The organism is Pseudomonas sp. 203-8 (genome assembly GCF_020708595.1).
GTDB lineage: Bacteria > Pseudomonadota > Gammaproteobacteria > Pseudomonadales > Pseudomonadaceae > Pseudomonas > Pseudomonas aeruginosa.
Genome location: NZ_JAJFDF010000001.1, coordinates 678,972 through 734,068, shown reverse-complemented (window position 1 = coordinate 734,068; position 55,097 = coordinate 678,972). Strand labels below are relative to the sequence as shown.

52 protein-coding genes (2 of these 52 cut by a window edge) are annotated in these 55,097 nt (G+C 66.5%); 29 read left to right on the top strand and 23 right to left on the bottom strand.

The genetic code is table 11. The annotated features are described in order from the left end of the window. On the bottom strand, nt 1-137 hold the beginning of the coding sequence (gene gmk, locus LJF27_RS03320; protein ID WP_003098317.1) for a guanylate kinase. It extends 475 nt beyond the left edge of the window; only the first 137 of its 612 coding nucleotides appear in the window; the start codon lies at nt 135-137; its stop codon lies beyond the left edge, outside the window. A gap of 58 nt (nt 138-195) precedes the next feature. Further along, nucleotides 196-1,059, bottom strand: a complete 864-nt coding sequence (locus LJF27_RS03315; protein WP_003096599.1) for a YicC/YloC family endoribonuclease — start codon at nt 1,057-1,059, stop codon at nt 196-198. Nucleotides 1,060-1,239: 180 nt separating this feature from the next. On the opposite strand from LJF27_RS03315, the gene rph reads away from it, so the two are divergent. Both rph and LJF27_RS03305 read left to right on the top strand, forming a co-directional pair. Continuing rightward, complete coding sequence (gene rph, locus LJF27_RS03310; protein ID WP_003096595.1) at nt 1,240-1,959, top strand: ribonuclease PH; 720 nt, start codon at nt 1,240-1,242, stop codon at nt 1,957-1,959. 46 nt (nt 1,960-2,005) lie between these two features. Further along, on the top strand, nt 2,006-2,377 hold the full coding sequence (locus tag LJF27_RS03305) for a DUF4870 domain-containing protein (protein WP_003096590.1): 372 nt from the start codon (nt 2,006-2,008) through the stop codon (nt 2,375-2,377). A 58-nt stretch (nt 2,378-2,435) separates the two neighbouring features. Here the strand turns inward: LJF27_RS03305 and LJF27_RS03300 are convergent, their stop codons facing one another. Next, nucleotides 2,436-3,215, bottom strand: coding sequence for an exodeoxyribonuclease III (locus LJF27_RS03300; RefSeq protein ID WP_003098313.1), 780 nt, complete (start codon nt 3,213-3,215; stop codon nt 2,436-2,438). 80 nt (nt 3,216-3,295) lie between these two features. Between LJF27_RS03300 and pyrE the strand changes: the two genes are divergently transcribed. Continuing rightward, nucleotides 3,296-3,937 (top strand): orotate phosphoribosyltransferase, encoded by a 642-nt coding sequence (pyrE, locus tag LJF27_RS03295; RefSeq protein ID WP_003096586.1) that lies wholly within the window; start codon nt 3,296-3,298, stop codon nt 3,935-3,937. Nucleotides 3,938-3,957: 20 nt separating this feature from the next. Further along, nucleotides 3,958-4,575: a hypothetical protein gene (locus LJF27_RS03290; RefSeq protein ID WP_003161150.1), complete on the top strand. Its 618-nt coding sequence runs from the start codon at nt 3,958-3,960 to the stop codon at nt 4,573-4,575. Here the strand turns inward: LJF27_RS03290 and LJF27_RS03285 are convergent. Beyond that, nucleotides 4,555-5,019, bottom strand: a complete 465-nt coding sequence (locus LJF27_RS03285) for an acyl-CoA thioesterase (RefSeq protein WP_003098308.1) — start codon at nt 5,017-5,019, stop codon at nt 4,555-4,557. The two genes, LJF27_RS03290 and LJF27_RS03285, sit on opposite strands and share 21 nt — an antisense overlap. Nucleotides 5,020-5,192: 173 nt before the next feature. On the opposite strand from LJF27_RS03285, the gene LJF27_RS03280 reads away from it, so the two are divergent. The 3 genes from LJF27_RS03280 (at nt 5,193) to LJF27_RS03270 (ending at nt 8,279) form a co-directional block, all read left to right on the top strand. Further along, nucleotides 5,193-5,582: a c-type cytochrome gene (locus LJF27_RS03280; RefSeq protein WP_003098306.1), complete on the top strand. Its 390-nt coding sequence runs from the start codon at nt 5,193-5,195 to the stop codon at nt 5,580-5,582. A 77-nt stretch (nt 5,583-5,659) separates the two neighbouring features. Then, entirely contained in the window at nt 5,660-6,988 is a 1,329-nt protein-coding gene (locus LJF27_RS03275; RefSeq protein WP_003098304.1) for a D-arabinono-1,4-lactone oxidase, read from the top strand. 82 nt (nt 6,989-7,070) lie between these two features. Next, complete coding sequence (locus LJF27_RS03270) at nt 7,071-8,279, top strand: DSD1 family PLP-dependent enzyme (protein ID WP_003125846.1); 1,209 nt, start codon at nt 7,071-7,073, stop codon at nt 8,277-8,279. A 70-nt stretch (nt 8,280-8,349) separates the two neighbouring features. Here LJF27_RS03270 and LJF27_RS03265 read toward each other — a convergent pair whose 3' ends face one another. After that, on the bottom strand, nt 8,350-9,300 hold the full coding sequence (locus LJF27_RS03265; protein ID WP_017001883.1) for a SphA family protein: 951 nt from the start codon (nt 9,298-9,300) through the stop codon (nt 8,350-8,352). 225 nt (nt 9,301-9,525) lie between these two features. Here LJF27_RS03265 and sphR point away from each other — a divergent pair, with 225 nt between their 5' ends. After that, nucleotides 9,526-10,596: an AraC family transcriptional regulator SphR gene (sphR, locus tag LJF27_RS03260; protein WP_017001884.1), complete on the top strand. Its 1,071-nt coding sequence runs from the start codon at nt 9,526-9,528 to the stop codon at nt 10,594-10,596. Between the two features lie 44 nt (nt 10,597-10,640). Here the strand turns inward: sphR and argB are convergent, their stop codons facing one another. The 4 genes from argB to coaBC are packed head-to-tail and all read right to left on the bottom strand — an operon-like array spanning nt 10,641 to nt 15,877. Continuing rightward, on the bottom strand, nt 10,641-11,546 hold the full coding sequence (argB, locus tag LJF27_RS03255) for an acetylglutamate kinase (RefSeq protein ID WP_003096572.1): 906 nt from the start codon (nt 11,544-11,546) through the stop codon (nt 10,641-10,643). A gap of 16 nt (nt 11,547-11,562) precedes the next feature. Continuing rightward, a complete protein-coding gene (locus LJF27_RS03250) occupies nt 11,563-14,169 on the bottom strand; it encodes a phosphomannomutase/phosphoglucomutase (RefSeq protein WP_003114359.1) in 2,607 nt (868 codons plus the stop codon). A 36-nt stretch (nt 14,170-14,205) separates the two neighbouring features. Further along, nucleotides 14,206-14,661: a dUTP diphosphatase gene (dut, locus tag LJF27_RS03245; protein WP_003098293.1), complete on the bottom strand. Its 456-nt coding sequence runs from the start codon at nt 14,659-14,661 to the stop codon at nt 14,206-14,208. Between the two features lie 7 nt (nt 14,662-14,668). After that, nucleotides 14,669-15,877: a bifunctional phosphopantothenoylcysteine decarboxylase/phosphopantothenate--cysteine ligase CoaBC gene (gene coaBC, locus LJF27_RS03240; RefSeq protein WP_003098292.1), complete on the bottom strand. Its 1,209-nt coding sequence runs from the start codon at nt 15,875-15,877 to the stop codon at nt 14,669-14,671. A gap of 139 nt (nt 15,878-16,016) precedes the next feature. On the opposite strand from coaBC, the gene radC reads away from it, so the two are divergent. Continuing rightward, entirely contained in the window at nt 16,017-16,691 is a 675-nt protein-coding gene (gene radC, locus LJF27_RS03235; RefSeq protein ID WP_003096559.1) for a RadC family protein, read from the top strand. Between the two features lie 16 nt (nt 16,692-16,707). On the opposite strand, the gene LJF27_RS03230 is transcribed toward radC, so the two are convergent. Then, complete coding sequence (locus LJF27_RS03230) at nt 16,708-17,256, bottom strand: hypothetical protein (protein ID WP_023085873.1); 549 nt, start codon at nt 17,254-17,256, stop codon at nt 16,708-16,710. A 25-nt stretch (nt 17,257-17,281) separates the two neighbouring features. Continuing rightward, nucleotides 17,282-18,862: an ABC transporter substrate-binding protein gene (locus LJF27_RS03225; protein ID WP_003098288.1), complete on the bottom strand. Its 1,581-nt coding sequence runs from the start codon at nt 18,860-18,862 to the stop codon at nt 17,282-17,284. 354 nt (nt 18,863-19,216) lie between these two features. On the opposite strand from LJF27_RS03225, the gene rpmB reads away from it, so the two are divergent. Both rpmB and rpmG read left to right on the top strand, forming a co-directional pair. After that, complete coding sequence (gene rpmB / locus LJF27_RS03220; protein WP_003096556.1) at nt 19,217-19,453, top strand: 50S ribosomal protein L28; 237 nt, start codon at nt 19,217-19,219, stop codon at nt 19,451-19,453. Between the two features lie 11 nt (nt 19,454-19,464). Then, the gene (gene rpmG / locus LJF27_RS03215) at nt 19,465-19,620 is read left to right on the top strand and encodes a 50S ribosomal protein L33 (protein ID WP_003096555.1); all 156 of its coding nucleotides are present in this window, start codon (nt 19,465-19,467) and stop codon (nt 19,618-19,620) included. Between the two features lie 133 nt (nt 19,621-19,753). Here the strand turns inward: rpmG and LJF27_RS03210 are convergent, their stop codons facing one another. Next, a complete protein-coding gene (locus tag LJF27_RS03210; protein WP_003096551.1) occupies nt 19,754-20,116 on the bottom strand; it encodes a cupin domain-containing protein in 363 nt (120 codons plus the stop codon). 66 nt (nt 20,117-20,182) lie between these two features. Then, nucleotides 20,183-21,517 (bottom strand): aspartate aminotransferase family protein, encoded by a 1,335-nt coding sequence (locus LJF27_RS03205; protein WP_003161156.1) that lies wholly within the window; start codon nt 21,515-21,517, stop codon nt 20,183-20,185. A 229-nt stretch (nt 21,518-21,746) separates the two neighbouring features. Here LJF27_RS03205 and LJF27_RS03200 point away from each other — a divergent pair, with 229 nt between their 5' ends. Both LJF27_RS03200 and LJF27_RS03195 read left to right on the top strand, forming a co-directional pair. Further along, the gene (locus LJF27_RS03200; protein WP_003098285.1) at nt 21,747-23,240 is read left to right on the top strand and encodes an aldehyde dehydrogenase; all 1,494 of its coding nucleotides are present in this window, start codon (nt 21,747-21,749) and stop codon (nt 23,238-23,240) included. A 146-nt stretch (nt 23,241-23,386) separates the two neighbouring features. Continuing rightward, nucleotides 23,387-24,550: an MFS transporter gene (locus tag LJF27_RS03195; RefSeq protein ID WP_003146620.1), complete on the top strand. Its 1,164-nt coding sequence runs from the start codon at nt 23,387-23,389 to the stop codon at nt 24,548-24,550. 3 nt (nt 24,551-24,553) lie between these two features. Here the strand turns inward: LJF27_RS03195 and LJF27_RS03190 are convergent, their stop codons facing one another. The 3 genes from LJF27_RS03190 to dadR all read right to left on the bottom strand — a co-directional run bounded on the left by LJF27_RS03190 (nt 24,554) and on the right by dadR (nt 28,215). Next, nucleotides 24,554-26,143 carry a phospholipase D family protein gene (locus tag LJF27_RS03190; protein WP_004347289.1) on the bottom strand — a complete coding sequence of 530 codons (1,590 nt, stop codon included), beginning with the start codon at nt 26,141-26,143 and terminating at the stop codon, nt 24,554-24,556. Between the two features lie 85 nt (nt 26,144-26,228). Then, the gene (locus LJF27_RS03185; RefSeq protein ID WP_003098280.1) at nt 26,229-27,548 is read right to left on the bottom strand and encodes an NAD(P)/FAD-dependent oxidoreductase; all 1,320 of its coding nucleotides are present in this window, start codon (nt 27,546-27,548) and stop codon (nt 26,229-26,231) included. Between the two features lie 178 nt (nt 27,549-27,726). After that, the gene (gene dadR, locus LJF27_RS03180; RefSeq protein WP_003096535.1) at nt 27,727-28,215 is read right to left on the bottom strand and encodes a transcriptional regulator DadR; all 489 of its coding nucleotides are present in this window, start codon (nt 28,213-28,215) and stop codon (nt 27,727-27,729) included. A gap of 153 nt (nt 28,216-28,368) precedes the next feature. Here dadR and LJF27_RS03175 point away from each other — a divergent pair, with 153 nt between their 5' ends. The 9 genes from LJF27_RS03175 to LJF27_RS03135 all read left to right on the top strand — a co-directional run bounded on the left by LJF27_RS03175 (nt 28,369) and on the right by LJF27_RS03135 (nt 38,052). Next, nucleotides 28,369-30,936, top strand: coding sequence for a YdbH domain-containing protein (locus LJF27_RS03175; protein WP_004352312.1), 2,568 nt, complete (start codon nt 28,369-28,371; stop codon nt 30,934-30,936). A 20-nt stretch (nt 30,937-30,956) separates the two neighbouring features. Then, the gene (locus LJF27_RS03170; RefSeq protein ID WP_003096523.1) at nt 30,957-31,148 is read left to right on the top strand and encodes a YnbE family lipoprotein; all 192 of its coding nucleotides are present in this window, start codon (nt 30,957-30,959) and stop codon (nt 31,146-31,148) included. A 12-nt stretch (nt 31,149-31,160) separates the two neighbouring features. Next, nucleotides 31,161-31,505 carry a YdbL family protein gene (locus tag LJF27_RS03165; RefSeq protein ID WP_003098276.1) on the top strand — a complete coding sequence of 115 codons (345 nt, stop codon included), beginning with the start codon at nt 31,161-31,163 and terminating at the stop codon, nt 31,503-31,505. 356 nt (nt 31,506-31,861) lie between these two features. Beyond that, on the top strand, nt 31,862-33,160 hold the full coding sequence (dadA, locus tag LJF27_RS03160) for a D-amino acid dehydrogenase (RefSeq protein ID WP_003098274.1): 1,299 nt from the start codon (nt 31,862-31,864) through the stop codon (nt 33,158-33,160). Then, the gene (locus LJF27_RS03155) at nt 33,135-33,488 is read left to right on the top strand and encodes a RidA family protein (RefSeq protein ID WP_003098273.1); all 354 of its coding nucleotides are present in this window, start codon (nt 33,135-33,137) and stop codon (nt 33,486-33,488) included. The genes dadA and LJF27_RS03155 overlap by 26 nt, the downstream gene beginning before the upstream one ends. A gap of 90 nt (nt 33,489-33,578) precedes the next feature. Beyond that, nucleotides 33,579-34,652: an alanine racemase gene (alr, locus tag LJF27_RS03150; RefSeq protein WP_003096515.1), complete on the top strand. Its 1,074-nt coding sequence runs from the start codon at nt 33,579-33,581 to the stop codon at nt 34,650-34,652. 150 nt (nt 34,653-34,802) lie between these two features. Then, on the top strand, nt 34,803-35,351 hold the full coding sequence (locus LJF27_RS03145) for a cupin domain-containing protein (protein ID WP_003096513.1): 549 nt from the start codon (nt 34,803-34,805) through the stop codon (nt 35,349-35,351). A 203-nt stretch (nt 35,352-35,554) separates the two neighbouring features. Next, nucleotides 35,555-35,983, top strand: coding sequence for a c-type cytochrome (locus LJF27_RS03140; protein ID WP_003096511.1), 429 nt, complete (start codon nt 35,555-35,557; stop codon nt 35,981-35,983). Between the two features lie 209 nt (nt 35,984-36,192). Then, nucleotides 36,193-38,052, top strand: a complete 1,860-nt coding sequence (locus tag LJF27_RS03135; RefSeq protein WP_003123719.1) for an acetyl-CoA hydrolase/transferase C-terminal domain-containing protein — start codon at nt 36,193-36,195, stop codon at nt 38,050-38,052. 7 nt (nt 38,053-38,059) lie between these two features. On the opposite strand, the gene LJF27_RS03130 is transcribed toward LJF27_RS03135, so the two are convergent. The 3 genes from LJF27_RS03130 to rep all read right to left on the bottom strand — a co-directional run bounded on the left by LJF27_RS03130 (nt 38,060) and on the right by rep (nt 42,657). Beyond that, nucleotides 38,060-38,632 (bottom strand): xanthine phosphoribosyltransferase, encoded by a 573-nt coding sequence (locus LJF27_RS03130; protein ID WP_003096508.1) that lies wholly within the window; start codon nt 38,630-38,632, stop codon nt 38,060-38,062. Between the two features lie 163 nt (nt 38,633-38,795). Continuing rightward, entirely contained in the window at nt 38,796-40,514 is a 1,719-nt protein-coding gene (locus LJF27_RS03125; RefSeq protein WP_023116833.1) for a thiamine pyrophosphate-dependent enzyme, read from the bottom strand. A gap of 133 nt (nt 40,515-40,647) precedes the next feature. Continuing rightward, nucleotides 40,648-42,657: a DNA helicase Rep gene (rep, locus tag LJF27_RS03120; RefSeq protein ID WP_003110454.1), complete on the bottom strand. Its 2,010-nt coding sequence runs from the start codon at nt 42,655-42,657 to the stop codon at nt 40,648-40,650. A 187-nt stretch (nt 42,658-42,844) separates the two neighbouring features. Here rep and LJF27_RS03115 point away from each other — a divergent pair, with 187 nt between their 5' ends. Continuing rightward, the gene (locus tag LJF27_RS03115; RefSeq protein ID WP_003121292.1) at nt 42,845-44,521 is read left to right on the top strand and encodes a putative bifunctional diguanylate cyclase/phosphodiesterase; all 1,677 of its coding nucleotides are present in this window, start codon (nt 42,845-42,847) and stop codon (nt 44,519-44,521) included. Here LJF27_RS03115 and LJF27_RS03110 read toward each other — a convergent pair. Next, complete coding sequence (locus LJF27_RS03110; RefSeq protein ID WP_003114349.1) at nt 44,433-45,899, bottom strand: NorM family multidrug efflux MATE transporter; 1,467 nt, start codon at nt 45,897-45,899, stop codon at nt 44,433-44,435. The two genes, LJF27_RS03115 and LJF27_RS03110, sit on opposite strands and share 89 nt — an antisense overlap. A gap of 148 nt (nt 45,900-46,047) precedes the next feature. On the opposite strand from LJF27_RS03110, the gene LJF27_RS03105 reads away from it, so the two are divergent. After that, nucleotides 46,048-46,965, top strand: coding sequence for a LysR substrate-binding domain-containing protein (locus LJF27_RS03105; protein WP_003098255.1), 918 nt, complete (start codon nt 46,048-46,050; stop codon nt 46,963-46,965). A 150-nt stretch (nt 46,966-47,115) separates the two neighbouring features. Further along, nucleotides 47,116-48,165 (top strand): phosphorylcholine phosphatase, encoded by a 1,050-nt coding sequence (gene pchP, locus LJF27_RS03100; RefSeq protein WP_003110458.1) that lies wholly within the window; start codon nt 47,116-47,118, stop codon nt 48,163-48,165. A 42-nt stretch (nt 48,166-48,207) separates the two neighbouring features. Here pchP and betT read toward each other — a convergent pair whose 3' ends face one another. From betT to LJF27_RS03085, 3 genes are all read right to left on the bottom strand, one after another. Continuing rightward, nucleotides 48,208-50,193 (bottom strand): choline BCCT transporter BetT, encoded by a 1,986-nt coding sequence (gene betT, locus LJF27_RS03095; RefSeq protein WP_003096496.1) that lies wholly within the window; start codon nt 50,191-50,193, stop codon nt 48,208-48,210. Nucleotides 50,194-50,317: 124 nt separating this feature from the next. Further along, on the bottom strand, nt 50,318-51,811 hold the full coding sequence (locus LJF27_RS03090; RefSeq protein WP_023116832.1) for a YifB family Mg chelatase-like AAA ATPase: 1,494 nt from the start codon (nt 51,809-51,811) through the stop codon (nt 50,318-50,320). A 40-nt stretch (nt 51,812-51,851) separates the two neighbouring features. Then, complete coding sequence (locus LJF27_RS03085; protein WP_023103597.1) at nt 51,852-52,112, bottom strand: accessory factor UbiK family protein; 261 nt, start codon at nt 52,110-52,112, stop codon at nt 51,852-51,854. Between the two features lie 439 nt (nt 52,113-52,551). Here LJF27_RS03085 and glnK point away from each other — a divergent pair, with 439 nt between their 5' ends. From glnK to sutA, 4 genes are all read left to right on the top strand, one after another. Next, nucleotides 52,552-52,890 carry a P-II family nitrogen regulator gene (gene glnK / locus LJF27_RS03080; protein WP_003096476.1) on the top strand — a complete coding sequence of 113 codons (339 nt, stop codon included), beginning with the start codon at nt 52,552-52,554 and terminating at the stop codon, nt 52,888-52,890. A gap of 39 nt (nt 52,891-52,929) precedes the next feature. After that, nucleotides 52,930-54,258, top strand: a complete 1,329-nt coding sequence (locus LJF27_RS03075; RefSeq protein ID WP_003109815.1) for an ammonium transporter — start codon at nt 52,930-52,932, stop codon at nt 54,256-54,258. 260 nt (nt 54,259-54,518) lie between these two features. Then, complete coding sequence (locus tag LJF27_RS03070; protein WP_003096441.1) at nt 54,519-54,944, top strand: secondary thiamine-phosphate synthase enzyme YjbQ; 426 nt, start codon at nt 54,519-54,521, stop codon at nt 54,942-54,944. Between the two features lie 77 nt (nt 54,945-55,021). Then, nucleotides 55,022-55,097, top strand: the beginning of a protein-coding gene (gene sutA, locus LJF27_RS03065) for a transcriptional regulator SutA (RefSeq protein ID WP_003098240.1). 242 nt of this gene lie beyond the right edge of the window; 76 of the gene's 318 nt are visible here — the first part of the coding sequence; its start codon is at nt 55,022-55,024; its stop codon lies off the right edge, out of view.

Sequence of the window (55,097 nt, the reverse complement as noted above, 5' to 3'; positions counted from 1 at the left end):
ACCTCGCCCGGACGCATGCCGCGGGTGGTATGGGAGACGGACACGCGGACCTCGGGGGCGGCGTCGAGCAGGGCCTTCACCAGGCTGGTCTTGCCGGCGCCGGAGGGAGCGGAAACGATGTACAGGGTGCCGGACATGAGGTGTTCCTGGTGCTTCGTACGGGTTGGAAAGAGATCGGGCGGAGGCGCCCGCCGGTCATTCGATGTTCTGGACCTGCTCGCGCATCTGCTCGATCAGGACCTTGAGGTTGACCGCCGCCTGGGTCGAGCGCGGGTCGAACGCCTTGGAGCCTAGAGTGTTGGCTTCCCGGTTGAGTTCCTGCATCAGGAAGTCCAGGCGCCGACCGGCGGCGCCGCCGGCCTTGAGGACCCGGCGGACCTCGCCGACGTGGGTGGCGAGGCGGTCCAGCTCCTCGGCGACATCGCTCTTCTGCGCCAGCAGGACCAGTTCCTGCTCCAGGCGCTGCGGATCGAGTTCGGCCTTGAGTTCGGCGAAGCGGTCGAGGATCTTCTGCCGCTGGTTGGCCAGCATGGTCGGCACCAGTTCGCGCAGGTTGCCGACTTCCACCAGCATCGCGTCGAGCCGATCGTTGAGCAGCTTCGCCAGCTCCTGGCCTTCGCGCGAGCGGCCGGCCTTGAGTTGCTCCAGGGCCTGGCCGAAGGCTTCCAGGGCGGCGGCGTTGAGCGCCTGCGGATCGGCCGAGTCGGCCACCAGTACGCCGGGCCAGGCCAGCACGGCGAGCGGATCGAGAGGCGCCGGCTGGCGGATCAGGGCGGCTACGCCTTCGGCGGCGGCGACCAGTTGGCGGGCGCGCTCCTGATCGACCTGCAGGCTCTTGCCGGCGGTTTCCTCGGCGAAGCGCAGGGTGCATTCCACCTTGCCACGCGACAGGCCCTGGCGCAGCGCCTCGCGCACCGCGCCTTCGAGGTCGCGGAAGGCGTCGGGCAGGCGCAGGTGGGGCTCCAGGTAACGGTGGTTGACCGAGCGCAGCTCCCAGCTCAGGGTGCCGTGGGTACCGGCCTGCTCGACGCGGGCGAAGGCGGTCATGCTGTGCACCATGGGTCTACCTCGATAGTCGTGTGGGGAGTGCGTTCGGCGCCGGACGCGCGCGGCTGCCGTGATTCGAGCCGGGCATTGTAACCCACGTCCGGCGGGGCCCGCACGCCGACGGTGGTTGAGAGCCCGGGCTGGCCTCTATAATGGCGGCCAATTCCGCTTTCTCAGTACAGGATATCCACGATGAATCGTCCCAGTGGCCGTGCCGCCGACCAGCTGCGCCCGATCCGCATCACCCGCCATTACACCAAGCACGCAGAAGGTTCGGTGCTGGTCGAGTTCGGCGATACCAAGGTGATCTGCACCGTCAGCGCCGAGTCCGGGGTGCCGCGCTTCCTCAAGGGCCAGGGCCAGGGTTGGTTGACCGCCGAGTACGGCATGCTGCCGCGCTCCACCGGCGAGCGTAACCAGCGCGAGGCCAGCCGCGGCAAGCAGGGCGGTCGTACCCTGGAGATCCAGCGCCTGATCGGCCGCTCCCTGCGAGCGGCGCTGGACCTCAGCAAGCTCGGCGAGAACACCCTGTACATCGACTGCGACGTGATCCAGGCCGACGGCGGCACCCGCACCGCCTCGATCACCGGCGCCACCGTGGCGCTGATCGACGCCCTGGCGGTGCTGAAGAAGCGTGGCGCGCTCAAGGGCAATCCGCTGAAGCAAATGGTCGCCGCCGTTTCCGTGGGCATCTACCAGGGCGTGCCGGTCCTCGACCTGGACTACCTGGAGGATTCCGCCGCGGAAACCGACCTGAACGTAGTGATGACCGATGCCGGCGGCTTCATCGAGGTGCAGGGAACCGCCGAAGGCGCGCCGTTCCGTCCCGCCGAGCTGAACGCCATGCTCGAACTGGCCCAGCAGGGCATGCAGGAGCTGTTCGAACTTCAGCGCGCCGCGCTGGCCGAATGAGCAGACGCCCGGCACTGCCTGCCGGGCCCCGGAGAAGGAGCGCTACATGAACGATGTATCCGAAGAGGTCGCCGCGACCCCCGGCCAGGAAGCCCGGCAATGGGCGATGTTCTGCCATTTCGCGGCGTTCATCGGCCTGGTGTTTCCCTTCGGCAGCCTGCTCGGGCCGCTGATCGTCTGGCAACTCAAGCGCGAGAGCGATCCGTTCGTCGACGCCCAGGGCAAGGAAGCGCTGAACTTCCAGATCACCGTGGCGCTGGCGATGTTCGTCAGCTTCCTGCTGATGCTGGTGGTGATCGGCTTCTTCCTGCTCGGCCTGGTCTGCCTGGCGGCGCTGGTGTTGACCATCATCGCCGGCATCAAGGCCAACGAAGGCAAGGCCTATCGCTATCCGTTCTGCCTGCGGCTGATCAAGTAGGCCGCACGGGAAATAGAAAAGCCGGCGCATGCGCCGGCTTTTTCGTGTCTGACAGGGCTCAGATGCTCAACTGCCAGTCGTAGTCGACGATCAGCGGCGCATGCTGGGAGAAGCGCGGCTGGCGCGGCAGCTTGGCGTTGCGCACGAAGCGGCGCAGGCCGGGGGTCAGCACCTGGTAGTCGAAGCGCCAGCCGAGGTTGAGCATCTCGGCCTGTTCGCTGTCCGGCCACCAGCTGAACTGGTCGCCTTCGCGGCTGACTTCGCGCAGGGCGTCGGCATAGCCGAGGTTGCCGAACACTTCGTCCAGCCAGGCCCGTTCGGGCGCGAGGAAGCCCGGCATCTGCTGACATTCGCGCCAGTTCTTCACATCCATCTTCTGATGGGCGACGTACAGCGAGCCGCAGTAGATGTATTCGCGGCGCTTGCGACGCTGCTTGCTCAAGTAATGGGTGAAGTCGTCCATGAACTTGAATTTCTGGTTCAAGCTCTCGTCTCCGCTCTGCCCGGAAGGCAGCAGCAGGGTGGCGATACTCACCTTGTCGAAGTCGGCTTGCAGGTAGCGCCCGTAACGATCGGCCGTTTCGAAACCTAAGCCGCTGATCACAGCTTTGGGCTGCAAACGGCTGTAGAGTGCGACACCGCCCTGTTCGGGTAGCTCGGCATCGCAGGCATAAAGGAAGTAGCCGTCCAGTTGGAAGGACGGGTCATCCAGATCGAAGGCGGAGGCTCGGGTGTCCTGCAAGCAGATCACGTCGGCATTCTGTGCTTGCAGCCAACTGAGCAAACCGCGCTCGGCCGCAGCCTGAATACCATTCACGTTCACACTGATGATCCGCATAAATGGCCCCCAAAATCACGTGCGTGTATGATACCCGAGCTCAAACGGTTTAGCTAAATTCATGCGGCTTGGTGTCATTCATGCAGGCGTATCAGCGCGATTTCATTCGTTTCGCCATCGAGCGCGGGGTTCTGCGCTTCGGTGAGTTCACCCTCAAGTCCGGGCGCACCAGCCCCTATTTCTTCAATGCCGGCCTGTTCGACAGCGGCCTGGCGCTGGCCCGCCTGGGACGCTTCTACGCTGAGGCGGTGATCGACAGCGGAATCGACTTCGACGTCCTGTTCGGCCCGGCCTACAAGGGCATTCCCCTGGCCGCCACCACCGCGGTGGCCCTCGCCGAGCAGCACCAACGCGACCTGCCCTGGTGCTTCAACCGCAAGGAAGCCAAGGACCACGGCGAAGGCGGCACGCTGGTCGGCGCGCCGCTGAGCGGCCGGGTGCTGATCATCGACGACGTGATCACCGCCGGCACCGCGATCCGCGAAGTGATGCAGATCATCGACGCCCAGGGCGCCAGGGCCGCGGGCGTGCTGATCGCGCTGAACCGCCAGGAGCGCGGCAAGGGCGAGCTGTCGGCGATCCAGGAGGTCGAGCGCGACTTCGGCATGCCGGTGGTGAGCATCGTTTCCCTGGAGCAGGTGCTGGAATATCTTGCCGAAGATGCTGAACTGAAGAAGCATCTGCCGGCGGTAGAGGCCTATCGCGCCCAATACGGTATCTGAACCTTTCACAAGGGACTGGCATGGTCGGACAGGATGTAATGCGTTGCCTGATGGCCCTGGGGCTGGTGCTCCAGGGGCTTTCCTTCGGCGCCCAGGCGGCGCCGGGCGGAGCGGTGGAGCTGTACCGCTACGTCAACGACAAGGGCGTGGTGGTGCTCGACCGCCAGGGTGTGCCGCCGCAGTACATCGGCAAGGGCTACCAGGTCCTCAACGACCAGGGCCGGGTTATCCGCACCGTACCGCCGGCGCCGACCGCCGAGGAACTGCGGCAGCGCAAGGCGGCCCAAGCCCAGGCCAGCTCCGATGCGCAGCTGCTGCGCCTGTATTCCAGCCTCGAGGACGTCGACCGCGCTCGCGAACGGCGCCTGGCGGAACTGGACGGGCTGAGCAGCGTGGCGCGCGGCAACCTGCAGTCGCTCAAGCTGCAACAGGCCAACCTGCAAGGCCAGGCGGCCAACCAGGAGCGTGCCGGACGTCCGGTGGCGCAGGCGCTGGTGGACCAGTTGGACGATCTCAAGCAGGAGGAAAAGCGCCTGCAGGGCGAGATCGGGCGTTTCCAGAAGGCCCGCGAAGACGCGGAAAGAACCTATGCCGCCGACCGCGCGCGGCTCTCCCAGCTACTCGGCGTGAGTCCCTGATTCCACTGGCGACTGTCGCTCGAACGCCCTGATCTTCTCGCGCAGCCAGTCCGGCAGGGGCTGGCTCTGTCGCTCGTTCGCATCCGCATAGACGTAGACCAGCTCGCCGACGGTGAGCAACTGCTCGTCGCGCCAGATGCCCAGCTCGAAAACCAGGCTGCTGCGCCCCAGCCGCGCCACGCGGGTGCCGATGTCCAGCCAGTCGTCGAAATGCGCCGGGGCGCGGTATTCCAGGGTGCTCTTCACCGCGAACAGATCGCCTCCGCCGCGCAGCAGGTCGGCCGGGTAGGACATGCCGAGCTGGCGGTAGTACTCGGTGGTGGCGACGTCGAGATAGGTCAGATAGTTGCCGTTGAAGACGATGCCCTGCGGATCGACCTCCGCCCAGCGAACCCGCAGGGAATGGAAGAAGGTGTAGTTCTGGCGCTGTGCTGCGCTGCTCATGCCGGCTCCTCGACGCTGCTGCAGACATCGACTCTAGACCGCCATCGCGCGGTGCGAAAGGGCTGGCCGCAGAACCCCCCGTCGCTGGCCCGCATTGCCCTCATCCTCGGGGCGTCGCGGCCTTAGTGTTGTTCGACGAGAACGCACGCCGTGCGCAACGAGAGAGGAACACCATGTCGTCCACGCTCCGCCCCGGACCGGGCAACTCGCGCCTTTGCCGCCCGGGGTTGCTGCTTGCCCTGGGCCTGATGCTGGTGGCCTGCGGAGAATCCACGGAGCCGCCGGCGCGGGCCGCCGATTCCCAGCGTGTCCCTGCGGACCCTGCGTTGGCGCAGGTGTATTCCGCCAGTTGCAAGCTCTGTCACGCCAATCCCGCCTCCGGCGCGCCGCTGACCGGCGATGCCGCTGCCTGGGCGCCACGCCTGGCGCAGGGCATCGACACCCTGCTGGACCACAGCATCAACGGCTACAAGGGCATGCCACCCATGGGCATGTGCATGCAGTGCTCGGAAGAACAGTTCCGGGCTTTGATCGATTTCATGTCCGCAGCGCAGGACCGATAGGGGATACCGGCATGCCAAGTCATCTGTCGCGACGCCAGCTCCTGCAACGGGCGGGAGCGCTCGGTGCGTTCGCCGCCATGGTGGGAAACCCCGCGCTGGCGGAGTTGCTCCGCGCACCGCGCCTGATTCCCTGGCGCAACTGGTCCGGCGCGCAAAGCTGCCTGCCCCTGGCGCGGGAGGCACCGAAAGACCTCGACGAACTGGTCCGGATCATCCGCCAGGCGTCCGGCAGGATCCGCCCGGTGGGCTCCGGGCATTCGTTCAGCGCGTTGGTCCCGACCGACGGCACCCTGCTCTCGCTCGCCTACTTCAGCGGCTTGCTCAGCCACGACAGCGCGACCCTCCAGGCCGAGTTCGGCGGCGGTACGCCGATGTCGCAGATGGGCGCTCCGCTCAAGGAGATCGGCCAGGCGCTGGTGAACATGGCCGATATCGATTACCAGACCCTGGCCGGCGCCATCGCTACTTCCACCCATGGCACCGGGGTCGGCTTCGGTTCCTATTCCGCCCAGGTTCGCGGTTTGCAACTGGTCACCGCGAGCGGCGAGGTGCTCGAGTGCGACGCCAAGCGCAACGTGGAGGTGTTCGATGCCGCGCGGGTCTCGCTGGGGGCGCTGGGCGTCGTGACCCGGGTGCGCCTGCAGAACCGCGCGGCCTACCGCCTGCGTGAACGGCAGTGGATCGCCCGGACCGAGGAGTTGCTGGAGGACGTGGAGAAGAACACGCGCGAGAACCAGCACTGGGAGATGCTGGTGGTGACCCACTCCGACTACGCCCTGTCGATCGCCCTTAACGAGACCGACGAGCCGAAGACCCCGCCCCTGGACCCGGCGAAGGAAGGCGGCAACGAGTTCGTCGGCCTGATCGAAGGTCTCGACAAGTACCTCAGCGACTTCCCGGAGACCCGCCGCACCCTGCTCAACAGCCTGCGCCATTTCGCCCGCTTCGACGAGCGGGTCGACGATTCCTATGCGGTCTACGCCAACGTGCGCAACGTGCGCTTCAACGAGATGGAGTATTCGGTCCCCGCCGAGCATGGCCCCGCCTGCCTGCGGGAAATCCTCGCGCTGATCCGCGACAAGGACCTGCGCACCTGGTTTCCCATCGAGTACCGCTACGTGAAGGCCGACGACATTCCCCTGAGCATGTTCGAGGGCCGCGACAGTTGTTCCATTTCCGTGCATCAGCACTACAGCATGGACCACCACAACTTCTTCGCCGCGGTGGAACCGATCTTCTGGAAATACGCCGGGCGGCCGCACTGGGGCAAGCTGCATGGCCTCAACGCGCACCAGTTGCAGGGGCTCTATCCGCGCTGGAAGGCGTTCGCCGAGGTGCGCCAGGCGCTGGATCCCCGCGGGCGGTTCCTCAATGCGCACCTCTCTTCCATCCTGGGCGTGACCTGAAAGGAGCGACGCCGTGAATCGACGCAAGTTCATGTTCGCCGGCCTCGGGGCCGGCGCGCTGCTGGCGGGAACTGCCGCCTGGATGCGTCCCGCCGACCGTGGCGGGCCGTACGACGACTATTTCCGCGCGCTGAACCGCGAACTCAAGGCCAATGGCCCGATGTGCCCGGTGCTGCTCATCGACCTCGATCGCCTGGACCACAACATCGATGTGGTGATGCGTTCGGTCCGCCGCGGCGGCAAGCATCTGCGGCTGGTGGAGAAGTCGCTGCCCTCGCCCGGCCTGCTGGCGTACATCGCCAGGCGCGCCGGCACCCGGCGGCTGATGTCCTTCCACCAACCGTTCCTCAACCACGACGCGGTCGCTTTTGCGGATGCCGACATCCTCCTCGGCAAGCCGTTGCCGGTGCGTTCGGCGGAACTGTTCTACCGCGAGCACAAGGGCGCGTTCGACCCGGCGCGGCAGCTGCAATGGCTGATCGATACGCCGCAGCGCTTGCGTCAGTACCTGGCGCTGGCCCAGGGGCTGGGGACCCGGATGCGCGTCAACATCGAACTGGACGTCGGCCTGCATCGCGGCGGGGTGGCCGACCAGGCCGCGCTGGGTGAATTGCTGGCGCTGATCGCGGCGCATCCGCAGCACCTGGAGTTCGCCGGCTTCATGGGCTACGACCCCTTCGTCGGAATGGGTGTGCCGGGCATCCTCGGTTCGCCCGAAGAGCTGTTCGCCAAGGTCATGGCGCTCTACCAGGGACATGTCGACTTCGCCCGCCAGCGCTTCGCCGCGCTGTGGACGCCACAGCTGACCTTGAATACCGCCGGCAGCCCCAGCTATCGCATGCACGAGAAGGAAACGCTGAGCAGCGAGGTCTCGGTGGGCACCGCCATGCTCAAGCCGAGCCACTACGACCTGGCGTCCCTGGCCGAGCATGTGCCGGCCGTCTACATCGCCACGCCGGTACTCAAGAGCACCGGCGCGGTGCAGATCCCGGCGCTGGACGGCAAGTCGCGGCTGTTTTCCTGGTGGGACCCCAACCAGCGCGGCACCTTCTTCATCTACGGCGGCAACTGGATGGCCGACTTCGCCTCGCCCGAGGGACTGCGCAGCAACGGCATCTACGGGCGCAGCTCGAACCAGGAAATGGTCAACGGCTCGCCTTCGGTGGGCCTGGAGGTGGACGACCAGGTCTTCCTGCGGCCGACCCAGAGCGAGTCGGTGCTGCTGCAATTCGGCGACCTGCTGGCGCTGCGCGGCGGGCGGATCGTCGAGCGCTGGCCGGTTTACGCCTAGGACGCCTGGCGCTTTTCCTCGTCGATGGCGGCAGCCCGCGGATACCGGGCTGCCGCTTCGTTCCGATGCCTCAGAGTTCGAACGGAATGGTCAGCTTGGCCCAGAGCATGTCGCCCTCGGGGCGGTTCTCCACGTCGAATTCCTTGGCCCAGCGGATCTCCGCGCTGGCGTACTTGAGGAAGGTCAGGTGCACGGCCGGGCCGATGGCGAAGACCTGGCCGCGTACGCCATCGTCGACTTCCTCGCCGAAACCGAACACCCGTACGGTCTCGCCGTTCTGTTTGTCGTCGGTGGTCTGCTTGAGGTAGTAGCCGTTCAGGCCGAGGCGCAGGTTGTCGGTCACCCGATAGCTGGCGGAATAGTCGAAATGGAAGATCTGCCCCGAGCGATAGTCGGTGTCGTGGTTTTCCATGTTGAAGCTGTAGGTGGCCTTCAGCGACAGCTCGGTGCGTTCGGTGGGCAGCCAGGTGAAGGAGAACAGCGGCTTGTAGGTGTAGAAGTTGTTGCTGGTGTTGGCCAGCCGCTCGGCATCGTACTTGCCGGTGGGCACGGTGACCTCCACGGCGGCGGCCAGGGTCAGGTCCTTGCCCATGTCCCAGAGGATGATTGGCGCGAAGGTGGTGTCGCCCATGCTTTCCCGTTCGTCGCTCAGGCCGAACGCGGCCACCCGTTGGCGGAGATAGGGCTGGGCGATGTAGCCGCCCAGGCGCCCGCCGAAGATCCGCAGCGGGCTCAGGTAGTCCAGGCGAGGGATGATCGCATCCGAGCTGATCTTCACGTCGGACACCTTGCCGCCGAAGGAGCTGATGTTCAGCTTCCTGGCTTCGTAGTGGTTGTAGTAGACGTTGAAGGCGAACATGTGGTCCGGGAGGTTGTCGACGTCCAATGGCAGGGTGAAGAAACCGTCGGTTCCTGGACCTATGTTGTCCACGCCGCCTTCGCTGGCATGGGTGCAGCAGCTGAAGGCGAGGGTGACGCAGGCGGCCAGGCGCAGGGGCCTGCGGGGGTGGGTCGGGTTCATGGGCGGGCTCTTATTATTGTTTGGCGTGGCTCGGGGTACGGCATAGGAATAAGCCCTATCGACAGGCCGAGGCAGGGCATTGACGGTCAGCGAGGGGGGGATTTGCGGACACCGTGCAATGCTTTGTTACATCTGTGCGGAACGCTATATGATGGGACGCTCATCCCATGTCGCGATCCACCGCCAGAACAAGAACGAAGCCGAGACCGGCTCAGGATTTCGCCCATGCACAACAATGCCGCCGATGCGCGCTACGAACTCGCCCAGGTATCCACCTTCCTGCTGCAGACGCTGGCCGAGGTGGTCGAAGGCCATGGCGTCGATCCCGCGCGGCTGTGCCGGGGCCTGGGCTTCACCGTCGAAGACCTGCAGGACCCTACCCAGCGCATCTCCTACCGCCAGGCCGTGAGCATGATCCAGCGTGCCCTCCAGGCCCTGCCGGAGCGGGGACTGGGGCTGTGGGTCGGACACCAGAACGTGCTCGGCACCCTTGGCCTGCTGGGCCATGTGCTGTCGCTGTGCCGGACCCTGCGCGACGCGTTCGACATCGGCGTGCGCTACCAGCACAGCTCGGGCGGGATCGTCACCTCCAGCGTCTACCAGCAGGGCGAAACCTTCTTCGTCGAGGTCGAATGCCACCTGCCCAGCAGTGAGGTGCAGGTGTTCGCCATCGAGGAGTTCTTCGCCAGCCTGCTGGTGTATGGGCGTGCCCTGGTCAGCCCGGCGTTCGAACCGCTGGGCATCGAACTCATCCATGTCGCTCCGCCCTACGCGGGCGAGTACCTGCGCCTGCTGGGCCCCCAGGTACGCTTCGGCTGCCTGCACAACCGCATGGCGATCGCCAGCCACTGGCTGGACATGCGCCTGCCCAACCACAACCTGCCGGCGTTGCGCCAGGCGCTGGCCCTGCTGGAGCAGGAAAACACCCAGGTGCACCGGAAACTCGACCTGGTCCAGGCGGTGGAACGGGCCATCGCCCGCGACCTCAGCCTGGGCAGCCAGATCGAAAGGATTTCCGCCGAACTGAACATGAGCAGCCGCACCCTGCGGCGCCGGCTGGCCGAACACGGGCTGACCTTCGAGGCGTTGCTGGAGCAGGTGCGACGAGGGCGGGCGATGAGCCTGCTGGGCAACCCCGGGATGTCCATCGAACGTATCACCGAGGAAGTGGGATACCGTGACATCCGCAGTTTCAGGCGCGCTTTCAAGCGTTGGACGGGAGTGAGCCCGGCGACCTTCCGCAGCGAGGGTGCGAGCCCGCTGGAGCAGGCCTTCGCGCTGGCCGCGCGACGCTAAGGGAGAACCGTCATGGCGCGCCGGAGCGCGCCATGGCCGGGCGATCAGTGACGCTTGCGGTTGCTGATCAGGGTGCCGACGCCGCTGTCGGTGAAGATTTCCAGCAGCACGGCATTCGGCACCCGGCCATCGATGATGTGCGCGCTGGTCACGCCGCCCTGCACCGCTTCCAGGGCGCAGCGGATCTTCGGCAGCATGCCGCCGTAGATGGTGCCGTCGGCGATCAGCTCGTTGACCTGTTCGGTGGACAGCCCGGTCAGCACCTGGCCCTGCTTGTCCATCAGGCCGGCGATGTTGGTCAGCAGCATCAGTTTCTCGGCCTTCAGCGCTTCCGCCACCTTGCCGGCCACCAGGTCGGCATTGATGTTGTAGGACTCGCCGTTGCTGCCCACGCCGATCGGCGCGATCACCGGAATGAAGTCGCCCTTGACCAGCATGTTCAGCAGCCCGACGTTGACCCCGGTGACTTCGCCCACGTGGCCGATGTCGATGATCTCCGGCTTGGTCATCTCCGGGGTCTGGCGGGTCACGGTGAGCTTCTTCGCGCGGATCAGCTCGGCGTCCTTGCCGGTCAGGCCGATGGCGCTGCCGCCGTGGCGGTTGATCAGGTTGACGATGTCCTTGTTCACCTGGCCGCCGAGGACCATCTCCACCACGTCCATGGTCGCCGCGTCGGTGACGCGCATGCCGTCGATGAAGTGGCTCTCGATCGACAGGCGCTTGAGCAGGTCGCCGATCTGCGGGCCGCCGCCATGCACTACCACCGGGTTGATGCCGACCGCTTTCATCAGCACCACGTCGCGGGCGAAGCCGGCCTTCAGCTCCTCGCTCTCCATGGCGTTGCCGCCGTACTTGATCACCAGCGTCTTGCCGACGAAGCGGCGGATGTAGGGCAGGGCCTCGGAAAGGACCTTGGCAACCTGGGCGGCGTCATCGCGACTCAGGGTCATGGGGAGCTCCGACATGTCAGAAGGGCACGGGCAGCGAGGAATCCACTGCCTTCAGTTGGTTACGGAAGACGGTCTTGATGCGCTCCAGCTCTTCCTCGGTGTCCGCTTCGAAGCGCAGGACCAGCACGGGAGTGGTGTTGGAGGCGCGTACCAGGCCCCAGCCTTTGGGGTAGTCGACCCGCACGCCGTCGAGGGTGGTGATGTTGCCTTCGCCCCATTGGGCGTCGCGTTGCAGCGCCTCGATGATGGCGAACTTGCTGTCCTCGGTGACGGTGATGTTGATTTCCGGGGTGGAAATGTCGCTCGGGAAGGCCGAGAACACGTGCTCGCTGTCACGCTGATCCTGGCTGAGGATTTCCAGCAGGCGGGCGGCGCTGTAGATGCCATCGTCGAAGCCGAACCAGCGCTCCTTGAAGAACACGTGGCCGCTCATCTCGCCAGCCAGCAGGGCGCCGGTTTCCTTCATCTTCTTCTTGATCAGCGAGTGGCCGGTCTTCCACATCACCGGACGGCCGCCGTAGCCGCTGATCAGGGCGATCAGACGGCGGGTGCACTTGACGTCGAAGATGATGTCGGCCCCCGGGTTGCGCGAGACCACGTCCTTGGCGAACAGCATCAGCAGACGGTCCGGATAGATGATGGTACCGGTATTGGTGACCACGCCGACGCGATCGCCGTCGCCGTCGAAGGCCAGGCCCAGGTCGGCGTTCTCGGCCTTGACCTTGGCGATCAGGTCCTTCAGGTTCTCCGGCTTGCCCGGGTCCGGATGGTGGTTCGGGAAGTTGCCGTCGACCTCGCAGTACAGCGGGATCACGCTGCAGCCCAGGGCCTCGATCAACTGCGGGGCGATCACCCCGGCCACGCCGTTGCCGCAGTCGACCACCACCTTCATCGGCTTGGCCATGGCGATGTCGTCGCGGATCTGCTTGAAGTAGCGCGGCAGGATGTCGACCTGCTCTACGCTGCCGACGCCGGATGCCAGGTCGTTTTTCTCGATGCGCTCGCGCAGGGCCTGGATCTGCTCGTTGGCCAGGGTCTCGCCGGCGACCACGATCTTGAAGCCGTTGTAGTCCGGCGGGTTGTGGCTGCCGGTCAGCATCACCCCGGACTTGCCCTCGAGCACGTTGGCCGCGTAGTACAGCACCGGGGTAGGCACCATGCCCACGTCGCTGACCTGGCAACCGCAGTCCACCAGGCCCTGGATCAGCTGCTTGACCAGCTCGGGACCGGACAGGCGGCCATCGCGGCCGACAGCGACGCACGGTTCGCCGCGGGCGAGGCTTTCCGAGCCGATGGCGCGACCGATCCAGTAGGCGGTCTCGGCGGTGAGGGTATCGCCTACCACGCCACGGATGTCGTAGGCGCGGAAGATGCTGGCGGGCAGCGTCGGTGCTTTTGCAGTGCTCATGATGGGGGTTTGCTCCAATCCCAGGAGGTCCTGGTCTTCATCGAGAATGTCGATATCCAGAATGTCGGTGTTCTGGAACAACGGATCTGCCAATGCCGGCTCCTCGCGAGGAGGCGCTTTCGCCACCGCCACCGGCGCCACCGGCGCTGCCTTGGCAGGGCTGGGCACGCTGGTCGGCTCCGGCTTGCGCCGCGGCTGGCGGGCCAATGCCTGGATCAGCGGGGCGAAGCCCGGCAGGCTAGGCACAGGGGGTTTGGCAGTGCGTTGCCCGCCGAGTTCCTGAAGATACTGACCGAGGGTCAGGACATCCTGATGCAGGCGGCGCAACAGCGACGAACGGGTGAGGTAGGTGCCGAGGATGCCGCCGAGCAGCGCCAGCAGCGCCGCGAGTGCCAGCAGCAGCGGCGAGGCCTGGGTCGAAGCGACGCTGCCGGGCGTGTAGTTCAGTTTCCAGTTCGGATTGCCGCTGTCCAGCGCTTGCGCACCCTTGCCCGGCGCCGGCGTACCGCGTTGCAGCAGCACCTGGGCCGGTGCGCCGGAGAACTGCTGGACCAGTTGTACCTGGCCGGCATCGCCCGGCAAGGGCGGCAGGGCGCGCAGCAGCCGTTGCAGGTCGACCGCCAGCAGCAGCGTGCCTTGCAGGCTCTGGTCGGCGCCGCGCACCGGCGCGGCGCTGTACAGCAGCCAGCGCTGGCCGACCTTGTAGGCTTCGGCGGCGACGTTCTGGCCACTTTCCACCCGGTGCAGGATATCCAGGGCGGCGAAGCTGACCGGGCCGGGGCTGTCGTTGTCCTGGGCGGCCTGGCCGGGCGCGTTCAGGTGGGCATCGACCACGCCGTCCCAGGCCAGCAGGCTGCGCTGGGCGGCCTCGATGCGGGTGGCGTCGCCGCTTTGCAGGGCTTCGAGGGCGAGGGGGCTGGCCGCGGCGGCGCGGGTGTCGGCGGCGAGTTGCTGCAAGGCCTGGCGCAAGGCGCCGGCCTGGCCTTCGGCCCAGGCCGCGTCCAACTGGCGCTGCTGCGCCTCACCGGCGCCGCCGAAGACGCCGAACCAGAGCAGGGCGCCGGCGGCCGCCACGCCCAGTAGGCTGGCGCCTATGCCGGGCAGCAGGTCCTTGCCGTCAGCGCGTTCGGACGCTGCCTTGCGCGGCTTCTTTTCCGGTTCGAGCAGGTCGCCCAACTCGTTCCCATCCTTGGCGGTGCGCTGGAAAAGCTTCATGCCGCGTCTCCTCGGCGTCTCGTCCTGTGTTCGGGGTCAGTGGCTGCCGGAATGGCCGAAGCCGCCGGCGCCGCGCTGGCTTTCGTCGAACGCTTCGACCAGCTCGAAATGCGCCTGCACCACCGGCACCAGTACCAACTGCGCGATGCGCTCGCCGACGGCGATGGTGAACGGCGACTCGCCGCGGTTCCAGCACGACACCATCAGCTCGCCCTGGTAGTCCGAGTCGATCAGGCCGACCAGGTTGCCCAGCACGATGCCGTGCTTGTGCCCCAGGCCGGAGCGCGGCAGGACCAGGGCGGCGAGGCCGGGATCGGCGATGTAGATGGACAGGCCGGTGGGAATCAGCAGGGTCTGGCCCGGGCCGAGGACGCTGTCTTCCTTGAGCATGGCGCGCAGGTCCAGGCCGGCCGAGCCCGGCGTGGCGTACTGCGGGAGCGGGAAGTCGGAGCCCAGGCGGGGGTCGAGGATCTTGGCTTGGAGAGAGTGCATCAGTAACTCATTGCTGGTTGAGGCGGTCGGCGATGAAGGCGATCAGCTGGCGAGCGATCTTGCCCTTGCTGGTCTGGGCGAAGGTGCTCGGATGCAGGTCGCGGTCGATCACCGTGATCGCGTTCTCGTCGCTGTTGAAGCCGATCGAGGGGTTGGCCACGTCGTTGGCGACGATCAGGTCGAGGTTCTTGTCCTTCAGCTTGCGTGCAGCATAGTCCAGCAGGTTTTCGGTTTCTGCGGCGAAGCCCACGCTGAAGGGGCGATCCTCGCGCTGTGCGAGGGTGGCGAGAATGTCGGGATTGCGCACCAGCTGCAAGAGCAAGCCCTCGCCGCTGGTAGGGTCTTTCTTCAGTTTGTGCGCGGCGACCACTTCCGGGCGGTAGTCGGCGACCGCCGCGGAGGCGATCAGCAGGTCGCAGGGCATCGCCGCCTCGCAGGCGGCCAGCATGTCGCGGGCGCTGACCACGTCGACGCGCTGCACCCGGTCGGGCGTGGGCAGGTGCACCGGGCCGGTGACCAGGGTCACCCGTGCGCCGGCTTCCACCGCCGCCTCGGCGAGGGCGAAGCCCATCTTTCCGGAACTGTGGTTGGTGATGTAGCGCACCGGGTCGATGTTTTCCTGGGTCGGGCCGGCGGTGATCAGCACATGCACGCCGGTCAGCGCCTGGCGCTGGAAGCAGTCGGCGGCGCGCTGCGCCAGTTCCTCGGCTTCGAGCATGCGTCCGAGGCCGACGTCGCCGCAGGCCTGGCTGCCCGCTGCCGGACCGAACAGGTGGAAGCCGCGCTGGCGCAGCAGCTCGGCGTTGGCCTGGGTCGCGGTGTCGCGCCACATGGCCTGGTTCATCGCCGGTGCCAGGGCGATTTGCGCGTCGGTAGCCAGCACCAGGGTGGTCAGCAGGTCGTTGGCCACGCCCTGGACCAGGCGCGCCATGAGGTCGGCGGTAGCCGGTGCGATCAGCACCAGATCGGCCCAGCGGGCCAGTTCGATGTGGCCCATCGCGGCTTCCGCCGCCGGGTCCAGCAGATCGGTATGCACCGGATGGCCGGACAACGCCTGGAGGGTCAGGGGCGTGATGAACTCGCGGCCGCCCTGGGTCATCACCACTCGGACTTCAGCGCCCTGGTCGCGCAGGCGGCGGACCAGTTCGGCGCTCTTGTAGGCGGCAATGCCGCCGCCCACGCCGAGGACGATGCGTTTCCGATAGAGCCGCTGCATAGGCTTGCCTTAATAAGGAAATGGATGACATGCGCTTCGGCAAACGCGCCTCCCCAGGTCGTCTGCCGCGCAAAAAGGATGGGCTAAGATAGCACAGCGTCCGCACGGGAACAGCGGGCGGGCTCGATGGGGAAAGCGAATGAGCATCCGCGATTGGCCCGAAGCCGAACGGCCTCGGGAGAAGCTTCTGGAGCAGGGCGCGGCGGCCCTTTCCGATGCCGAGCTGTTGGCGATCTTCCTGCGCACGGGAGTGACCGGTTGTAGTGCGGTCGAGCTGTCGCGGCGGCTGTTGAGCGAGTTCGGCGGGCTGCGTGCCCTGCTCGAGGCGGACCTCGCCTCGTTCTGCGGCCATCTCGGGCTCGGCGTGGCCAAGTATGCGCAATTGCAGGCCGTGCTGGAGATGGGCCGGCGCCACCTGGCCGAGCGCCTGCGTCGCGATTCGATACTGGAGAGCCCGCAGGCGGTGCGCGACTATCTCAAGGCGCGCCTGCGCCACGAGCAGCACGAGGTGTTCGCCTGCCTGTTCCTCGACACGAGGCACCGGGTCCTGGCGTTCGAGGTGCTGTTCCAGGGCAGCATCGATGGCGCCAGCGTCTACCCGCGCCAGGTGGTCAAGCGCACCCTGGCGCACAACGCGGCGGCGCTGATCCTGACCCATAACCACCCTTCCGGCGACGCCCGTCCGAGTCTCGCCGACCGCCAGCTCACTGCGCGCCTCAAGGAAGCCTTGGCGCTCATCGACGTGCGGGTGCTCGACCACTTCATCATCGGCGACGGCGAGCCGCTGTCGCTGGCCGAATACGGTTGGCTGTGAGCGTTCGACGAAGGGCTCAGCCCAGGCGCCGCTCGATGCCCGCCAGCAGGCGCCGGCGGATCAGCCCGCTGACCGGGCGGATCGCCAACCAGTAGGGGGTGAAGCGCAGGCGGCTGGCGCGATCGGGGCAGAACACCCGGGTTTCCGTGTGCAGCAGGGTACCGCTGGCGCTGGGCGTGCAACGGAAACACAGCACGAGCTTGGCCACTCCGGGCTGGTCGTAGCAGCGGAAATGCTCGCCGTCCGCGATGCGTTCCAGGGCGAAGTCGGCGCGCCAGAAGCGGCCGACCAGGCCGTAGGCGATGGCCTGGTCGGCGCGGCGCTCCAGGCGGGTGAACTCATGCAGGCCGAAGCGTGGGCGGCCGGCCAGGTCGTTGCGCCGGCCCAGCAGGCCGGCCAGCCTTCCCGGCGCTTCGCGCAGGACGAGGAAGGCGCGCACCAGCGGGTCGTCGAAGCGCAGCAGGTCTTCCACCGCGTCGAGCAGCGCGGCGGCCGGCGCGTCGATCAGCCGCTGGTGGTGTTCGCTGAACTGCCAATGCGGCAGGTAGAGACGGTCGAGATCCATCGCTGGGTTCTCCCGGGCGTGGCCTTCAGCGTTTCACGGCGACCCGAGAGAAATCCTGGCGACCGAACGGATTGACCTGGTAGCCCTGCACCTCCTGGCGGGTAAGGGCGAAGGCGGTCGGGTGGGCCAGGGGCAGCCAGAGCGCCTGTTCGTGGATCAGTTTCTGCGCCTGGTGGTACAGGCCGGTGCGTTGTTCCTGGCTGCTGGCGGCCTTGCCGTCGGCAATCAGCTTGTCCAGGCCGGGGTCGCAATAGCGCGCGAAGTTGAGCCCCGACTTGACGCTGGCGCAGCTGAATTGCGGAGTGAGGAAGTTGTCCGGATCGCCGTTGTCGCCTGCCCAACCCATGAACAGCAGGTCGTGTTCGCCGTTCTTGGCGCGACGGATCAACTCGCCCCATTCGATGACGCGGATGTTGGCCTTGATCCCGGCCTCCGCCAGGTCGGCCTGGAGCAGTTGGGCGCCGAGGCTCGGGTTGGGGTTGAGCAGGCTGCCGGACGGGCGGGTCCAGATGTTCAGCTCGGGAAGCTGCTTGCCGGCCAGCAGCTTGCGCGCCTGTTCGGGAGCGTGCGGGTAGGCGGGAATATCCCTGGCATAGCTCCAGGTGTTCGGCGGATAGATGCCGGTGGCGGCACTGGCGCTGCCTTCGAATACCGCCTGCAGGTAGCTGGTGCGGTCGAAGGCCAGGTTGATCGCCTGGCGCACCTTGGGATCGTCCAGCGGCGGATGCTGGGTATTGAGGGCGACGAAGGCGGTCATGAAGGCCGGCGTCTGCTCGACCTTCAGGCTGGCGTCCTTGCGCGCGCTCTCCACGTCCAGCGGCTTCGGCGACAGGGCGATCTGGCATTCGCCGCGGCGCAACTTCTGCAGGCGCACGTTGGCGTCCGGGGTGATGGCGAAGATCAGCGCGTCGACCGCCGGCTTGCCGGCGAAGTACTCGGGGTTGGCGGCGTAGCGCACCACCGCGTCCTTCTGGAAGCGCTTGAACACGAACGGGCCGCTGCCGATCGGCTCGGCGTTGAGCTTTTCCGGGGTTCCGGCCTTCATCAACTGGTCGGCGTATTCCGCCGAATAGATGGAGGCGAAGCCCATGCTCAGCATCGGCAGGAAGGTCGCGTCGGGGTGGTCGAGAACGAACAGCACCTGGTGGTCGCCGCTTTTCTCCACCCGCTTGATCAGCTCCGGCAGTTGCATCGACTGGGCGTGCGGGAAGCCGTTCTGCGCCACCTTGTGCCAGGGATTGGCCGGATCGAGCATGCGCTGGAAGCTGAACACCACGTCGTCGGCGTCGAGCGTACGGCTCGGCTTGAAGTAGGCGGTGCTGTGGAAGTGCACACCCTGGCGCAGGTCGAAGCGATAGCTCAGGCCGTCGTCGGACACCGACCAGCGCTCGGCCAGCGAGGGCACCACCGTCCCCTTGCCGGCGTCGAACTCGACCAGGCGATTCATCAGCACATCGGCCGAGGCGTTGGTGGTGGTCAGCGAGTTGTACTGGACCACGTCGAAGCCCTCGGGGCTGGCTTCGGTGCACACGCTCAAGGCGGCAGCGGCGGCGGGCTGGGCGAGCAGCAGGGGGGCGAGGAACAGGGAGAAAGCGGCGAGGCGCATGACGGGCTCCATTCGAACGGTTAACATGCCCATCCGCAGCGGTTGGGCGCAGTCATGCAAGGCCGTTGGCGACCTTGAATCGCTACCCTAGACCATGCGGCGGGCAGCGACAACGAGGCAAGGCGACGAACGGCCGCGGTGCGAAGCCCGCAGTGAGGCGGGCCGCGGCTGCGCCATGGTCTTCACCCTTGCGGCGCGGGGCGCCTTTCTGATATAAAGCTGCGCTCTTTTCTGGGGCCACGCTCTCCTTCGTCGGGATGCAGCGGGTAAGACCCCGGTGAAACTGAGTATCGAACTTGAGTTAAAGCAGCCAACCCATGCCGGGTTGGGCATGAGGTTATAGAGGGCTGAGGCATGTCTAGAGTCTGTCAAGTAACCGGTAAGGGTCCGGTTACCGGGAATAACATTTCCCACGCACACAACAAAACCCGCCGCCGTTTCCTGCCGAACCTGCAGCACCACCGTTTCTGGGTCGAGTCCGAGAAGCGCTTCGTACGTCTGCGCGTTTCCGCCAAGGGCATGCGTATCATCGACAAGCGTGGCATCGAGGCCGTCCTGGCTGACCTGCGTGCCCGCGGCGAAAAATTCTAAGGAGCTGAATCATGCGTGAATTGATTCGTCTGGTGTCCAGCGCCGGTACCGGCCACTTCTACACCACCGACAAGAACAAGCGTACCAAGCCTGAGAAGATCGAGATCAAGAAGTACGATCCGGTTGTTCGTCAGCACGTGATCTACAAGGAAGCCAAGATCAAGTAATTGATCCGGCACCTTGCGAAAAGCCCGCCCCTGGCGGGCTTTTTCATTTCCGGCGTACGAACCCCGGGCCGCGCACAAAAAAGCCCGCCAGGTGGCGGGCAAGGGTAACAAGCATTCTGGATGAAGCCGGGGCTCAGGCCTTGGCTTCGAAGATCACATACACCTTGCGACAGGCTTCGAGCACTTCCCAGGTGCCCTGGAAGCCGGCAGGGATCACGAAGCGGTCGCCGGCGCGCACGGTCTTGGCGTTGCCGTGCCGGTCGCGCAGCACCGAGACGCCCTGGATGATCTCGCAGTACTCGTGTTCGGTGTAGTTCACCGTCCACTGGCCCACGGCGCCTTCCCAGATACCGGCGTTGAACTGCCCGCAGGGGCTGCCGTAGTGGTTGCGCACGCTCTGTTTCGGGTCGCCCTTGAGGATTTTCTCCGGCGCCGGGCTGTAGTGCTCCGGGGCGCTGTTGGCCTGGGCGAAGTCGACGATCTGTTCGATGTTCATGCTGACTCTCGGTTCTTGTGGTTCTGGCCAGTTGGGGGGCAGGGCGGCGCCAGCCGCCCGCCTGGATCAGACGCTGGCGCGGATGGCCTGGGCCAGGCGCTCGACGATCTGGTCGATGTGGGGCTTGTCGATGATCAGCGGCGGCGACATGGCGATGATGTCGCCGGTCACCCGGACCATCAGGTCGTGCTCCCAGAAGCAGCGCTCGAAGACGTCGTAGCCGCGCTTGCCGGGGCCGTCCGCGTGCGGCGCCAGTTGCACGCCGCCGACCAGGCCTACGGCGCGGATGTCGACCACGTTGGGCAGGTCGCGCAGGCTGAACAGCGCGTCCTGCCAGTAGCCTTCCAGTTCGACGGCCCGCTGGAACAGGTCATCGCGACGGTAGATGTCCAGGGTCGCCAGGGCGGCGGCGCAGGCTACCGGATGGCCGGAATAGGTATAGCCGTGGAAGAACTCGATGGCGCCCTGCGGGCCTTGCATGAAGGCAGCATGGATCTTCTCGTCGACGAATACGGCGCCCATCGGGATGCTGCCGTTGGTCAGCCCCTTGGCGCAGGTCAGCAGGTCCGGGACGACGCCCCAGCGCTGCGCGGCGAAGGCTTCGCCGACGCGGCCGAAACCGGTGATCACTTCGTCGAAGATCAGCAGGATGCCATGCTTGCGGGTTATCTCGCGCAGCCGCTGAAGGTAGCCCTTGGGCGGCAGCACCACGCCGGCCGAGCCGGACATCGGCTCGACGATCACCGCGGCGATATTCTCGGCGCCGTGCAGGGTCACCAGGCGTTCCAGCTCCTCGGCCTTTTCCACGCCATGCTCGGGCAGGCCGACGGTGAAGGCGTTGCGGGCGACGTCCAGGGTGTGCGGCAGGTGGTCGATCCCCGGCAGCAGGTTGGCGGAGAAGGCCTTGCGGTTGTTGACCATACCGCCTACCGACAGGCCGCCGAAGCCGACCCCGTGGTAGCCCAGTTCGCGGCCGATCAGGCGGGTGCGGGTGCCCTGGCCGATGGCGCGCTGGTAGGCAAGGGCGATCTTCAGCGCGGTGTCCGCCGATTCCGAGCCGGAGTTGGTGAAGAATACTTTGTTCAGGCCCGGCGGGGCGATTTCCGCCAGCCGCGCGGCGAGTTCGAACGGCAGCGGGTGACCCATCTGGAACGGCGGGGCGTAGTCGAGGGTGGCGATCTGCCGGGCCACCGCTTCGCTGATCTCGCGCCGGCCGTGGCCGGCATTGCAGCACCAGAGGCCGGCGGTGCCGTCGAGGATGCGGCGCCCGCCCTGGGCGATATAGTGGATGCCTTCGGCGCTTTCCAGCAGGCGCGGCCGCGCCTTGAACTGGCGGTTGGCGGTGAAGGGCATCCAGAAGTTGTCGAGGCTGCTCGACTGCGGCTCGTTATTCATTGTCATAGGGCCACCCAGGTTGCACGCGAGGGATGAAGACGCTAGTCCGGGCGAGTCTATGTTTAAAATAATGAACGTGACAAGGGAGTTAGAGGGGTTCCTGTCAAATATATTGAAAACAGGCGCTGCTCTGGTTTAGGGTGGCGGACACCACGGGCCGCGCGCCCGCCTTGCAGAATCTGACAGCGCGCCTGTCTCCCAGGCGCCCAGAACACCAATAAGAGGACACGTTGTCATGACCACCCTGACCCGCGCCGACTGGGAAGCCCGCGCCAAAGACCTGAAGATCGAAGGCCGTGCCTTCGTCAACGGCGAATACAGCAACGCCGCCTCCGGCGAGACCTTCGATTGCCTGAGCCCGGTGGATGGCCGCTTCCTGGCCAAGGTCGCCAGTTGCGACCTGGCCGATGCCGAGCAGGCGGTCAAGGTCGCCCGCAATGCCTTCGATTCCGGCGCCTGGTCGCGCCTGGCGCCGGCCAAGCGCAAGCAGACGATGATCCGCTTCGCCGATCTGCTGCTGGAGAACGCCGAGGAGCTGGCCCTGCTGGAAACCCTGGACATGGGCAAGCCGATCAGCGACTCGCTGCACATCGACGTCGCCAGCGCCGCCAACAGCCTGCGCTGGAGCGCCGAGGCGATCGACAAGATCTATGACGAAGTCGCCGCCACTCCCCATGCCGAGCTGGGCCTGGTGACCCGCGAGCCGGTCGGCGTGGTCGCCGCCATCGTGCCGTGGAACTTCCCGCTGCTGATGTCCTGCTGGAAACTCGGTCCGGCCCTGGCCACCGGCAACTCGGTGATCCTCAAGCCCTCCGAGAAGTCGCCGCTGACCGCCATCCGCATCGCCCAGCTGGCCGTCGAGGCCGGCATTCCGAAAGGCGTGTTCAACGTGCTGCCGGGCTATGGCCACACGGTAGGCAAGGCGCTGGCATTGCACATGGATGTCGACACCCTGGTGTTCACCGGTTCGACCAAGATCGCCAAGCAACTGATGGTCTATGCCGGCGAGTCGAACATGAAGCGCGTCTGGCTGGAGGCCGGCGGCAAGAGCCCGAACATCGTCTTCGCCGACGCCCCGGACCTGAAGGCCGCCGCCGAAGCCGCTGCCGGCGCCATCGCCTTCAACCAGGGCGAAGTCTGCACCGCCGGTTCGCGCCTGCTGGTGGAGCGCTCCATCAAGGACAAGTTCCTGCCCCTGGTGATCGAGGCCCTCAAGGGCTGGAAGCCGGGCAACCCGCTGGATCCGGAAACCAACGTCGGCGCGCTGGTGGACACCCAGCAGATGAACACCGTGCTGTCCTACATCGAGGCCGGTCACAACGACGGCGCCAAGCTGGTCGCCGGCGGCAAGCGGACCCTGGAAGAAACCGGTGGCACCTACGTCGAGCCGACCATCTTCGACGGCGTGACCAATGCGATGAAGATCGCCCGCGAGGAAATCTTCGGCCCGGTGCTCTCGGTGATCGAGTTCGAGGATGCCGAGGAAGCCGTGCGCATCGCCAACGACACGCCCTATGGGCTGGCGGCGGCGGTCTGGACCAGCAACCTGTCCAAGGCGCACCTGACTGCCAAGGCCCTGCGCGCCGGCAGCGTCTGGGTCAACCAGTACGACGGCGGCGACATGACCGCTCCGTTCGGCGGCTTCAAGCAGTCGGGCAACGGTCGCGACAAGTCGCTGCACGCCTTCGACAAGTACACCGAGCTGAAGGCGACCTGGATCAAGCTCTGATCGCCTAGGTCGGCCCTTCCGGGCCGGCTCTCTCGAGCCACACCCGCGGCCGGGTTTCCTTCTGGAAGCCCGGCCGCTGTGCTTCGTGCGCCGGATATATCCGCTCGCCCCGGCAAGGCTTCCGGGGTGCCAACGGGAGAATCGCAATGCGTTGGGGAAGCTATTTCGCCGTCTGTTCCGCAGTCATCAGCATCGGCCTCGCCCTTGGCCTGACCATGCCGCTGGTCTCGTTGCGCCTGGAGAGCTGGGGCTACGGCAGTTTCGCCATCGGCGTGATGGCCAGCACGCCGGCAGTGGGCGTGCTGCTCGGCGCGATGATCGCCGGGCGCCTCGCCGCGCGCGTCGGCACGCCGCGGCTGATGCAGTTGTGCCTGCTCACCGGGGCAGCCTCCGTCGGCCTGCTGGCGCTGCTGCAGAGCTACCCGGTATGGCTGTTGCTGCGCCTGCTGATCGGCGTGCAGCTCACCGTGGTGTTCATCCTCGGGGAAAGCTGGATCAACCAGTTGGCAGTGGAGAAGTGGCGTGGCCGGCTGGTCGCGCTGTACGGCACCGGCTACGCCCTCAGCCAACTGTCCGGGCCGGTACTGCTGACCTTCATCGGTACCGCCGACGACCGTGGCTTCTGGTTCGGCGTCTGCCTGCTGATTGCTGGCTCGTTGCTGCTGCTGGGCCGCAGCGGTGCGCCCAGGGTCGATCCGCACAGTGCCTCCGGGCGCGGTTTGTGGGCCTTCTGCCGGGGTCTGCCGGCGATCGCCTGGGCGGTGGTATTGTTCGCTGCCTTCGAGGCGATGATCCTCACCCTGCTGCCGGTATACGGGTTGCGCCAGGGCTTTCCGCAAGCGGTGGCGCTGGCCATGGTCAGTACCGTGGTGGTGGGCGATGCATTGTTGCAGCTGCCGATCGGCTGGCTCGCCGACCGGGTCTCGCGCAGCGGCCTGTTCGGCGGCTGCGGCCTGGTGCTGCTGCTGAGCAGCCTGGCGATTCCCCTGCTGCTGCAGACGCCGTTGATCTGGCCGCTGCTGGTGCTGTTCGGGGCCAGCGCCGGCGGGTTGTTCACCCTGGCGCTGATCCTGATCGGCGAGCGCTACCGAGACGATGCCCTGGTCCGGGCCAATGCCCATGTCGCGCAGCTATGGGGCATCGGCTGCCTGCTCGGCCCGCTGGCCACCGGCGCCGCCAGCCAGTGGATCAGCGGTCACGCCCTGCCGTTGATGATGGCGCTCGGCGCGGCGGGCTTCGTGGTGCTGGTGCGGCTGCGCGGGGCGATTCCGGCGGACGAGGAGGCGACCGGCCTGGAAGCCTCCGAGTGACCCTCAGAGCATCTTTTCCAGTCCGATCATTCCCGCGACCCAGGCGTTCAGGCGTCGCCACAGGCTACCCGGCTCGTGGCGCAGGACCTGGGGCCGGCCGTCGCGCTCATCGATCCAGACCAGCTTCGGCCGGCTACCGCTGCGGTCGATGCGCACCTGGTAGCTGACGCTCGGCGCCATGCCCTCCAGCGCCAGTTGGCGGACCTGCTCGGCCAGCAGCGGACTGTCGACGATGACCCCGACTTCGGTGTTCCACAGGATCGAGCGCGGATCGAAGTTGAACGAACCGATGAATACCTTGCGCCGGTCGAAGACCATCGCCTTGCTGTGCAGGCTGGCGCTGCTCGATCCGTGCAGGCGCCAGGGCGCGCCGCTCAGCGGCTGGTCGGGATTGGCGCGCAGCTCGTAGAGCTTAACGCCATGCTCAAGCAGCGCCATCCGATAGGGCGCGTAGCCGGCATGCACGGCGGGCACGTCGGTGGCTTCCAGGGAGTTGGTCAGCAGGCGCACGCGGACGCCGCTGTCGGCCTTGCCGGTGAGGTAGTTGAGACCGTCCTTGGCCGGAACGAAATACGCCGAGACCAGGATCAGTTCCTTCTGCACGCCCTTGAACAGGCCCGCCAGGTGCGGACTGAGCAATAGGTGCGGGTCGGGCTCGCCGCGGCTCAATACCTTCAGCGGCGCATCCCAGATCGCCTCGGCGCGGGCCCAGGTGAGATTCTCCAGCCAGTTGCCCAGGCGTGGCTGGTCGCCGCGGTCGAACAGGTGGCGGATGTAGCCGGACTCCTTCACCGACTCCTTGCGCAGGTAGCGCTGCAACTTGCGTCGGGCCGACTCCAGTTCGCCGGGATAGGGCGCGCGCCAGAGGAAATCCTCGATCGGCCGGCTGATGGCGCTGTTCCAGTACTGGTCGAAGCTGTGCGAGAGCTGGTTGGCGATGGGGCCGACGCCGAGCAGGTCGAGGTCGGTGAAGTTCATCTCCGGCTTGGCGTTGAAATACTCGTCGCCGAGGTTGCGTCCGCCGACGATGGCCGCCGTGCCGTCGGCCAGCCACAGCTTGTTGTGCATGCGCCGGTGTTGCTGGGACAGGTTGAACAGGCGGCCGACGCCTCGCGTGATGCCGGTGGCGCGGCCCAGGTGCAACGGGTTGAACAGGCGCACCTGGATGTTCGGATGGGCGGAGAGCACACCGATCTCGTAGTCCCAGCCATCGCTGGCGGTGTCGTCGATGAGGATGCGTACCCGCACGCCACGGTCGGCTGCCTTGAGCAACTCGTAGGCGAGGGCGCGCGTGGTCAGTCCGTCGTGGACGATGTAGTACTGGATGTCGAGGCTGCGCTGGGCTGCGCGAATCAGCGCCGCGCGGGCGACGAAGGCATCCTCGCTGGCGCCCAGGAGGTGGAAGCCGGACTGGCCGGGGTGGTCGCGTCCCTGGATTTCGGCCTGCCTGGCCAGCCAGGTACCCTCGGCGGGCAGTGCCGACGACGGTTGCGGCGGAGGAGTGCTGGCGCAGCCGGAGAGGGCCAGGAGGGCCAGCAGGAGGAATCGGCGAAGCAAGGATATCTCCCGTGGAAACTCGAACGACCGGCTCATCCCGGTCGTGCGAATTCTAGGAGTTTTCCTCGGAAGAGCGATGCCCCGCCTGATTTTTTCAGAATCCACCGAGCCTCGGATGGGCTCAGCTACCGAGTTTTTCCTTCAGCCGGTACCAGGCCATGCCCAGCGCCAGCAGTGGCGAGCGCAGCAGCTTGCCGCCGGGGAAGGTGATGTGCGGCACCTTGGCGAACAGGTCGAAGCCGTCGCTCTGCTGGCCGCCGATGGCTTCGGCGAGCAACTGCCCGGCGAGGTGCGTGGCGTTCACCCCGTGTCCGGAATAGGCCTGGGCGAAGTACACGTTGGGCTGCCCCGGCAGGCGGCCGATCTGTGGCAGGCGATTGGCGCCGATGCCGATCATGCCGCCCCATTGGTAGTCGATGCGGACGTTCGCCAGTTGCGGGAATACCTCCAGCATCTTCGGCCGCATGTAGGCGGCGATGTCGCTGGGGTCGCGGCCGGAATAATGGCAGGCGCCACCGAACAGCAGGCGGTTGTCGGCGGAGAGCCGGTAGTAGTCGAGGGCCACGCGCTGGTCGCACACCGCCATGTTCTGCGGCAGCAGTTGGCGGGCCAGTTTCTCGTCCAGCGGTTCGGTGGCGATCACGTAGCTGCCGGCCGGCAGTACCTTGCCGCCGAGCAGCGGGTTGAGGTCGTTCATGTAGGCGTTGCAGCCCAGCACCAGGGTCTTCGCCCGCACTTTGCCGGTGGCGGTATGCACCTGGACTTCCGTGCCGTAGTCGATCCGCGTCACCGGCGAGCGCTCGAACAGGCGGACGCCCAGCGACTGGGCAGCGGCGGCTTCGCCGAGGACCAGGTTGAGCGGGTGCAGGTGGCCAGAGCCCATGTCCACCAGGCCGCCGACGTAGCGATCGGAGCCGACCACGCTGCGCATCTCCGCGGCCGGCACCAGGCGCATCTCGTGGCGATAGCCGAGGGCCTGGAGTTCCTCCATGTCCTCGCGGAAGCCCTGGTAGTCGCCGGGCTTGTTCGCCAGGTCGCAGTAGCCCCAGCGCAGATCGCAGTCGATGGCGTACTGCTCGACCCGGCGACGGACGATCTCCACCGCCTCCAGGCCCATCAGCTTGAGTGCCTTCACGCCGTCGGCGCCGATCACCGGGAGGAACTGCTCGACGTCATGGCCGACGCCGCGGATCAACTGGCCGCCATTGCGTCCACTGGCGCCCCAGCCGATCCGGTGCGCTTCCAGCAGGACCACGGAGAAGCCGCGCTGGGCCAGTTCCAACGCCGTGTTCACTCCCGAGAAGCCGCCGCCGACGACGCACACGTCGGCCTGTTCTTCGCCGGCCAGGGGAGGGCACTCGATGCGTCGGTTGAGCGTGGCGGCGTAGTAGGAGGGGGCGTGTTGGGCGGTATGCACCGGCTGGTGAACGCGGGCGTTCATGTGTGAAATCCTGATTATTATGTGTGGAAAATTTGACGGAGCATAAACGTCAGTCGAGGCGCTCGCCAAGGGCGAAAAAGGAAAAAAACTGCGAGGTGTTGCGGGGATCGTGTACAGAAAAGACGGTGTTTCCCGTCTATGCCGGGAGTCCTGGCGGACTCCCGGAAAGTGCCTTGGGTCAATCCGGAACCGGTAGGTCGAGCGATTCCTTGACCTCTTCCATGACGATATAGCTCTTCGACTCGCGTACGTGCGGCAGTTTCAGCAGGATGTCGCCGAGCAGCTTGCGGTAGGACGCCATTTCCGAGATGCGAGCCTTCACCAGGTAGTCGAAGTGGCCGGACACCAGGTGGCATTCCAGCACATGGGGCAGCTTGAGCACCGCCCGGCGAAACTCTTCGAAGGTATCGCCGGACTTGTAGTCCAGGCTGATCTCGACGAACACCAGCAGGCTGGCCTTCAGATGCTGCGGATTGAGCCGGGCGTGATAGCCCATGATCAGGCCTTCGCGCTCCAGGCGGCGCACGCGTTCGGTGCAGGGTGTGGTCGAGAGGCCGACGCGTTCGCCCAGCTCGGTGAAGGAAATGCGACCTTCCTCCTGCAGGATGCGGAGGATGTTGCGGTCGATCTTGTCCAGCTCGCGCTTGCTCTGATGCTGGGTACGCATGGATGGAGGCTCCCCGTCTGGCTCGGAAAATCCGGAAATTTTCCGCCAATATAACGTCGAAAGCAGGGAAAAACACTGGCCAGGGAAAACGCCTTGATCTTGCACGAGGGCCCCGCCACCCTTGGCCGGGTCGGCAACGGACAGAGGTAGGACATGCGTTTGCGCAGAAGGACGACGTTGCTGCTGGTATTTGCAGTGCTGTTGCTGCTGGCGTTCGGCTACGGCTGGCATGCCTGGCGCAGCCTGTTGCGCGAGCAGGGTGTCGAGCGCCTGGAGTGGCAAGGCCTGGGCCTGTCCGCCGAAGGCATCGGGCTGCGACGGCTGGCGCTGGAGCGGCGCGGCGCGGATGGCGCCAGCCTGCGACTGGACGTGGAACACGCGCTGCTGCGCTGGCCCGGGCTGTCGGGTTGGCGTCCGCGTCTACCCGGCCTGCGCGTGGAGCAAGTGGCGCTCGCCTGGCAACCGGCTGCCGCGAGTTCCGACGACGACTCCGCTGCGCTGGACTGGACGTCCCTGCGCGAGACCCTCGCCTGGCTGCCGGAACAGATCCACCTCGAACGCTTCCATCTCGACCTGCCTTGTCCCGCCGGCCGCTGCGAGCAGGACGGCGGACTGGACATCGGCCGCCCGTCGGGAGCGCTGTTTCCGCTGGCTGCGCAACTGCGCCTGCAACAGGAGGCGCAGCAGGCCCAGCTCGACGCCCAGCTCTTCGAGGAGCCTACCGGTTGGCGCCTGCGGACGCGCGCGCAACTCGACCGGCAGGCGCTGCTGACGCTGGACAGCCAGCTCGCGCCGTCCGATGGCGACGGCCTCTGGCAGGGGCGCCTGGAGGCGCCCGGCCTGCCGGACACCCGTGGCCTGGTGGTCTGGCTCAATCGCTGGTTGCCGGAAGCCCAGCGCCTGCCCGACGCACCGCAAGCCCTGCATCTGCAAGCGGACTGGACGATCCGCCTGGCGCCTGGCAGCGACTGGCTGGAGCCGCGCCGGGTGCTCGACGGCGGTGGCTCGGCGGCGCTGCTGGTGCAGGCTCCGCAAGCCTGGCCGCTGCCCGGTCTGGGTAATGTACAGGGCGAACTGCAAGTCCAACTGGATGGAGACGAGGGCGCCTGGTTGCCACGCCAGCTGCGCAGCGACTTGCGCCTGAGCCAGTTGCACGGCGAGTGGTTGCAGGCGCTGCCGGCCGAGTTGCGGCCGAGCGCGCTGGGCTTGCGCAGCGAGCCGCTGGAGCGCGATGCCGATAGCGTCACCGCGTTGCGCCTGGCGTTCACCAGCGAGGGCGCGAGTACGCTGAAGCTGGAGACGCGGCTCGACCTGCTGGGCATCTCGCCGTGGGCCGCCAGGCTGGTGGAGGGTCGCTTGCAGGTGGACGCGCCGCGCCTGCAATACCTGGGCTGGAAAGCCGAGCGACTGGTCGCGGAGATTCCCCTGGAGGGCCGGCTGGACGGGCAGCGCGCCAACCTCTCCTTCGGCAGGGGCGCGCGGTTGCAGGCGGCGTCCCTGGCCGAGCCGTCGACGCTGCACCTTGGCCAGCCCCGCCTCGACCTCGCCGGGGCCGCTCTCGAACTGGCCTACCAGCCGCTGGCGCTGCATTTCGCCGGGCCGCTGCAGGCGCAGGTCGGACAACTCCGCCAGGCCAACCTCAAACCGTTGGCCTGGACCTTCGAGGGGCCGCTCGACACCACCCTCGAGCGCACCAGCCTGAAGGGACGGCTGAGCAACGGCGCGGGGTTGGCGGCGGACATCCAGCTGCAGCGCGACGCGAAGACGCCCCTGGCGCTCTCCGCCAGGCTGGCCGAGGTGTTCTTCCGTACCGGCAATCCGCTGGCCGCGACCCTCGCCGACTGGCCGGGGCTGCTCGAACTGGGCAATGGGCGAGCGACCGCCGCGGCCGGCTGGAAGCTCGATGCGGCGGGCGCCTCGTCCCTCGACCTGGACCTGACTCTGAAAGGCCTCGACGGTATCTACGACCGCAGCGAGCTGAAGGGGCTGGGCGGCAGCCTGGCCTTGCGCCTGCGTGGCGGTCAGTTGAGCCTGGACAGCCCCGGCCTGAGCCTGGCCGAGGCCAATCCCGGCCTGCCGCTGGGGCCGGTGAGTTTCCGCGGGCGCTATGAGGCCCCGCTTTCCGCGCCGGGCAGCGGCCGTTTGAGCTGGCAGACGTTGCAGAGCGGCCTGTTCGGCGGGCAGGCCTCGGTCCCCGCGGGGAGCATCCGCCTGGGTCAGGCTGAGCAGAAGTTCGCCTTGCGTATCCAGGGCATACAACTCGGCGAGATTTTCCGGGTCTATCCGGCGGAGGGCCTGGCCGGCGAAGGCGCCCTGGACGGCGAGCTGCCGCTGATGCTGAACCGCTGGAAGCCCAGCGTCTCCGGCGGCCAGGTCAAGGCCCGCGAGCCCGGCTACCTGCGCTTCCGCTCGGCGAAGATCGAGGCGCTGGGGCGCAGCAACCCGGGGATGAAGCTGGTCGCCGATGCCCTCGACGATTTCCACTACGACGTCCTGCAAAGCAGCGTCGATTATCATGAGAACGGCAAGCTGTTGCTCGGCCTGCGCTTGCAGGGCAGCAACCCGGACCTGGAGAAGGGGCGCCCGGTCAACCTCAACGTCAATCTGGAGGAGGATATCCCGGCACTGCTGACCAGCCTGCAACTGAGCGACCGGGTCAGCGAAACCATTCGCCAACGTGTGCAGGAGCGCATGCAGAAACGCAAGGCTTCGGCGCCATGAGCCATACAGGAGAACCCCCGATGCGCCTCTGCGCTCTATTCGCTGTCCTGCTGCTGGGCAGCCTGACGATGGCCTGCACGCCCACCGTGCAGCTGGCGGCTCCCAGCGAGCCGATCAACATCAATCTCAACGTGAAAATCGAGCACGAGATCTACATCAAGGTCGACAAGGCTCTGGACGGCATCATCAACGAGAACAGCGGCCTGTTCTAAAGGAGCGGATCCATGACAACCCGTAGCAAACTCGGTATCGCCCTGCTGGCCCTCGGCATCAGCCTTTCCGCCATGGCGATGGACCTCGGCCAGGCCATGTCGGCCCTTGGCGGCGCCAAGGCCCAGGGCCTGGTCGGCGAGCAGGCGGACGGCTACCTTGGCGTGGTCAGCAACAGCGGCCAGGCGGCGGACATCGCCGCGCAGATCAATGCCGCGCGGCGTGCCGAATACCAGAAGGTGGCCAACAGCAGCGGCGCTTCGCTGGCCGACGTGGAGGCCATGGCCGGCAAGAAGGCGATGGAGAGAACCCCTGCCGGGCAGTACGTCCAGGTCGGCGGCAAGTGGGTGAAGAAATAGCGCGAAGGCTCCGCGAGCGCTCTGGGACGCTGCTCCGGTCGCAAGGGCCGGGCAGTGTCCGCGGAATTTTTCCTGTCGCGAGCGGTTCCTTCAGGGACTCCTGCCGTTTTCCATGGCTTCTGCGACAGGCTTTCCCGAAAAAGCGACTCCCGGCCTGAGTTCGATCATTTAAATATGCGGTATTTTTCCAGTTTTATGGTGGATGCGCCTCGGTAAAACCCCTAATTGTCCGGTTTTTTACCTGAGTAACCGCCTAAAATTGGTGATTATTTCTGCCTGCCTCTTCCTATACTGCGCGCATCTACACGCTCAAAATAACAAACGTCCGCGGTTCCTCCGCGACGTGGGAGGCGACAATGCGAGTTCTGGTCCTTGGCAGCGGTGTCATCGGTACCGCCAGTGCGTATTACCTGGCCCGTGCCGGGTTCGAGGTGGTGGTGGTCGACCGTCAGGACGGTCCCGCGCTGGAAACCAGCTTCGCCAACGCCGGCCAGGTGTCTCCCGGCTACGCTTCGCCCTGGGCAGCCCCGGGCATTCCCCTGAAGGCCATGAAGTGGCTGCTGGAAAAGCACGCGCCGCTGGCCATCAAGCTCACCTCCGATCCCAGCCAGTACGCCTGGATGCTGCAGATGCTGCGCAACTGCACCGCCGAGCGCTACGCCGTGAACAAGGAGCGCATGGTCCGCCTGTCCGAGTACAGCCGCGATTGCCTCGACGAACTGCGCGCCGAGACCGGCATCGCCTACGAGGGCCGCACCCTCGGCACCACCCAACTGTTCCGCACCCAGGCGCAGCTGGACGCCGCCGGCAAGGACATCGCCGTGCTCGAGCGCTCCGGCGTGCCCTACGAGGTTCTCGACCGCGATGGCATCGCCCGCGTAGAGCCGGCCTTGGCCAAGGTCGCCGACAAGCTGGTCGGCGCTTTGCGCCTGCCCAACGACCAGACCGGCGACTGCCAGCTGTTCACCACCCGCCTGGCGGAAATGGCCAAGGGCCTGGGCGTGGAGTTCCGCTTCGGCCAGAACATCGAGCGCCTGGACTTCGCCGGCGACCGCATCAACGGCGTGCTGGTCAACGGCGAATTGCTCACCGCCGACCACTACGTGCTGGCCCTGGGCAGCTACTCGCCGCAACTGCTCAAGCCGCTGGGTATCAAGGCTCCGGTCTATCCGCTGAAGGGTTATTCGCTGACCGTGCCGATCACCAACCCGGAGATGGCGCCGACCTCGACCATCCTCGACGAGACCTACAAGGTGGCGATCACCCGCTTCGACCAGCGCATCCGCGTCGGCGGCATGGCGGAAATCGCCGGCTTCGACCTGTCGCTGAACCCGCGCCGCCGCGAGACCCTGGAAATGATCACCACCGACCTCTATCCCGAGGGCGGCGATATCAGCCAGGCGACCTTCTGGACCGGCCTGCGCCCGGCGACCCCGGATGGCACCCCGATCGTCGGCGCCACCCGCTACCGCAACCTGTTCCTCAATACCGGCCACGGCACCCTGGGTTGGACCATGGCCTGCGGGTCGGGTCGCTACCTGGCCGACCTGATGGCGAAGAAGCGCCCGCAGATCAGTACCGAAGGCCTGGATATTTCCCGCTACAGCAATTCCCCGGAGAACGCCAAGAATGCCCATCCAGCGCCAGCACACTAACGAGCGTATGAGCCAGATCGTCGTCCACAACGGCACCGTCTACCTGGCGGGCCAGGTGGGCGAGGACATGTCCGCGGGCGTCGAGCAGCAGACCCGCGAGACCCTGGCGGCCATCGAGCGTCTGCTGGAAGAGGCCGGCACCGACAAGACTCGGATCCTCTCGGTGACCATCTACCTGAAGGACATCGACGCCGACTTCGAAGGCATGAACCGCGTCTGGGACCAGTGGCTGCCGCGCGGCGTCGCGCCGGCGCGCGCCACCGTCGAAGCCAAGCTCTGCGAGCCGGAGATCCTGGTAGAGATGTCGGTGGTCGCTGCGCTGCCCTGAGTTTTGTCTGGCCCGGCCGGAGAGCCGGGCTTTTTTTCGCCTGATGAAAGGTGCGCGATGCCGCACCTCGCTGAAGAGAGACCCGTCGCCATGCGCCCCGCCCGTGCCCTGATCGACCTGCAAGCCCTTCGTCACAACTATCGGCTGGCCCGCGAGGCCACCGGCGCCCGTGCGCTCGCGGTGATCAAGGCGGACGCATACGGCCACGGCGCGGTGCGCTGTGCTGAAGCGCTGGCGGCCGAGGCCGATGGCTTCGCCGTGGCCTGCATCGAGGAGGGCCTGGAGCTGCGCGAGGCCGGTATCCGCCAGCCGATCCTGCTGCTGGAGGGCTTCTTCGAGGCGTCCGAGCTGGAGCTGATCGTCGCCCACGACTTCTGGTGCGTGGTGCATTGCGCCTGGCAATTGGAGGCGATCGAACGCGCCAGCCTGGCCCGCCCGCTGAACGTCTGGCTGAAGATGGATTCGGGCATGCACCGCGTCGGCTTCTTCCCCGAGGACTTCCGCGCCGCCCACGAGCGCCTGCGGGCCAGCGGCAAGGTGGCGAAGATCGTGATGATGAGTCACTTCTCCCGCGCCGACGAACTGGATTGCCCGCGCACCGAGGAACAGCTCGCCGCCTTCGCGGCCGCTAGCCAGGGCCTGGAAGGCGAGATCAGCCTGCGCAATTCGCCAGCCGTGCTCGGCTGGCCGAAGGTGCCCAGCGATTGGGTACGTCCGGGCATCCTGCTCTACGGAGCCACGCCGTTCGAGCGCGCACATCCGCTGGCCGACCGCTTGCGCCCGGTGATGACCCTGGAATCGAAGGTGATCAGCGTCCGCGACCTGCCGGCCGGCGAACCGGTCGGCTACGGCGCGCGCTACAGCACCGAGCGTAGCCAGCGCATCGGCGTGGTCGCCATGGGCTACGCCGATGGCTATCCGCGCCACGCCGCCGACGGCACCCTTGTGTTCATCGACGGCAAGCCGGGGCGCCTGGTTGGCCGGGTATCGATGGACATGCTCACCGTCGACCTTACCGACCATCCCCAGGCCGGGCTGGGCAGCCGGGTCGAACTATGGGGCCCGAACGTGCCGGTCGGCGCCCTGGCGGCGCAGTTCGGCAGCATTCCCTACCAGCTGCTGTGCAACCTGAAAAGGGTGCCGCGCGTCTATTCCGGGGCTTGAGAAAAACTTTCCGAATTCTTTGCGCAGGCATGTCGACCGATCTGTTGTAAATACTGAACAGTGTTGCCATGATACGGCCGACTTGGGGTCGCCAGCCGTGTGCGGCCTCGTTTTGCCTTGCCTGCCAGAAGAATAAGGAGGACTCCACCCTTGGACGTCGGTGCTCGTCTGCAAACCATCCGAAAGCTCAAAGGTCTTTCCCAGCGCGAACTCGCCAAACGGGCGGGTGTCACCAACAGCACTATCTCGATGATCGAGAAAAACAGCGTGAGCCCTTCCATCAGTTCGCTGAAGAAGGTGCTGGGCGGTATCCCCATGTCCCTGGTGGAGTTCTTCTCCCTGGACCTGGAGCAGGACAGCCATACCCAGGTTGTCTACAAGGCAGACGAACTGATCGACATTTCCAGCGGCGCGGTGTCCATGCGCCTGGTGGGCAAGGCGCACCCGAGCCGGGCGATCGCCTTCCTCGACGAAACCTACCCGCCGGGCTCCGACACCGGCGAGGAAATGCTCAACCACGAAGGCGAGGAGGCCGGCGTGCTGGTCGACGGGCGCCTGGAACTGACCGTCGGCAGCGAGACCTATGTGCTCGAGCGCGGCGACAGCTACTATTTCGAGAGCAACAAGCCGCACCGTTTTCGCAATCCCTACGATGTGCCGGCACGCTTGATCAGCGCCACCACGCCCGCAAATTTCTGACCTGAAGCACAAGACCCCGCCGGGCCCGAAGGGCGCCGGCCGACAAGGGGCATGCGGGGCTGCGACCTAATGCCGCAAGGCTTTGCGAGGGTGTGCAATTGTTTCTGCCGGGCTTTCTTTGCCGTTATACTTGCGCCCGCCCGCGCGGCCCGCAGTGATCGGTATCGTGCCCGGGTGTGATAAGCCACGATGAGGGTGTAAGGGTGAACCTGATTAAAAAAATGCTGGCGGCCCAAGCTGCCGTGTTGGCCCTGTGGGCTGTAAGCGCTCAGGCTACGACCACTGACGATGCGATCGCCAAGCGCCTCGAGCCGGTAGGCAAGGTCTGCGTACAAGGCAAGGAATGCGAAGGCGTCGGCGCCGTCGCGGCAGCCGCCGGTGGCGGCGGTGCGCGTTCCGGCGAAGACATCGTCGGCAAGACCTGCAACACCTGCCACGGCACCGGCCTGCTGGGCGCGCCGAAGGTTGGCGACAAGGCCGAGTGGGGCAAGCGCGCCAAGGAGCAGGGCGGCCTCGATGGCCTGCTGGCCAAGGCGATTTCCGGTATCAACGCCATGCCGCCGAAAGGCACCTGCGCCGATTGCTCGGACGACGAGCTGAAAGCCGCGATCAAGCATATGTCCGGTCTGTAACAACGCCGGGACAGTGTCGCGAAAAGCCGCCTCCTGGCGGCTTTTTCGTATCCGCGGTGCGGGTTTTTCCCGCTGGCGGATCGTCCCGCCGGCAAACAGGGTCCAAACTTCCGGCTACCCATTCGCCGGAGGGCATCGTCTTGAGCCGAACCTGTTCCATCGACGCCGCAGTCGATCACTTGCTGCAGACCATCGAGGGCCCGATTCGCATGGGCCTGCCCCTCGGGCTGGGCAAGCCCAACCGACTGGTCAATGCGTTGTACCAGCGCCTGCGGACCCTGCCGGAGCGCCAACTGACGCTGTATACCGCGCTTTCCCTGGGGCGTCCCGCCGCTGGCGGCGACCTGCAACGGCGTTTCCTCGAGCCTTTCGCCGAACGGGTCTTCGCCGACTACCCGGAGCTGGATTACCTGCACGCCCTACGCCGCGACGAACTGCCGGCGAACATCCGCGTCGAGGAGTTCTACCTGCAGCCCGGCAGCCTGCTGGACAGCGCGCCGGCGCAGCAGCACTACATCAGTTGCAACTACAGCCACGTCGCCCGCGACATCAATGCCAAGGGCGTCAACGCGGTGGCCCAGCTGGTGGCGCGGCATCCCGAGCGGCCGGGCAAGCTGAGCCTGGCCTGCAACCCGGATATCACCCTGGACCTCCTGCCGATGCTGGAGAAGCGTCGCGCCGCTGGCGAGACCATCGTCGCCATCGGCGTGGTCCACGATGACCTGCCCTACCTGCCGGGCGACGCCGAGGTCGAGGAGTCGGTATTCGACCTGCTGATCGACGCGCCGGCGGAAAGCAGCCGGCTGTTCTCCACGCCGAACATGCCGGTCAACCTGCAGGATCACTGTATCGGTCTCCACGCCAGCGCGCTGGTGCGCGACGGCGGCACCCTGCAGATCGGCATCGGCTCGATGGGCGACGCGCTGACCGCCGCCCTGCTGCTGCGCCAGCGCGACAACGCCACCTACCGGGCGTTGATCGACGAGCTGGGTGTGCGTGCGCGCTGGGCCGAGACGATCGAGCGCGACGGTGGCCTGGAGCCGTTCCGCCGGGGGCTTTACGGTTGCAGCGAGATGTTCGTGCCGGGTCTGCTGGCGCTGGCCGAGGCCGGCGTGCTGAGCCGCCGGGTCTACCCCGACGAAGCGCGGCAGCGTGCCGCCGAGCGCGGTGAGGCGCCGGTGGAGGGCGGGGTGTGGCTGCACGGCGGCTTTTTCCTCGGTCCGTTGGCGTTCTACCGGCGCCTGCGCGAGATGTCGCTGGAAGAGCGCGCCGGGATCGGCATGACCGGCATCGGCTTCGTCAACAACCTGTACCGCCAGGAAGAGCTGAAGCGTCTGCAGCGGCGCGACGCGCGCTTCATCAACAGCGCCTTCACCGTGACCCTGCTCGGCGCCGGGGTCGCCGACCAGTTGGAGGACGGCCGGGTGCTCAGTGGCGTCGGCGGGCAGTACAACTTCGTCGCCCAGGCTCACGAGCTGGAGGGCGCACGTTCGATCCTGATGCTGCGTAGCTGGCGCGAATCCGGCGGGGAGGTCAGTTCGAACATCGTCTGGCAGTACGCCCACACCACCATTCCCCGGCACTTGCGTGACATGGTGGTGACCGAGTACGGGATCGCCGACCTGCGCGGCAAGAATGACGCGGAAGTGATCGCCGCGCTGCTGGCCATCGCCGACTCGCGCTTCCAGCAGGCGCTGGCCGAGCAGGCCCAGTCGGCCGGCAAGCTGCCGAAGGATTTCGTCCTGCCCGAACGCTATCGCAACAATACCCCGGAGCGCCTGCAGGCCTTGCACCAGGCCCACGCAGCGGCGCTGCCGGAGTTTCCCCTGGGCAGCGATTTCGACGAGGTCGAGCAGGACCTGCTGCGGGCGCTGGGTTGGCTCAAGCGCAAGCTGAAGCTGAGCGAGATCCTCGAACTGGGCAAGGCGACCCTGGATGCGCCGGAGCCAGAAGCCTACCCGGCGCATCTGCGGCGCATGGACCTGGACGATCCGCAGGGGCTTCGCGAGGAACTCTACCAGCGCTTGCTGCTGGCCGGCCTGCGAGCCAGCCAGGAAGAGCGGGGCTGAGTGGCGCTCAGTCGAGGAACTCGACCTGACCGCCGGCCAGCGATTTCACCCGGGCCAGGGACTCGACCCGGTAGCCTTCGCTTTCCAGCAGGGCGCGGCCATCCTGGAAGGATTTCTCGATGACGATGCCGAGCCCGGCGATGCTCGCGCCGGCCTGGCCGATCAGGTCGATCAGCGCCTTGGCGGCATGGCCGTTGGCGAGGAAGTCGTCGATCACCAGCACGTGGTCGTGGGCGTTCAGGTGCTTGGCCGAGATGGCGATGGTGCTCTCGGTCTGCTTGGTGAAGGAGAACACCTTGGAGATGTACAGGTTGTCCTTCAGGGTCAGCGACTGGTACTTGCGGGCGAAGATCACCGGGACGCCCAGCTCCAGGCCGGCCATGACCGCCGGGGCGATGCCGGAAGCCTCGATGGTGACGATCTTGGTGATGCCCTGGTCGCGGAAGCGCATGGCGAACGCGTGACCGACCTGCTGCATCAGCTGCGGGTCGATCTGGTGGTTGAGAAAGGCGTCGACCTTGAGTACGTGCTCGGAAAGGACGATGCCTTCCGAGCGGATTTTGTCTTTGAGAATGTCCACGGGTGGCTTCCTGCGAAGCGGCTGTCGCTGATGAAGCGCGGCATTGTACCGCCAGCCGGCGCCGCGCGCGACGTTCTCTCGGACGAGCGAACATGATCGAGCGGTCAGGAATCCGCGCCTGCCCGGCGCGGCCCCGTGGCAGGCGGGCCGCGCCGCTGCCGGCTCATTTCAGCAGGTTGTTCACCAGTAGCGTCTCGACGTCCTTGAAGCGCCCGCTGAGCACGGCCTTGGCGGCGTAGAGCGCGGTGTCGGCGACCTGGCCGAACTCGATCTTCGGCGGCATCACCAGCTCCGCAGGGTTGGTATGCACGTCCAGCAGCGCCGGACCGGGCTGGGCGAGGAACTCCTGCACCGCCGCCTCGAGCTCCTCGGAGCGCGTCACCTTGCGTCCGTGGAAGCCGATCACTTCGGCGAGACGGGCGAAGTCCGGGTTGAGCAGGTCGGTGTAGTTGTCCAGCAGGCCCTCGACCTTCTGTTCCAGCTCGACGAAGTTCAGCGAGGCATTGTTCAGCACCACTACCTTGATCGGCAGTTTTTCCTGGATGGCCGTCAGCAGGTCGCCGAGCAGCATGGCCAGGCCGCCGTCGCCGGAGATCGAGATCACCTGGCGCTCGGGGTAGGCCTTCTTCAGCCCCAGCGCCTGGGGCATGGCGTTGGCCATGGTGCCGTGGACCAGGCTGGTGAGGGTGCGGCGCTTGCCGTTGCTGTGGATGTGACGCAACAGCCAGACCATCGCCGAGCCGCCGTCGGCGGTGAACAGGGCGTCCTCGCTGGCGTGCTGGTCGAGCAGGCTGACCAGGTGCTGCGGATGGATCAGCTCGCCCTTGCCGGCTTGCTCCTCTTTTTCCAGCGTCCGCAGCGAGCGCTCGCGGTGCTCCAGGCATTCGTCGAGGAAGCTGCGCTCCTCGCGGGCTTCGAGCAACGGCAAGAGCGCCTCGAGGGTGGGGATCACGTCGCCGACCACGCCGAGATCGATGGGGTGGCGGCGGCCCAGGTGACTGCCATCGCGGTCGACCTGGATCAGGGTGGCCTTCTGCGGATAGAACTGCGCCCAGGCGAAGTCGGCGCCGAGCAGCAGGAGGGTGTCGCACTCGGTCATCATGTGGAAGCCGGACTCGATCCCGAGCATACCGGTCATGCCCATGTTGAAGGGGTTGTCGTACTCGACGAAGTCCTTGGCCCGCGACGTGTGCGCGATGGGCGCCTTGAGGCGGTCGGCGAGGGCCACCAGCAGGTCGTGGGCGCCCTGGCAGCCGGAGCCGGCGTAGATGCCGATCTTCTTGCCGTGGGCCAGCAGGCGGGCGATGTCCTGCAGTTCGGCGTCGCTGGGGCGCAGCACCGGTTGCGGGAAATGCACCGAGAACGGCAGGTCGTCCTTCACCGTGGCCTGGCTGATGTCGGCCGGCAGGATCACCACCGCCACGCCGCGCCGGTTGAGCGCCGCCTGGCAGGCCAGGGCCACCACCCGGCGCGCCTGTTCCGGGCTGTGCACCTGCTCGCAGAACACCGAGCAGCTGGCGTAGACCGCCTTGAAGTCGACCTCCTGGGGAAACTCCATGCCCAGTTGCGGGGTGACGATCTGGCTGGCGATCAGCACCATCGGCGCGCGGTTGCGCTGGGCCTCGTAGACGCCGTTGATGAAGTGCAGGCTGCCCGGTCCGCAGGAGCCGGCGCAGGCGGTCAGGCGTCCGCTGATGTAGGACTCGGCGCCCGCGGCGAAGGCCGCCGCCTCTTCGTGGCGCACGTGGACCCACTGGATCTGGCTGCGATGGATGGCGTCGGTGACATGGTTGAGGGTGTCGCCGACGATGCCATAGCAATGGCGGACGCCGGCGGCTTCCAGGGTTTCCACGACGATCTCGGCGACTTTCTTGCTCGACATGAAGCTGTCCTCGAATGGAATTCGTTAGCTAGCTAATTTTGGTCGCGCGTGGAGCGGCAAAAGTTCCTCGCCCGAGGCTAGGCATCGGGCAAGACACTTTTGTGAAAATCGAGACAGTCGAGGCGCGGCGGGCTCAGCGCTTGAGCATGGCGCGGATGTCGGCGAGGGCGGCGTTGCCCTTGGCCGCCTTGACCTCTTGCGGGGCGTCTTCCATGCCTTCCCATTCGAGGTCTTCGGGGGGCAGTTCGTCGAGGAAGCGGCTCGGCGAGCAGTCGATGATCTCGCCGTACTGCTTGCGCTTGGCGGCGAAGGTCATCGCCAGGTTCTGCCGCGCGCGGGTGATGCCGACGTAGGCCAGGCGGCGCTCCTCTTCCACCGTGTCGGCCTCGATGCTGGAACGGTGGGGCAGGATCTCTTCCTCCATGCCCATGATGAACACGTAGGGGAACTCCAGCCCCTTCGACGCGTGCAGGGTCATCATCTGCACGCCTTCGGCGCCTTCCTCTTCTTCCTGCTGGCGCTCCAGCATGTCGCGCAGGACCAGCTTGGCGATGGCCTGCTCGATGGTCATGTCGCCTTCCTCGTCGCGCTCGAGGGTGTTCTTCAGTGCCTCGATGAGGAACCAGACGTTGCTCATGCGGAATTCGGCGACCTTGTCGCTGGAGGCGTTCTGCCGCAGCCAGTTCTCGTAGTCGATGTCCATCACCATGCTGCGCAGCACGGCGATCGGCTCGTTCTCCGCGCACTGTCGGCGGATACCGTCCATCCAGCGCTTGAAGCGTTGCAGGCGTTCGTGGAAACGGCTGTCGAGGTGCTCGGCCAGGCCCATCTCGTCGCAGGCGGCGTACATCGAGATCTTGCGCTGGGTGGCGTAGTTGCCGAGCTTCTCCAGGGTCGCCGAACCGATTTCCCGGCGCGGCACGTTGATCACCCTGAGGAAGGCGTTGTCGTCGTCGGGGTTCACCAGCAGGCGGAAGTAGGACATCAGGTCCTTCACTTCCTGGCGCCCGAAGAAGCTGGTGCCGCCAGAGAGCCGATAGGGAATCTGGTGGTGCTGGAGCTTCAGCTCCATCAGCTTGGCCTGGTGGTTGCCACGGTAGAGGATGGCGAACTCGCTGTACGGCCGCTCGGTGCGCAGGTGCAGGGTGAGGATTTCCATGGCGATGCGCTCGGCCTCGGCGTCCTCGTTGCGGCAGCGGATCACCCGGATCGGATCGCCGTGGCCCATCTCGCTCCACAACTGCTTCTCGAATACGTGCGGGTTGTTGGCGATGAGGACGTTCGCGCACTTGAGGATGCGGCTGGTGGAGCGGTAGTTCTGCTCCAGCATCACCACCTTCAGCGAAGGGAAGTCTTCCTTCAGCTGCATCAGGTTTTCCGGACGCGCGCCGCGCCAGGCGTAGATCGACTGATCGTCGTCGCCGACCACGGTGAACTGGGCGCGGTCCTTCACCAGCAGCTTGACCAGCAGGTACTGGCTGGCGTTGGTGTCCTGGTACTCGTCCACCAGCATGTAGCGCACCTTGTTCTGCCACTTCTGGAGGACGTCCGGATGTTCCTGGAACAGCTTCACCGGTTGCAGGATCAGGTCGTCGAAGTCCACCGCGTTGTAGGCGCGCAGGGTGCGCTGGTAATGCAGGTAGACGATCGCGGCGGTCTGCTCCTTGGGGTTGCGGGCCTTTTCCAGCGCCTCCTCCGGAAGGATCAGGTCGTTCTTCCAGGCGCCGATGTAGTTCTTGATCTCGTCGACGCCGTCGTCCCCGGAATACTCCTTCTGCATGATGTCGGTCAGCAGCGCCTTGATGTCCGACTCGTCGAAGATCGAGAAACCGGGCTTGTAGCCGAGCCGTTCGTGTTCCTTGCGGATGATGTTCAGGCCGAGGTTGTGGAAGGTCGAGACGGTCAGGCCCTTGCCCTCGCCGCCGCGCAGCAGGGTGCCGACGCGCTCCTTCATCTCCCGCGCGGCCTTGTTGGTGAAGGTCACGGCGACGATGTACTGGGCGCGGATACCGCACTGCTGGACGAGATAGGCGATCTTGCGGGTGATCACGCTGGTCTTGCCGGAGCCGGCGCCAGCCAGGACCAGCAGGGGACCGCCGACGTAGTTCACGGCTTCTTGCTGCCGGGGATTGAGTCGGGACATAGGAACAGGCCGGAAGAGAGGGTTGAAGCGGGGGCGTATTCTAACAGGCTGGCTGGCATCCGCGAGAATTAGCGTGCAAGCTGTGACCGATCCCGAGATCGTTCACGCCATTTTGCTGTAGATTCCCTACCGCATTAGGATGATGCCGTTCGTTCTTTACGAAGATTCTTAAAACTTTGGAGGTTGCTTGTCAGCGCCCGCAGAACCCTTGCGCCTGCTCCTTCTGGCGGATACGCCGGACTGGGCGCCACTGCTAGGTGAACGCCTGAGAGCGCTGGGGCCTGCCTTTTCGCTGAGCATCGTCACCACCTGGGAGGGCGCGGCCACCCTGTTCGCCGCCGAGCCCCGGGGGCTGCTCCTGGCCACGCCGGCCTGCCTGCCGCTGGGGACTCCCTGTCCCTGGCCGGTGATCCTGCTGTTGCAGCAGGAGCCGGCGCAGGCGCCGGTTGGGGTGGTCGACTGGCTGGCCGCCGAACAGCTTTCCGAGGACAGCCTGCGCCGCTGCCTGCGCTACGCGCGCGAGCGCCTGGGTTTGCAGGCGACCCTGCAACTGCTCGCCGAGCAGGATCCGCTGACCGGCATCGCCAACCGCCAGGGCTTCCAGACCCTGCTCGCGGCGCGCCTCAGCGAATTCGACGGGCGTGGCCTGGTGCTCGGCCACCTCGACCTGGACAACTTCCGTCACGTCAACGATTCCCTCGGCCACCAGGGCGGCGACCGTCTGATCCTGCAGGTGGTCAACCGCCTGCGCGGCTTCATGGAGAACGGCGACAGCCTGGCGCGCCTGGGCAGCGACGAGTTCGCCCTGCTGCTGGACACCCGTCGCGATCCGCAACGCGCCGAGCGGGTCGCCGAACGCATCGTCGAATGCCTCGGCGAGCCCTACTGGATCGATGGCGAGAGCCTGTTGCTGGGTTGCAGCCTGGGACTCGCCCACGCCCGTGCCGACGAAGGCGCCGACCCGCTGATGTGGCATGCGCACATCGCCATGCAGCAGGCCAAGAGCCGCCAGGGTTGCACCTTCCATGTCTTCGACGAACGCATCAACCGTGGCGTGCGCAGCCTCGCCGACCTCGAAGCCGAACTGCGCCGGGCGCTGCGTCGCGACGAGCTGGAGCTGCACTACCAGCCGCGACTGTGCCTGGACAGCGGGCGCATCGTCGGCCTGGAGGCGCTGGTGCGCTGGCGCCACGGCGAGCGGGGCCTGCTCACGCCCAGCGAGTTCGTCCCGCTGGCCGAGGAGAGCGGGCTGATCGTGCCGCTCGGCTACTGGGTCATCGCCCGCGCCCTGCGCGACATGCAGTGGCTCAACGGGCGCGGCCTGGAGCCGTTGCACATGGCGGTGAACCTGTCGTTCCGCCAGTTCCAGGACAGCCAGTTGCTGCCGACCCTGCAACGGTTGATCGAAGAGCACGGCGTCGACGCGCGCTGGCTCGAGTTCGAACTGACCGAGACCGCCGTGATGCGGCGCAGCGACCAGGTGCTGCAGACCATGCAGGCGCTCGGCCAACTGGGCGTGCGCTTTTCGCTGGACGACTTCGGCACCGGTTTCTCGTCCTTCGTCCACCTCAATAGCCTGCCGATCACCCTGTTGAAGATCGACCGCAGCTTCGTCGGCGGCATGGACCAGCGGGCGGAAAACTTCCAACTGGTGCGGGCGATGATCAACCTGGCGCACAACCTCAACCTGGAAGTGGTTGCCGAAGGCGTGGAGACCCTGCGCCAGCAGGAGCAGTTGCGCGATTTCGGTTGCGACCAGGTGCAGGGCTACTGGATCAGTCCGCCGCTGCCGTTGGCGGAACTGGCGCGTTTCCTGGGCATAGGCGAGCGCTCGGCGCACCGCGGCCAGCCGCTCGGCAATTGAGCGCCGACGCCTCGCTGGCCGTGGCTTTCGGCAGCAACCGCGCGGTCTTCCACTCGAAGGCCAGGGTCAGGCCAATGGCCGCGCAGGCCAGGCCGCCGGCCAGCCCCCACCAGACGCCCGCGGCGCCCCAGCCGGCCGCGAACGCCAGCAGGCAGGCCAGCGGCACGCCGACCAGCCAGTAGCAGGCCAGGCCGACCAGGAAGGTGGTGCGGGCGTCCTTGAGACCGCGGATCGCGCCCATGGCGACGTTCTGGGTGCCGTCGAACAGCTCGAACCAGGCGGCGATCGCCAGCAGCGAGACGGCCATCGCGGCCACCTCCCGGTTGGCCGGGGCGTCGCGGTCGAGGAACAGGCCGATGATGGCCTCCGGCATCCACCAGAAGAGCCCGGCGAAGAGCAGCATGCACAGCGCGCCGAAGCCGATGCCGACACGCCCGGCGCGGCGTGCTTCGAGCAGGCGGCCGGCGCCGAAATGCTGGCCGATGCGGTAGGTGGTGGCGTACGACAACCCCACCGGCACCATGAACGCCACGTATACCGCCTGGATGGCGATCTGGTGCGCGGCCAGGGCGTGATCGCCGATGATGCCCATGCACAGGGTGGCGACCGTGAACATCCCCGACTCCACCGCGTAGGTGCCACCGATGGGCAGCCCCAGGCGCAGTATCTCCTCGACCATCGCCCGCTGCGGCCGTCCCAGTCCGCGCAGCAGCGAGTACTCGGCATAGGCCGGCTGCAGGCGGATATACAGGGCCAGCAGCAGCGGCATGCAGTTCATGACGAGGGCGGTGACCAGGCCGATACCGGCCAGGCCCAGGCGCGGCAGGCCGAACAGGCCTTCTATGAAGGAATAATTGAGAGCCAGGTTGGCCAGCGCGCCGAGCACGCTGATCGCCATCACCGGGCCGGCGCGGTCGATGGCGCTGGTGAAGCCGCGCAGGACCATGAAGGCCATGTAGCCGGGCAGGGCGAATGTCAGGCTGTGGAGGAACTGCATGGCGCCGTCCACCGTCTGCGGCGCCTGGCCGAAGACCAGGAGCAGCGGCCGCAGGTTCCATAGCAGCAGGCCGGCGGCCAGGGCCAGCGCGGCGCCGACCCAGAGTCCGGAGCGAGCGGCCGCGGCGGCGCCAGCGGCGTCGTCGCAGCCGTGACGGATCGCCACCAGGTTGCCGACCGCTGCCACCACGCCGACACAGAACGTCGAGACGAAGGCGTAGCTGACCGCGCCCAGGCCGCCGGCGGCCAGCGCGTCGGGGCCGAGCTTGCCCATCATCACGGTGTCGGTGAAGACCATGGCGACATAGGCCAGCTGGGCGGCGATCAACGGGCCCGCCAGGCGCAGGATGGCTTTGAGTTCGACGAGGGATGGCGAGGACATGGATGAGTAAGGCTCAGGAGGAGATGGTTGCCGCGATGGCCTGTCGGCGTTGAGAATGCGGCTATTCTCGGTGCGACTGGCATGGCTCCACAAAAGGAAAAACAAGATGCCAGGCATGAGTAAAAGTCATGAAAGAGGTAATTCCCCAATGACCCGTCGCCTGCCCCCGCTGTATGCCCTGCGCGCCTTCGAGGCTGCCGCCCGGCACGCCTCTTTCACCCGCGCCGGCGAGGAACTGGCGATAACCCAGAGCGCGGTGAGCCGGCACATCCGTACCCTGGAGGAGCACTTCGGTTGTCGTCTGTTCGAGCGCCATGGCCGCCAGTTGCAGCTGACCGAGCCGGCACGCCTGCTGCTGCCCGGGCTGCGCGACGGCTTCGATGCGCTGGAACGGGCCTGCACCGCCCTGCGTGTGGACGACGCCACCCTGCGCCTGAAGGCGCCTTCCACCCTTACCCTGCGCTGGCTGCTACCGCGCCTGAGCCGCTTCCGCCACCTGAACCCGGATATCGAGGTGCAGCTCACCAGTGCCTGGATGGATGTGGACTCGGTGGACTTCCAGCGCGAGCCTTTCGACTGCGCGGTGTTGCTGGGCAGCGGCCAGTTCAGCCCGGAATGGGAAACGGCAGCGCTGTTCGCCGAATGGCTGGTGCCGGTCTGCGATCCCGACGAGGCCGTGGAGCCCTGGACCCTCCAACGCCTGCGTGACAGCGAGTTGCTGCACCCCACGCCGGATCGTCGCGACTGGCGACGCTGGCTGCAACGGACCGGGCTGGGGGAGGAGGTGTCGCTCAAGGGCGGCCAGGTGTTCGACACGCTGGAACTGGGCATCGTCGCCGCCGCGCGAGGCTATGGCGTGTCCATCGGCGACCTGGTGATGGTCGCCGAGGATGTCGCCCAGGGCCGCATCGGCCTGCCCTGGCCGGTGGCGGTGGCCAGCGGCGAAAGCTATCACCTGGTCTGGCCTCGTGCCCGCAGGGGACAGGAACGCTTCCAGCGATTGCGCGACTTCCTCCTCGCGGAGGTGGCGGCGATGCGTCTGCCCGTCGTCGAGCGGCTGGCGTGACGCCGCCGGACAACTCCTGGCGCTGACGCGACGTTACAGGTCGCTGCCGTCGCTGGGCCGGGCGCAGGGTTTGCGCTAGGGTCGTTGGTCGTTGCCTGTCGGGAGCGGCAGGGGACGGAGCTTCCTTCCAACCGCCCAAAGGAACCCGCCATGACCTTCGCCAAAGGAATACTCGCCGCGCTGGCGCTCGCCGCCGCAGTCGGCCAGGCCAGCGCCACCGAACTCGAGCACTGGCCGGCCCCCGCCGCCAGGCAACTGAATGCACTGATCGAGGCCAACGCGAACAAGGGCGCCTATGCCGTGTTCGACATGGACAACACCAGCTATCGCTACGACCTGGAAGAATCGCTGCTGCCCTATCTGGAAATGAAGGGCGTGCTGACCCGCGACAGGCTCGACCCTTCGCTGAAACTGATCCCGTTCAAGGACCAGGCCGGGCACAAGGAGAGCCTGTTCAGCTACTACTACCGGCTTTGCGAGATCGACGACATGGTCTGCTATCCCTGGGTCGCCCAGGTGTTCTCAGGCTTCACCCTCAGGGAACTGAAGGGCTATGTCGACGAACTGATGGCCTACGGCAAGCCGATCCCCGCCACCTATTACGACGGCGACAAGCTCGCCACGCTCGACGTCGAGCCGCCGCGCGTGTTCAGCGGCCAGCGCGAGCTGTACAACAAGCTGATGGAAAACGGCATCGAGGTCTACGTGATCAGCGCGGCCCACGAGGAACTGGTGCGGATGGTCGCGGCGGACCCCAGGTATGGCTACAACGCCAAGCCGGAGAACGTCATCGGCGTCACCACCCTGCTGAAGAACCGCAAGACCGGCGAGCTGACCACCGCGCGCAAGCAGATCGCCGAGGGCAAGTACGATCCCAAGGCCAACCTCGACCTGGAGGTGACCCCCTACCTGTGGACCCCGGCGACCTGGATGGCCGGCAAGCAGGCTGCGATCCTCACCTACATCGACCGTTGGAAGCGGCCGATCCTGGTCGCCGGCGATACCCCGGACAGCGACGGTTACATGCTGTTCAACGGCACCGCGGAAAACGGCGTGCACCTGTGGGTCAACCGCAAGGCCAAGTACATGGAACAGATCAACGGCATGATCAAGCAGCATTCCGCCGCCCAGGCCAAGGCCGGCCTGCCGGTGACGGCGGACAGGAACTGGGTGATCGTCACTCCGGAGCAGATCCAGTAGGCGAAACGGCGAGGGGCCGGCATTGGCCGGCCCCCGCATCCCTCAGCGCACCACGTGCAGGAAGTGCATGTGCCGCTCGTACTGGTCGAGGATGTCGCCGATCACGCCGTCGCGGCTCCAGCCCATGATGTCGTAGTCCTGGCCGCCTTCCTGGAGATGGACCTCGGCGCGGAAATACTTGCGCGACTCGCTGCTGTCCTCGGTGTCGCGCATCACGAAGCTCGGCGTGGTGAAGGCGCGCGGACGCACCTCGTAGATGAAATCGACCTCGCCGCCGTGGCTGACTTCCAGCCGAACCCGGCCGTCCTCGCCGTCCTGCACCTGGACTTCGTAGCCCTGCTTGCGCAGTTCGGCGGCGACGTCCTCGCAGGCCGGTCGCGCCACATCGGTGATGAAGCGGTTGACGTGGCTGCGCCTTGGGAACATGGCGATGTTGCGCAGGCGGCGCTGCCAACCGTCGCCCTCGCTTGCGCCGCTGCGCGTGGTGGGGCGGGAGAAGGTCAGCGCCTGGTAGCGGATGCCGCGCTTGGTGGCATCCAGGTGCAGCGCCTTGAACAGGCCCCAGATCGACGCCAGGAGCACGATGGAGAATGGCAGCGCGCTGGCGATGGTCGCGGTTTGCAGCGCCTTGAGGCCATCGGCGAGGAGCAGGGCGATGGCCACCACGCCCATCAGCACCGACCAGAATATCCGCTGCCAGAGCGGCGAGTGGTCCTTGCCGCTGGAGGCTAGCATGTCCACCACCAGCGCGCCGGAGTCGGCCGAGGTGACGAAGAACACCACCACCATCAGCACCGCCACCAGCGAGATCACGCTGCCCAGCGGGAAGTGCTCGAGGAAGGCGAACAGCGCCACCGAACTGTCCTGGTTGACCACTTCGGCCAACTGGGTGAAGCCCTCCTGCAGGACCATGTGGATGGCGGTATCGCCGAACACCGTCATCCACAGCAGGGTGAAGCCGGCCGGGACGAACAGCACGCCGCAGACGAACTCGCGGATGGTGCGGCCGCGCGAGATACGGGCGATGAACAGGCCGACGAAGGGCGACCAGGACAGCCACCAGCCCCAGTACAGCAGGGTCCAGCCGCCGATCCAATCGGTGGGCTCGTAGGCGTACAGGTTGAAGGTCTTGTTGACGATGTCGGACAGGTAGGCCCCGGTGTTCTGCACGTAGGTCTGCAGGAGAAACACGGTCGGCCCGAGGACCAGCACGAAGAGCAGCAGGATCACCGCCAGGCTCAGGTTCAGTTCGGACAGGATGCGGATGCCGCGGTCCAGTCCGCTGGCCACCGATAGCGTGGCGAGGCCGCAGGTGGCGGCGATCAGGGCGATCTGCACGGTCTGGTTCACCGGCCAGCCGAACAGGTGGTGCAGACCGCTGTTGATCTGCAGCACGCCGTAGCCGAGCGAAGTCGCCACGCCGAACACAGTGCCGATGATCGCGAAGATATCCACCGCGTGGCCGATGGGGCCGTAGATACGTTCGCCGATCAGCGGATACAGCGCCGAGCGCAGGGTTAGCGGCAGGCCGTGGCGATAGCTGAAGAAGGCCAGGATCAGCGCGACGATGGCGTAGATCGCCCAGGCATGCAGGCCCCAGTGGAAGAAGGTCAGCTTCATCGCTTCCTTCGCCGCCTGCACGGTGTTCGGCTCGCCCACCGGCGGGGTGGTGAAGTGCATCACCGGTTCGGCAACGCCGAAGAACATCAGGCCGATGCCCATGCCGGCGGAGAACAGCATGGCGAACCAGGTGGTGTTGCGGTAGTCGGGACGACTGTGGTCGGGGCCGAGCTTGATGTCGCCGTAGCGGCTGACGGCGAGGAACACCACGCTGATCAGGATCAGCGCCACGGCCAGTACGTAGAACCAGCTGGCGTTGGTGATGATCCATTGCTGGACGTGGTTGAACAGCGATTGCGCTTCTTCCTGGAGGAGCACGGTAAACAGCACCAGGGCCAGGATCAGGGCGGCGGAGGTATAGAAGACCGGAGGATTCAGGGTGCTCCGGGGGGTAGTGGGTGTCTCCATGTAAGCTAGCTCTCCTTGTGATCGGATTGCCCGCCGAAGGCGGAAGACGAAACAGCCTAACACATCGTGATAGCTAATTTGATTCGAAAAGCCTTAATCGATAGCTTTGCTGAATTATTACGCTTCACGTGGAGGTCATTGCCCGATACTGCAGGGCTTCCGCCAGGTGCCGGCGTTCGATGGCATCGATGCGCTCCAGGTCGGCCAGCGTCCGGGCCACCTTGAGTATGCGATGCAAGGCGCGCAAGGAAAGTTCCAGGCGCTCTCCGGCAGCCTCCAGCCAGCGGCGGTCCGCTTCGGCGAGTGCACAATTGCGGTGCATCGCCTGGAGATCGAGATGGGCATTGGCGCAGCCCTGGCGGGCCAGTTGCCGTTGCCGTGCGGCGCCCACCCGTTCGCTGACCTCGGCGGTAGCGGTTTCGCCGTGTCCTGGCTGCAGGCTGGTGCTTTCGCGGAGCACGCTGACGTGCAGGTCGATGCGATCGAGCAGCGGTCCGGACAGCTTGCCCCGGTAGCGCTGGACCTGTTCCGGGGTGCAGCGGCAGCGGCCACTGGGATCGCCGAGGTAGCCACAGGGACAGGGATTCATCGCCGCCACCAGTTGGAAGCGCGCCGGGAAACGTACCCGGCCGTTGGCCCGGGCAATGACGATCTCGCCGCTTTCCAGCGGCTCGCGCAGGACCTCCAGGACCTTGCGCTCGAACTCCGGCAGTTCGTCGAGGAACAGCACGCCCTGGTGCGCCAGGGTGATCTCGCCCGGCTGCGGGCGGCTGCCGCCGCCGACCAGGGCCGGCGCGGAGGCGGAGTGGTGCGGCTGGCGGAACGGTCGCTGCGGCCAGTGCCTGAGGGGGACGTGGCTGGCCACCGAATGGATCGCCGCGACCTCCAGGGCTTCGTCCTCGTCGAGCGCCGGCAGCAGGCCGGGCAGGCGGCTGGCCAGGAGGGTCTTGCCGGTGCCCGGCGGGCCGCTGAGCAACAGGTTGTGCGCGCCGGCGGCGGCCACCAGCAGGGCGCGCTTGGCGGCGGCCTGGCCCTGGACCTCGGCCAGGTCTGGATAAGGGAAGGGCGCGCGGAGCAGGCCGCGGGCCTGGTAGGGCGGCAGCGGGGCCTGGCCGGAGAGGTGTCCGGCGATCTCCAGCAGGTGGTCCACGGCGAACACCGTCAGCCCGCTGGCCAGGCTGGCCTCTTCGGCATTTTCCTTCGGTACCACCAGAACGCGCCTTGCGTCGCGCGCCGCCAGCGCGGCCGGCAATACGCCTCGCACTGGCCGGATCGCCCCGGACAGGGCCAGTTCGCCGAGGCACTCCAGGCCGTCGAGGGCGGTGCCGGGCAACTGGCCGCTGGCGGCGAGGATGCCGAGTGCGATGGCCAGGTCGAAGCGACCGCTGTCCTTGGGTAGGTCGGCGGGGGCGAGGTTGAGGGTGATGCGCCGCGCGGGGAAGTCGAAACCGGCATTGAGCAGGGCGCTGCGCACGCGGTCCTTGCTCTCGCGCACCGCGGTTTCCGGCAGGCCGACCAGGGTCAGCGAAGGCAGGCCGTTGGCCAGGTGCGCCTCGACGCTGACGCAGGGGGCTTCGACGCCGACCTGGGCTCGGCTGTGGACAATCGCCAGGGACATGGATCGCTCCTTGATCTCACGCCGCTCGCAGGGGGGAGGATCAGTCGGCGGGCGGCGTCAGCTTGCTTTCGAGTTCCGCCACCTTGGCCTCCAGGGCTTCCAGCCGTGCGCGAGTGCGGGCGAGGACCAGCATCTGGCTGTCGAACTCCTCGCGGCTGACCAGGTCGAGCTTGCTGAAGGCGCTCTGCATCAGGGTGCGGAACTGCGACTCCAGCTCGGCCTTGGGCAACGGCGATTCGCCGGCGAACAGGCGGCTGGCTTGTTGGCTGAGGGCTTCGAAGACGGCTTTGGGCGGCAGCATGGCGAGGGTTCCGGTAACGAGTGGGCGGCAGTCTAGCACGATGTCGGCGGCGCTCGCGGGAGGGCCATTGCACACTTTTTGCGCAACTGTCGGAGCGCGTCTGCGCCTATTTGGTGCGCCGCCCGGAGCCCGGCGTTCCGCACTATCCCCGGGTTGGCGGCTAAGAGCTTGAAATCCGGCGGATTTGCCGGAGCTGGCAAGCTTTCTGCTTTGGCCGGGGTGAGGCGTGCACTGAAGCAGTACCGGTGCGGCAGATGAGGCGGTTGCGGGAGGCCGGCAGGTTGCGGCATCGAACGGCCGCAGCAGGGCCAGGTCGGGGCGGAGGGTCCCGATCATGCTTCCCAGAGGGACCGGCGCGTTACAAAGCCAGACACTGCGCTTAGACTGTCCTCGGGTTCGTTTTCCTGGGGCGAGTCCACCAAACACGGGAGAGAGTTTCATGAAGCTAGTCACTGCCATCATCAAGCCGTTCAAGTTGGACGACGTCCGCGAGTCGTTGTCCGAGATCGGTGTGCAGGGCATCACGGTGACCGAGGTCAAGGGTTTCGGCCGGCAAAAGGGCCACACCGAGCTGTATCGCGGCGCCGAGTACGTCGTCGACTTCCTGCCCAAGGTGAAGATCGACGTGGCGATCGCCGACGACCAGCTGGACCGCGTCATCGAGGCGATCACCAAGGCGGCCAATACCGGCAAGATCGGTGACGGCAAGATCTTCGTGGTGAACCTGGAACAGGCCATCCGCATCCGTACCGGCGAAACCGATACCGACGCGATCTAAGCCCAACCGAACCCCCAAAAGCCCCAGGAGAATACCAACATGACTCTGCGTAAGATCGCAGGGCTAGGAGCCCTATTGTCCCTCGCTTTGCCGGGCGTCGCCCTGGCCGCCGAGGAGCCCGTCCTGAACAGCGGCGACACCGCCTGGATGCTGATCTCCACTGCGCTCGTCCTGCTCATGACCATCCCCGGCCTGGCGCTGTTCTACGGCGGCATGGTGCGAGCGAAGAACGTGCTGTCGATCATGATGCAATGCTTCGCCATCACCGGCCTGATCACCATTCTCTGGGTGGTCTATGGCTACAGCCTGGCGTTCGATACCGCCGGGATGGAGAAGGGCGTCCTCAACTTCAATTCCTTCGTCGGCGGACTGGACAAGGCCTTCCTCAGCGGTCTCACCGCCGACGGCCTGACTTCCGCCACCGCGCTGTTCCCGGAAAGCGTGTTCATCACCTTCCAGATGACCTTCGCGATCATCACTCCGGCGCTGATCGTCGGCGCCTTCGCCGAGCGCATGAAGTTCTCGGCGATGCTGATCTTCATGGCGGTCTGGTTCACCGTGGTCTACGCGCCGATCGCGCACATGGTCTGGAGCGGTGACGGCGCCCTGATGTGGGACTGGGGCGTGCTGGACTTCGCCGGCGGCACCGTGGTGCACATCAACGCCGGTATCGCCGGTCTGGTCGCCTGCCTGGTGCTGGGCAAGCGCAAGGGCTACCCGACCACGCCGATGGCGCCGCACAACCTCGGCTACACCTTGGTCGGGGCGGCCATGCTGTGGATCGGCTGGTTCGGTTTCAACGCCGGTTCCGCCGCCGCCGCCAACGGCACCGCCGGGATGGCCATGCTGGTGACCCAGATCGCCACCGCCGCCGCGGCCCTGGCCTGGATGTTCGCCGAGTGGATCACCCACGGCAAGCCGAGCGCCCTGGGCATCGCGTCCGGCGTGGTCGCCGGTCTGGTGGCCATCACCCCGGCCGCCGGCACCGCCGGTCCGATGGGCGCGCTGGTGATCGGCCTGGCCTCCGGGGTGATCTGTTTCTTCGCCGCCACCAGTCTCAAGCGCGCGCTGAAATACGACGATTCCCTCGACGCCTTCGGCGTACATGCGGTCGGCGGTATCGTCGGCGCGCTGCTCACCGGGATCTTCGCGGCGCCGTCGCTGGGCGGCTTCGGCAGCGTGGAGGACATCGGCGCGCAGTTCTTCGTGCAGTTCAAGGGCGTGGCCTTCACCGTGGTCTACACCGCCGTGGTGACCTTCGTGATCCTCAAGGTGCTGGACCTGGTCATGGGCCTGCGGGTCACCGAGGAAGAGGAAGCGGTCGGCCTCGACCTGGCGCTGCACAACGAGCGCGGCTACAACCTGTAATACCTGCCGGCGCCCGGCTTTCCGCCGGGCGTCGGTTTGCCTCCCGCGCTCGCCTTCGCCGAACGCCATGCCCTTGTGCGTCGAAAGTCCTGGGCGCTTCCCGCGACTGCCACCACCTTTCCGCAACCGGTCTTTCAGTGACTGCCAGCGGACTGCGCCACCATCAGCTTTCACAGGTCTGCCTCTTACGCTCTTTGCTTTTTCAAATGCCGCGCTAGAATGCGCGGCGCGACGGATCGGAGCCGATTTGGAACAGCAGCATGTGGCAGCAGACCCTGATCACCTTGCGCCCGCGTCCGCGGGGCTTTCACCTCGTCACCGAGGAGATACTCGACGCCTTGCCGGAGCTTCGGCGGTGCCGGGTCGGCCTGCTGCACCTGCTTTTGCAACATACGTCGGCTTCACTGACCCTGAATGAAAATGCCGATCCTGCCGTACGCCGGGATTTCGAGCGTTTTTTCGAGCGGCTGGCGCCACGCGGCGAAGTCGGCTATGAACACAACGACGAAGGTCCGGACGACCTTCCGGCGCATTTCAAGGCCAGCCTGCTGGGCTGCCAACTGACCCTGCCGATACAGTCGGGAGGGTTGGCACTGGGCACCTGGCAGGGGATCTATCTCGGTGAACACCGGGACAGGGGCGGGGCACGGCGCGTGCTCGCCACCTGGCAGGGCGAGTCAGTATGAATTTTTTCCGGCGGCGCTCATCAAAACGCGCGGCTGGGCTATAACTAACCTGCTTTTGCAGCACCGAGAGGTTGACCATGAGCGAAGAAGAACTGGAACAGGACGAGCTGGACGGCGCTGACGAGGACGACGGCGAAGAGCTGGCCGCGGCCG

Bases quoted from the DNA above. Each gene is read 5' to 3' on its own strand.
- LJF27_RS03285 (WP_003098308.1), bottom strand. From the start codon at position 5,019: ATGAGCAGCGCAGCACAGCGCCAGAACTACACCTTCTTCCATTCCCTG.
- rep (WP_003110454.1), bottom strand. From the start codon at position 42,657: ATGTCCCGACTCAATCCCCGGCAGCAAGAAGCCGTGAACTACGTCGGC.
- LJF27_RS03205 (WP_003161156.1), bottom strand. From the start codon at position 21,517: ATGACAATGAATAACGAGCCGCAGTCGAGCAGCCTCGACAACTTCTGG.
- rpmB (WP_003096556.1), top strand. From the start codon at position 19,217: ATGTCTAGAGTCTGTCAAGTAACCGGTAAGGGTCCGGTTACCGGGAAT.
- LJF27_RS03105 (WP_003098255.1), top strand. From the start codon at position 46,048: ATGACCCGTCGCCTGCCCCCGCTGTATGCCCTGCGCGCCTTCGAGGCT.
- alr (WP_003096515.1), top strand. From the start codon at position 33,579: ATGCGCCCCGCCCGTGCCCTGATCGACCTGCAAGCCCTTCGTCACAAC.
- LJF27_RS03200 (WP_003098285.1), top strand. From the start codon at position 21,747: ATGACCACCCTGACCCGCGCCGACTGGGAAGCCCGCGCCAAAGACCTG.
- LJF27_RS03125 (WP_023116833.1), bottom strand. From the start codon at position 40,514: ATGTCGAGCAAGAAAGTCGCCGAGATCGTCGTGGAAACCCTGGAAGCC.
- LJF27_RS03075 (WP_003109815.1), top strand. From the start codon at position 52,930: ATGACTCTGCGTAAGATCGCAGGGCTAGGAGCCCTATTGTCCCTCGCT.
- glnK (WP_003096476.1), top strand. From the start codon at position 52,552: ATGAAGCTAGTCACTGCCATCATCAAGCCGTTCAAGTTGGACGACGTC.
- dut (WP_003098293.1), bottom strand. From the start codon at position 14,661: ATGCACTCTCTCCAAGCCAAGATCCTCGACCCCCGCCTGGGCTCCGAC.
- coaBC (WP_003098292.1), bottom strand. From the start codon at position 15,877: ATGCAGCGGCTCTATCGGAAACGCATCGTCCTCGGCGTGGGCGGCGGC.
- LJF27_RS03110 (WP_003114349.1), bottom strand. From the start codon at position 45,899: ATGTCCTCGCCATCCCTCGTCGAACTCAAAGCCATCCTGCGCCTGGCG.
- LJF27_RS03085 (WP_023103597.1), bottom strand. From the start codon at position 52,112: ATGCTGCCGCCCAAAGCCGTCTTCGAAGCCCTCAGCCAACAAGCCAGC.
- LJF27_RS03315 (WP_003096599.1), bottom strand. From the start codon at position 1,059: ATGGTGCACAGCATGACCGCCTTCGCCCGCGTCGAGCAGGCCGGTACC.
- LJF27_RS03185 (WP_003098280.1), bottom strand. From the start codon at position 27,548: ATGAACGCCCGCGTTCACCAGCCGGTGCATACCGCCCAACACGCCCCC.
- LJF27_RS03155 (WP_003098273.1), top strand. From the start codon at position 33,135: ATGCCCATCCAGCGCCAGCACACTAACGAGCGTATGAGCCAGATCGTC.
- pchP (WP_003110458.1), top strand. From the start codon at position 47,116: ATGACCTTCGCCAAAGGAATACTCGCCGCGCTGGCGCTCGCCGCCGCA.
- LJF27_RS03090 (WP_023116832.1), bottom strand. From the start codon at position 51,811: ATGTCCCTGGCGATTGTCCACAGCCGAGCCCAGGTCGGCGTCGAAGCC.
- LJF27_RS03265 (WP_017001883.1), bottom strand. From the start codon at position 9,300: ATGAACCCGACCCACCCCCGCAGGCCCCTGCGCCTGGCCGCCTGCGTC.
- LJF27_RS03190 (WP_004347289.1), bottom strand. From the start codon at position 26,143: ATGAGCCGGTCGTTCGAGTTTCCACGGGAGATATCCTTGCTTCGCCGA.
- LJF27_RS03305 (WP_003096590.1), top strand. From the start codon at position 2,006: ATGAACGATGTATCCGAAGAGGTCGCCGCGACCCCCGGCCAGGAAGCC.
- LJF27_RS03175 (WP_004352312.1), top strand. From the start codon at position 28,369: ATGCGTTTGCGCAGAAGGACGACGTTGCTGCTGGTATTTGCAGTGCTG.
- dadR (WP_003096535.1), bottom strand. From the start codon at position 28,215: ATGCGTACCCAGCATCAGAGCAAGCGCGAGCTGGACAAGATCGACCGC.
- rph (WP_003096595.1), top strand. From the start codon at position 1,240: ATGAATCGTCCCAGTGGCCGTGCCGCCGACCAGCTGCGCCCGATCCGC.
- rpmG (WP_003096555.1), top strand. From the start codon at position 19,465: ATGCGTGAATTGATTCGTCTGGTGTCCAGCGCCGGTACCGGCCACTTC.
- sphR (WP_017001884.1), top strand. From the start codon at position 9,526: ATGCACAACAATGCCGCCGATGCGCGCTACGAACTCGCCCAGGTATCC.
- LJF27_RS03280 (WP_003098306.1), top strand. From the start codon at position 5,193: ATGTCGTCCACGCTCCGCCCCGGACCGGGCAACTCGCGCCTTTGCCGC.
- LJF27_RS03290 (WP_003161150.1), top strand. From the start codon at position 3,958: ATGGTCGGACAGGATGTAATGCGTTGCCTGATGGCCCTGGGGCTGGTG.
- LJF27_RS03210 (WP_003096551.1), bottom strand. From the start codon at position 20,116: ATGAACATCGAACAGATCGTCGACTTCGCCCAGGCCAACAGCGCCCCG.
- LJF27_RS03070 (WP_003096441.1), top strand. From the start codon at position 54,519: ATGTGGCAGCAGACCCTGATCACCTTGCGCCCGCGTCCGCGGGGCTTT.
- radC (WP_003096559.1), top strand. From the start codon at position 16,017: ATGAGCATCCGCGATTGGCCCGAAGCCGAACGGCCTCGGGAGAAGCTT.
- argB (WP_003096572.1), bottom strand. From the start codon at position 11,546: ATGACCCTGAGTCGCGATGACGCCGCCCAGGTTGCCAAGGTCCTTTCC.
- LJF27_RS03300 (WP_003098313.1), bottom strand. From the start codon at position 3,215: ATGCGGATCATCAGTGTGAACGTGAATGGTATTCAGGCTGCGGCCGAG.
- dadA (WP_003098274.1), top strand. From the start codon at position 31,862: ATGCGAGTTCTGGTCCTTGGCAGCGGTGTCATCGGTACCGCCAGTGCG.
- LJF27_RS03225 (WP_003098288.1), bottom strand. From the start codon at position 18,862: ATGCGCCTCGCCGCTTTCTCCCTGTTCCTCGCCCCCCTGCTGCTCGCC.
- LJF27_RS03165 (WP_003098276.1), top strand. From the start codon at position 31,161: ATGACAACCCGTAGCAAACTCGGTATCGCCCTGCTGGCCCTCGGCATC.
- pyrE (WP_003096586.1), top strand. From the start codon at position 3,296: ATGCAGGCGTATCAGCGCGATTTCATTCGTTTCGCCATCGAGCGCGGG.
- LJF27_RS03275 (WP_003098304.1), top strand. From the start codon at position 5,660: ATGGTGGGAAACCCCGCGCTGGCGGAGTTGCTCCGCGCACCGCGCCTG.
- LJF27_RS03250 (WP_003114359.1), bottom strand. From the start codon at position 14,169: ATGAAGCTTTTCCAGCGCACCGCCAAGGATGGGAACGAGTTGGGCGAC.
- LJF27_RS03135 (WP_003123719.1), top strand. From the start codon at position 36,193: ATGGGCCTGCCCCTCGGGCTGGGCAAGCCCAACCGACTGGTCAATGCG.
- betT (WP_003096496.1), bottom strand. From the start codon at position 50,193: ATGGAGACACCCACTACCCCCCGGAGCACCCTGAATCCTCCGGTCTTC.
- LJF27_RS03195 (WP_003146620.1), top strand. From the start codon at position 23,387: ATGCGTTGGGGAAGCTATTTCGCCGTCTGTTCCGCAGTCATCAGCATC.
- LJF27_RS03170 (WP_003096523.1), top strand. From the start codon at position 30,957: ATGCGCCTCTGCGCTCTATTCGCTGTCCTGCTGCTGGGCAGCCTGACG.
- LJF27_RS03230 (WP_023085873.1), bottom strand. From the start codon at position 17,256: ATGGATCTCGACCGTCTCTACCTGCCGCATTGGCAGTTCAGCGAACAC.
- LJF27_RS03270 (WP_003125846.1), top strand. From the start codon at position 7,071: ATGCGTCCCGCCGACCGTGGCGGGCCGTACGACGACTATTTCCGCGCG.